The sequence below is a fragment of the Type-D symbiont of Plautia stali genome, assembly GCF_001485335.1.
Lineage (GTDB): Bacteria > Pseudomonadota > Gammaproteobacteria > Enterobacterales > Enterobacteriaceae > Pantoea > Pantoea vagans_C.
In genome coordinates, this window is the sequence record NZ_BBOC01000015.1 from 1 (window position 1) to 57467 (window position 57467).

52 protein-coding genes, 2 tRNA genes, 2 pseudogenes and 1 riboswitch (1 of these 57 running past the window's edge) are annotated in these 57467 nt (G+C 55.6%); of the genes and pseudogenes, 31 read left to right on the forward strand and 25 right to left on the reverse strand.

Annotation, left to right across the window (positions count from 1 at the left end; translation table 11 throughout):
• Window positions 1–8 precede the first annotated feature (8 nt).
• Window positions 9–85: transfer RNA gene (locus PSSD_RS06820), tRNA-Asp, on the forward strand.
• An 8-nt stretch (window positions 86–93) separates the two neighbouring features.
• A tRNA-Trp gene (locus PSSD_RS06825) sits at window positions 94–169 on the forward strand.
• 118 nt (window positions 170–287) lie between these two features.
• Here the strand turns inward: PSSD_RS06825 and hdfR are convergent.
• Window positions 288–1109, reverse strand: coding sequence for an HTH-type transcriptional regulator HdfR (hdfR, locus tag PSSD_RS06830; protein ID WP_034820037.1), 822 nt, complete (start codon window positions 1107–1109; stop codon window positions 288–290).
• Between the two features lie 121 nt (window positions 1110–1230).
• Here hdfR and PSSD_RS06835 point away from each other — a divergent pair, with 121 nt between their 5' ends.
• Window positions 1231–1569 (forward strand): MaoP family protein, encoded by a 339-nt coding sequence (locus PSSD_RS06835; protein ID WP_039333392.1) that lies wholly within the window; start codon window positions 1231–1233, stop codon window positions 1567–1569.
• A 28-nt stretch (window positions 1570–1597) separates the two neighbouring features.
• Here PSSD_RS06835 and PSSD_RS06840 read toward each other — a convergent pair whose 3' ends face one another.
• The gene (locus tag PSSD_RS06840; protein ID WP_058970132.1) at window positions 1598–3118 is read right to left on the reverse strand and encodes a YifB family Mg chelatase-like AAA ATPase; all 1521 of its coding nucleotides are present in this window, start codon (window positions 3116–3118) and stop codon (window positions 1598–1600) included.
• Window positions 3119–3445: 327 nt separating this feature from the next.
• Between PSSD_RS06840 and ilvL the strand changes: the two genes are divergently transcribed.
• The 6 genes from ilvL (at window position 3446) to ilvA (ending at window position 10008) form a co-directional block, all read left to right on the forward strand.
• On the forward strand, window positions 3446–3544 hold the full coding sequence (gene ilvL, locus PSSD_RS26490) for an ilv operon leader peptide (protein ID WP_071531048.1): 99 nt from the start codon (window positions 3446–3448) through the stop codon (window positions 3542–3544).
• 149 nt (window positions 3545–3693) lie between these two features.
• Window positions 3694–5340: an acetolactate synthase 2 catalytic subunit gene (gene ilvG / locus PSSD_RS06845; RefSeq protein WP_039333388.1), complete on the forward strand. Its 1647-nt coding sequence runs from the start codon at window positions 3694–3696 to the stop codon at window positions 5338–5340.
• A complete protein-coding gene (gene ilvM, locus PSSD_RS06850; RefSeq protein ID WP_034820026.1) occupies window positions 5337–5594 on the forward strand; it encodes an acetolactate synthase 2 small subunit in 258 nt (85 codons plus the stop codon). The genes ilvG and ilvM overlap by 4 nt, the downstream gene beginning before the upstream one ends.
• An 18-nt stretch (window positions 5595–5612) precedes the next feature.
• Window positions 5613–6542 carry a branched-chain amino acid transaminase gene (locus PSSD_RS06855; protein ID WP_034820022.1) on the forward strand — a complete coding sequence of 310 codons (930 nt, stop codon included), beginning with the start codon at window positions 5613–5615 and terminating at the stop codon, window positions 6540–6542.
• A 61-nt stretch (window positions 6543–6603) separates the two neighbouring features.
• Window positions 6604–8454, forward strand: a complete 1851-nt coding sequence (gene ilvD / locus PSSD_RS06860; protein WP_058970134.1) for a dihydroxy-acid dehydratase — start codon at window positions 6604–6606, stop codon at window positions 8452–8454.
• A 6-nt stretch (window positions 8455–8460) separates the two neighbouring features.
• Window positions 8461–10008, forward strand: a complete 1548-nt coding sequence (gene ilvA, locus PSSD_RS06865; RefSeq protein ID WP_039333386.1) for a threonine ammonia-lyase, biosynthetic — start codon at window positions 8461–8463, stop codon at window positions 10006–10008.
• Here ilvA and ilvY read toward each other — a convergent pair whose 3' ends face one another.
• A complete protein-coding gene (gene ilvY, locus PSSD_RS06870) occupies window positions 10009–10890 on the reverse strand; it encodes an HTH-type transcriptional activator IlvY (RefSeq protein WP_039333397.1) in 882 nt (293 codons plus the stop codon).
• 161 nt (window positions 10891–11051) lie between these two features.
• Here ilvY and ilvC point away from each other — a divergent pair, with 161 nt between their 5' ends.
• On the forward strand, window positions 11052–12527 hold the full coding sequence (gene ilvC / locus PSSD_RS06875) for a ketol-acid reductoisomerase (RefSeq protein WP_039333385.1): 1476 nt from the start codon (window positions 11052–11054) through the stop codon (window positions 12525–12527).
• A gap of 280 nt (window positions 12528–12807) precedes the next feature.
• On the opposite strand, the gene PSSD_RS06880 is transcribed toward ilvC, so the two are convergent.
• The 3 genes and pseudogenes from PSSD_RS06880 to PSSD_RS06890 form a co-directional block, all read right to left on the reverse strand.
• Window positions 12808–14142: an MFS transporter gene (locus PSSD_RS06880; protein ID WP_039333384.1), complete on the reverse strand. Its 1335-nt coding sequence runs from the start codon at window positions 14140–14142 to the stop codon at window positions 12808–12810.
• 289 nt (window positions 14143–14431) lie between these two features.
• Window positions 14432–15432 (reverse strand): annotated as a pseudogene (gene yhjD, locus PSSD_RS06885) (inner membrane protein YhjD).
• Between the two features lie 45 nt (window positions 15433–15477).
• Window positions 15478–16377: a LysR family transcriptional regulator gene (locus PSSD_RS06890; protein ID WP_039333382.1), complete on the reverse strand. Its 900-nt coding sequence runs from the start codon at window positions 16375–16377 to the stop codon at window positions 15478–15480.
• Between the two features lie 115 nt (window positions 16378–16492).
• Between PSSD_RS06890 and PSSD_RS06895 the strand changes: the two genes are divergently transcribed.
• Window positions 16493–17251 (forward strand): SDR family NAD(P)-dependent oxidoreductase, encoded by a 759-nt coding sequence (locus PSSD_RS06895; protein ID WP_058970136.1) that lies wholly within the window; start codon window positions 16493–16495, stop codon window positions 17249–17251.
• Window positions 17252–17390: 139 nt separating this feature from the next.
• Here the strand turns inward: PSSD_RS06895 and PSSD_RS06900 are convergent, their stop codons facing one another.
• Window positions 17391–18239 (reverse strand): PhzF family phenazine biosynthesis protein, encoded by an 849-nt coding sequence (locus PSSD_RS06900; RefSeq protein ID WP_058970139.1) that lies wholly within the window; start codon window positions 18237–18239, stop codon window positions 17391–17393.
• A gap of 113 nt (window positions 18240–18352) precedes the next feature.
• On the opposite strand from PSSD_RS06900, the gene PSSD_RS06905 reads away from it, so the two are divergent.
• Window positions 18353–18976: a glutathione S-transferase family protein gene (locus PSSD_RS06905; RefSeq protein WP_039333378.1), complete on the forward strand. Its 624-nt coding sequence runs from the start codon at window positions 18353–18355 to the stop codon at window positions 18974–18976.
• Here PSSD_RS06905 and PSSD_RS06910 read toward each other — a convergent pair.
• Window positions 18943–20433, reverse strand: coding sequence for an aminotransferase-like domain-containing protein (locus tag PSSD_RS06910; protein ID WP_058970200.1), 1491 nt, complete (start codon window positions 20431–20433; stop codon window positions 18943–18945). The two genes, PSSD_RS06905 and PSSD_RS06910, sit on opposite strands and share 34 nt — an antisense overlap.
• Before the next feature lie 136 nt (window positions 20434–20569).
• Between PSSD_RS06910 and PSSD_RS06915 the strand changes: the two genes are divergently transcribed.
• Entirely contained in the window at window positions 20570–21157 is a 588-nt protein-coding gene (locus PSSD_RS06915) for a LysE family translocator (protein WP_058970140.1), read from the forward strand.
• Between the two features lie 40 nt (window positions 21158–21197).
• Here PSSD_RS06915 and PSSD_RS06920 read toward each other — a convergent pair whose 3' ends face one another.
• The 4 genes from PSSD_RS06920 to PSSD_RS06935 form a co-directional block, all read right to left on the reverse strand.
• Window positions 21198–21563, reverse strand: coding sequence for a helix-turn-helix domain-containing protein (locus tag PSSD_RS06920; protein WP_081998112.1), 366 nt, complete (start codon window positions 21561–21563; stop codon window positions 21198–21200).
• On the reverse strand, window positions 21560–21865 hold the full coding sequence (locus PSSD_RS06925; protein WP_058970202.1) for a type II toxin-antitoxin system HigB family toxin: 306 nt from the start codon (window positions 21863–21865) through the stop codon (window positions 21560–21562). The genes PSSD_RS06920 and PSSD_RS06925 overlap by 4 nt, the downstream gene beginning before the upstream one ends.
• 131 nt (window positions 21866–21996) lie before the next feature.
• Window positions 21997–23607 (reverse strand): malate dehydrogenase (quinone), encoded by a 1611-nt coding sequence (gene mqo, locus PSSD_RS06930; protein ID WP_058970142.1) that lies wholly within the window; start codon window positions 23605–23607, stop codon window positions 21997–21999.
• A gap of 532 nt (window positions 23608–24139) precedes the next feature.
• Window positions 24140–24382, reverse strand: coding sequence for a DUF1158 domain-containing protein (locus PSSD_RS06935; RefSeq protein ID WP_039333369.1), 243 nt, complete (start codon window positions 24380–24382; stop codon window positions 24140–24142).
• 283 nt (window positions 24383–24665) lie between these two features.
• On the opposite strand from PSSD_RS06935, the gene mntP reads away from it, so the two are divergent.
• The 11 genes from mntP to PSSD_RS06985 all read left to right on the forward strand — a co-directional run bounded on the left by mntP (window position 24666) and on the right by PSSD_RS06985 (window position 36085).
• A complete protein-coding gene (mntP, locus tag PSSD_RS06940; RefSeq protein WP_039333367.1) occupies window positions 24666–25238 on the forward strand; it encodes a manganese efflux pump MntP in 573 nt (190 codons plus the stop codon).
• Window positions 25239–25460: 222 nt separating this feature from the next.
• Window positions 25461–25538 (forward strand): stress response protein AzuC, encoded by a 78-nt coding sequence (azuC, locus tag PSSD_RS28565; protein WP_500812361.1) that lies wholly within the window; start codon window positions 25461–25463, stop codon window positions 25536–25538.
• A 325-nt stretch (window positions 25539–25863) separates the two neighbouring features.
• Window positions 25864–26871 (forward strand): N-acetyltransferase DgcN, encoded by a 1008-nt coding sequence (dgcN, locus tag PSSD_RS06945; protein WP_058970144.1) that lies wholly within the window; start codon window positions 25864–25866, stop codon window positions 26869–26871.
• 1 nt (window position 26872) lies between these two features.
• Complete coding sequence (gene dgcA / locus PSSD_RS06950) at window positions 26873–27838, forward strand: N-acetyl-D-Glu racemase DgcA (RefSeq protein WP_058970146.1); 966 nt, start codon at window positions 26873–26875, stop codon at window positions 27836–27838.
• A 15-nt stretch (window positions 27839–27853) separates the two neighbouring features.
• On the forward strand, window positions 27854–29719 hold the full coding sequence (locus PSSD_RS06955) for an ABC transporter ATP-binding protein (protein WP_058970148.1): 1866 nt from the start codon (window positions 27854–27856) through the stop codon (window positions 29717–29719).
• Between the two features lie 21 nt (window positions 29720–29740).
• Entirely contained in the window at window positions 29741–31282 is a 1542-nt protein-coding gene (locus PSSD_RS06960) for a glutathione ABC transporter substrate-binding protein (protein WP_039333359.1), read from the forward strand.
• A 100-nt stretch (window positions 31283–31382) separates the two neighbouring features.
• Window positions 31383–32312, forward strand: a complete 930-nt coding sequence (locus PSSD_RS06965) for an ABC transporter permease (RefSeq protein WP_039333357.1) — start codon at window positions 31383–31385, stop codon at window positions 32310–32312.
• The gene (locus PSSD_RS06970) at window positions 32312–33196 is read left to right on the forward strand and encodes an ABC transporter permease subunit (RefSeq protein ID WP_039333356.1); all 885 of its coding nucleotides are present in this window, start codon (window positions 32312–32314) and stop codon (window positions 33194–33196) included. Before PSSD_RS06965 ends, PSSD_RS06970 begins: the two co-directional genes overlap by 1 nt.
• A 2-nt stretch (window positions 33197–33198) precedes the next feature.
• Window positions 33199–34257: a DmpA family aminopeptidase gene (locus tag PSSD_RS06975; RefSeq protein WP_039333354.1), complete on the forward strand. Its 1059-nt coding sequence runs from the start codon at window positions 33199–33201 to the stop codon at window positions 34255–34257.
• Window positions 34258–34344: 87 nt separating this feature from the next.
• Window positions 34345–35166: a M55 family metallopeptidase gene (locus tag PSSD_RS06980; protein ID WP_058970150.1), complete on the forward strand. Its 822-nt coding sequence runs from the start codon at window positions 34345–34347 to the stop codon at window positions 35164–35166.
• Between the two features lie 82 nt (window positions 35167–35248).
• A complete protein-coding gene (locus tag PSSD_RS06985; protein WP_058970152.1) occupies window positions 35249–36085 on the forward strand; it encodes a fumarylacetoacetate hydrolase family protein in 837 nt (278 codons plus the stop codon).
• Window positions 36086–36265: 180 nt separating this feature from the next.
• On the opposite strand, the pseudogene PSSD_RS06990 reads toward PSSD_RS06985, so the two are convergent.
• From PSSD_RS06990 to PSSD_RS07015, 6 genes and pseudogenes are all read right to left on the reverse strand, one after another.
• Window positions 36266–37791: pseudogene (locus PSSD_RS06990) on the reverse strand (serine hydrolase domain-containing protein).
• Complete coding sequence (locus PSSD_RS06995) at window positions 37788–38528, reverse strand: ABC transporter ATP-binding protein (protein ID WP_058970154.1); 741 nt, start codon at window positions 38526–38528, stop codon at window positions 37788–37790. Before PSSD_RS06995 ends, PSSD_RS06990 begins: the two are co-directional and overlap by 4 nt.
• Window positions 38529–38679: 151 nt before the next feature.
• Window positions 38680–39507, reverse strand: a complete 828-nt coding sequence (locus tag PSSD_RS07000; RefSeq protein ID WP_058970156.1) for an ABC transporter ATP-binding protein — start codon at window positions 39505–39507, stop codon at window positions 38680–38682.
• Complete coding sequence (locus PSSD_RS07005; RefSeq protein WP_058970158.1) at window positions 39508–40407, reverse strand: ABC transporter permease; 900 nt, start codon at window positions 40405–40407, stop codon at window positions 39508–39510. It abuts the gene before it with no gap.
• Complete coding sequence (locus PSSD_RS07010; protein WP_058970160.1) at window positions 40404–41414, reverse strand: ABC transporter permease; 1011 nt, start codon at window positions 41412–41414, stop codon at window positions 40404–40406. The genes PSSD_RS07005 and PSSD_RS07010 overlap by 4 nt, the downstream gene beginning before the upstream one ends.
• Entirely contained in the window at window positions 41414–43009 is a 1596-nt protein-coding gene (locus tag PSSD_RS07015) for an ABC transporter substrate-binding protein (RefSeq protein WP_058970162.1), read from the reverse strand. Before PSSD_RS07015 ends, PSSD_RS07010 begins: the two co-directional genes overlap by 1 nt.
• Before the next feature lie 199 nt (window positions 43010–43208).
• On the opposite strand from PSSD_RS07015, the gene PSSD_RS07020 reads away from it, so the two are divergent.
• Window positions 43209–44264, forward strand: coding sequence for a dipeptidase (locus PSSD_RS07020; protein ID WP_058970164.1), 1056 nt, complete (start codon window positions 43209–43211; stop codon window positions 44262–44264).
• Window positions 44265–44266: 2 nt separating this feature from the next.
• A complete protein-coding gene (locus PSSD_RS07025) occupies window positions 44267–45181 on the forward strand; it encodes a LysR family transcriptional regulator (RefSeq protein WP_039333333.1) in 915 nt (304 codons plus the stop codon).
• A 60-nt stretch (window positions 45182–45241) separates the two neighbouring features.
• On the opposite strand, the gene PSSD_RS07030 is transcribed toward PSSD_RS07025, so the two are convergent.
• Together PSSD_RS07030 and PSSD_RS07035 are read right to left on the reverse strand one after the other, a co-directional pair.
• On the reverse strand, window positions 45242–46594 hold the full coding sequence (locus tag PSSD_RS07030) for an MFS transporter (protein WP_039333331.1): 1353 nt from the start codon (window positions 46592–46594) through the stop codon (window positions 45242–45244).
• A 172-nt stretch (window positions 46595–46766) separates the two neighbouring features.
• Window positions 46767–47669, reverse strand: coding sequence for a GntR family transcriptional regulator (locus PSSD_RS07035; protein ID WP_039333329.1), 903 nt, complete (start codon window positions 47667–47669; stop codon window positions 46767–46769).
• A gap of 135 nt (window positions 47670–47804) precedes the next feature.
• Between PSSD_RS07035 and PSSD_RS07040 the strand changes: the two genes are divergently transcribed.
• A complete protein-coding gene (locus tag PSSD_RS07040; protein WP_058970166.1) occupies window positions 47805–48833 on the forward strand; it encodes a zinc-binding alcohol dehydrogenase family protein in 1029 nt (342 codons plus the stop codon).
• A 308-nt stretch (window positions 48834–49141) separates the two neighbouring features.
• Here PSSD_RS07040 and PSSD_RS07045 read toward each other — a convergent pair whose 3' ends face one another.
• Window positions 49142–50059, reverse strand: coding sequence for a nucleoside hydrolase (locus PSSD_RS07045; RefSeq protein WP_058970168.1), 918 nt, complete (start codon window positions 50057–50059; stop codon window positions 49142–49144).
• Between the two features lie 106 nt (window positions 50060–50165).
• A riboswitch (Fluoride riboswitch) is annotated at window positions 50166–50241 on the forward strand.
• Between the two features lie 90 nt (window positions 50242–50331).
• Here PSSD_RS07045 and crcB point away from each other — a divergent pair.
• Both crcB and PSSD_RS07055 read left to right on the forward strand, forming a co-directional pair.
• Window positions 50332–50709, forward strand: a complete 378-nt coding sequence (crcB, locus tag PSSD_RS07050; RefSeq protein WP_039333080.1) for a fluoride efflux transporter CrcB — start codon at window positions 50332–50334, stop codon at window positions 50707–50709.
• Window positions 50710–50827: 118 nt separating this feature from the next.
• Window positions 50828–51625 carry a sugar phosphate isomerase/epimerase family protein gene (locus PSSD_RS07055; RefSeq protein WP_058970170.1) on the forward strand — a complete coding sequence of 266 codons (798 nt, stop codon included), beginning with the start codon at window positions 50828–50830 and terminating at the stop codon, window positions 51623–51625.
• On the opposite strand, the gene PSSD_RS07060 is transcribed toward PSSD_RS07055, so the two are convergent.
• The 3 genes from PSSD_RS07060 to PSSD_RS07070 all read right to left on the reverse strand — a co-directional run bounded on the left by PSSD_RS07060 (window position 51622) and on the right by PSSD_RS07070 (window position 54178).
• Entirely contained in the window at window positions 51622–52227 is a 606-nt protein-coding gene (locus PSSD_RS07060; RefSeq protein ID WP_058970172.1) for an alpha/beta hydrolase, read from the reverse strand. The genes PSSD_RS07055 and PSSD_RS07060 overlap by 4 nt on opposite strands.
• Before the next feature lie 11 nt (window positions 52228–52238).
• A complete protein-coding gene (locus tag PSSD_RS07065) occupies window positions 52239–53180 on the reverse strand; it encodes a glutathione S-transferase family protein (protein ID WP_058970174.1) in 942 nt (313 codons plus the stop codon).
• A gap of 98 nt (window positions 53181–53278) precedes the next feature.
• Window positions 53279–54178: a LysR family transcriptional regulator gene (locus PSSD_RS07070; protein WP_039333088.1), complete on the reverse strand. Its 900-nt coding sequence runs from the start codon at window positions 54176–54178 to the stop codon at window positions 53279–53281.
• Window positions 54179–54431: 253 nt separating this feature from the next.
• Between PSSD_RS07070 and PSSD_RS07075 the strand changes: the two genes are divergently transcribed.
• The gene (locus tag PSSD_RS07075; RefSeq protein ID WP_058970176.1) at window positions 54432–55556 is read left to right on the forward strand and encodes a GNAT family N-acetyltransferase; all 1125 of its coding nucleotides are present in this window, start codon (window positions 54432–54434) and stop codon (window positions 55554–55556) included.
• Here PSSD_RS07075 and PSSD_RS07080 read toward each other — a convergent pair.
• On the reverse strand, window positions 55553–57385 hold the full coding sequence (locus PSSD_RS07080) for an ABC transporter ATP-binding protein (protein ID WP_058970177.1): 1833 nt from the start codon (window positions 57383–57385) through the stop codon (window positions 55553–55555). The genes PSSD_RS07075 and PSSD_RS07080 overlap by 4 nt on opposite strands.
• 63 nt (window positions 57386–57448) lie before the next feature.
• Here PSSD_RS07080 and PSSD_RS07085 point away from each other — a divergent pair, with 63 nt between their 5' ends.
• Window positions 57449–57467, forward strand: the 5' portion of a protein-coding gene (locus tag PSSD_RS07085) for a GNAT family N-acetyltransferase (RefSeq protein WP_058970179.1). It continues 476 nt past the right edge of the window; the window shows 19 of its 495 coding nt (coding positions 1–19); it begins with the start codon at window positions 57449–57451; its stop codon lies beyond the right edge, outside the window.

Sequence of the window (57467 nt, forward strand, 5' to 3'; positions counted from 1 at the left end):
TTATCGGTGGAGCGGTAGTTCAGTTGGTTAGAATACCTGCCTGTCACGCAGGGGGTCGCGGGTTCGAGCCCCGTCCGTTCCGCCACCCTATTTAGGGGCGTAGTTCAATTGGTAGAGCACCGGTCTCCAAAACCGGGTGTTGGGGGTTCGAGTCCCTCCGCCCCTGCCAGAAAACAATCCTTTGCTTCGGCAAAGGATTTTTTTTGTCCAAAATTCAGCAATAAAACCAAAACTCAGTTATGAAAAGAGTTTGGGTTTCACTGCGATCCACCCAAACTCTCTCCCAATTACTGAGTCAATACCGGAAATTTAAGCAGTTGGCGAATATGCGCCTGTTGATCGCTATTCTGCAACCACACCGCATACAGTGGCCGTACGGCAACAGGTGTATCTGGAATAACCATCAGGTCACTATAAATGCTGTGCCAGGAGTCGGGTAAGAATGCGCAAGCACCAGTGGTGTGAAGTAATTCACGCGTCACATGCGCTGATGTCGTGGTTAATACTGGGACATCATCACTGGACAGATAACTTTCGTGCTGGTGAAAATCTGCGCCCCATTCCAGTTTAATGTAATCATATTTTTCGCGTTTTTCGGTTTTACGTGCGCGGAATAGTGCGAGTGAAATATGACCTATTTGTTGACTGGTGAGCTCATCCATTTTTGGCGCTTCGGTGGTGATTAACAGATCCAGCTGACGCTCATGCAACTGCTTAACCAATAGATGCCGTTGCGCGATGCGCGCCTCAAGATGCAAGCTCTCCCGGTTTTCATAAAGCGTTTTTAACCAAGGGGTTAGATAGGCTTCCCACAGCGATGCGCTGGCGCCTATTGAAAGTTCGTGATGTTGTTGTGTGTGCGAAACTTCCTTTTTGGCCATCAGCCAGGTACTCATCAAACTTTCTGCATAGGGCAATAAACGCTCACCTGCAGAAGTCAGACGGATATTATTGCGATGACGCGTAAAAAGGTTAACCCCCAATTGGTTTTCCAACTGGCGAATGCGAAAACTAACGGCAGATTGCGTGAGGTAAAGCGCTTCAGCAGCACGCCCGAAATGGCGTGTTCTGCTCACTTCGAGGAAAGTTTTCAGTAATTCCGTATCCACAGCATTCTCCCAAAATTTGTTTGTCGTACTGATTTAAATGTTTTGTTTTACACTCTGTCAAGCCTATCTAATACTCCGCGCCATAAATAGCACGGCCATATGAGAGTCAGGAGCGTGTAAAATGGCGGATAGCTTCGCAACAACAAATCGTTTCTTTGATAACAAACATTACCCACGTGGTTTTTCGCGTCATGGTGATTTCACCATTAAAGAAGCTCAGCTTCTGGAACGCCACGGTTACGCCTTCAACGAACTGGACCTCGCTAAGCGTGAACCAGCCACTGATGAAGAACGTTCGTTTTTAGAAGTATGTCGTGGTGTTCGTGAGCCGCAAACGGAAGCTGAGCGCGTCTGGTCGAAATATACCGCACGCATTAAGCGTCCTAAGCGTTTCCACACCCTGTCTGGCGGCAAGCCGCAGATGGACACGGTGGAAGACTTCAGCGATAGTGATGATTAAAAATAACGGGGCCTAAAGGCCCCGTTATTTATTCCAGACTTTTATGCAGATGGATCAGTAACCGGTCAATGCTGCGATAACTCACCGCCTCCTGCAAATGCTGCCGCAAAATCACCTCCTCACCTGCCAGATCGGCAATCGTCCTCGCCACCTTTAAAATCCGCTGCCATGCTCGCACGGAAAGACCCAGTGAGTTGAGCACTGCTTCCAGCCATTCGGCATCCTGCTGTACTAACGAGCAGCAACGTATAATCTCCGGGTTGGTTAAATGTGCATTCACCTTACCGGCACGCTCCATTTGAGCCTGCCGGGCTGTCAGCACGCGTTTAAGCACATCTGCACTGCATTCTTTGACTTTTTGTTTCTGGCTCAAGGTGCCACTCGGCAGGAGCGGGATTTCCAGCGACAGATCGAAACGGTCAAGGAAAGGCCCGGAAAGCCGACTCAAATAGCGCAGGACCTGTTGAGGCGTGCATCTATTGTGGCTGCCTTGATAATGGCCGGTTGGGCTGGGGTTCATGGCACCGATTAACTGGAAGCGCGCCGGATAGGTCACTTTGGCACGTGCTCGGGAGATCGCAATCTCTCCAGACTCAATGGGCTCACGTAATGAGTCCAGCACCTTACGGTCGAACTCTGGCAGTTCATCGAGAAACAGCACACCATTGTGGGCTAAAGAGATTTCACCGGGTCGCGGCAATGAGCCTCCACCAATCAGCGCATAGAGTGAGGCACTGTGATGTGGCGCTCTAAATGGCCGTCTGCGCCACTGATGGTGAACAGTCCCGCTGCTGACCAGACTATTAATGGCCGCGCACTCAAGCGCTTCCTGATCGTTCAGCGGGGGCATAATACCGGGCAGGCGTGTAGCGAGCATGGTTTTACCGGTACCTGGTGGTCCAAGCAACAATAGGTTATGACCCCCTGCCGCGGTGATCTCAAGCGCCCGGCGACCTTGTTCCTGCCCAATGATATCGCTGAGATCTCGGTCCGCCTGTTCAAAGGGTTCCGGTTGAGAACGGGCCACCGTCAGTGCGGTCTGGTTATGCAGAAAGGCACAAATCTCGACCAGATGCTTCCCGACCAGGGTTTCTCCTTGCTCGATTAATCCAACATCCTGTTGATTCTCATCAGCTAACACCATCCTCCTGCCCGCTTGCAGTGCTGCCATCGCTGCGGGAATCGCGGCCTGAACGCCACAGAGCGCGCCGTTGAGGGCTAACTCCCCCAGGAATTCATATTGCGCCAGTTTTGCGTCAGGAAGCTGCTCTGAGGCTGCGAGAATCGCAATGGCGATAGGAAGGTCATAGCGCCCGCCTTCTTTTGGCAGATCGGCAGGAGCCAAGTTGATGGTGATGCGTTTAGCGGGAAAGGTGAAACCACTGTTAATGATCGCGCTGCGTACCCGCTCTCGTGCCTCTTTCACGGTGGTTTCCGGTAGGCCCACCAGCGTGAGAGCAGGTAATCCTTTGCTGATATGCACTTCTACAGTGACGAGTGGAGCCTGAACACCCAATGCCGCACGGGTTAAAACCTTAGATAAAGACATGACAACTCCTTGTTGCCTTCATCATGCTTAGTGAAATGGCAGATAGCGAATGCGATTCGCTAATATCGGTGCCTGATTCCGAATAATTACCGTTTTTTGCATCCCTTTCGCAGCTTTTAGAAGCCAGATCGCAAAATCTAAATATCCGTTACGCCGCGTGCGTAATGAAAAATTATCACAACTGTAAATAACCTTTTACTTACAATGCGATAACCGTCACGCGCCGTTTGCGTCATAAAAAAACATTATGAAAATTATTGTCAATGACCAGATAACTATGGTAACTCTGTAGGTATTACTTCGAACAATCGAAAAAACAGACAACACATGAAAGCCCTTCTACAAGTGATTAGCCTAGTCGTGATTAGCGTGGTGGTGATTATTATCCCACCGTGCGGGGCATCTCTTGGAGAAAGAAAGGCTTAAAAATCAAGCCCGGAATTCCAAAAACCCCCGCACCGAAAGGTCCGGGGGTTTTTTTTTGACCAGGCTAAATATCAGCGAATCAGCGAGGAACAGATTATGAGCAGTAGCATAAAATTCTGTTGTTCCCCTAGGAATACAGGAGAATAACCATGACAGGTGCACAGTGGGTAGTTCAGGCTTTACGCGCGCAGAGTGTCGACACAGTGTTTGGCTATCCTGGCGGCGCAATCATGCCAGTGTACGATGCGCTCTACGATGGCGGCGTGGAACACCTACTGTGTCGTCATGAGCAAGGTGCGGTGATGGCAGCGATTGGTTATGCGCGTGCCACCGGTAAAACAGGCGTCTGTATCGCCACTTCTGGCCCAGGCGCAACCAACCTGATCACCGGTTTAGCCGATGCGCTGATGGACTCCATCCCGGTTGTGGCCATCACTGGCCAGGTTTCGTCAGCCTTTATCGGCACCGATGCCTTCCAGGAGATTGACGTTCTCGGTTTGTCATTAGCCTGTACCAAACACAGCTTCCTCGTAGAATCCCTTGAAGATTTACCTTCCGTGATGGCCGAGGCCTTCGCTATTGCCCAGTCTGGCCGCCCGGGCCCGGTTCTGGTTGATATCCCAAAAGACATCCAAATTGCCAGCGGTGATTTAACGCCGCACCTGCTGCCCGTTGAAGAGGCGATCAGCCATTCACCGCAGCACATCGCTGAAGCCCGCGAGTTAATGGCACAAGCGCATAAGCCCATGCTGTACATCGGCGGGGGTGTTGGCATGGCGCAAGCCGTTCCTGCATTACGTGCGATGGCACAAGAAACCGGCATTCCGATGGTCTCTACGCTGAAGGGTTTAGGCAGTGCTGACCCGTCCAGTGATGTTTACCTCGGCATGTTAGGCATGCACGGCACCAAGGCTGCCAACCTTGCAGTGCAATCCTGTGATTTATTGATCGCTGTTGGCGCTCGCTTTGATGACCGTGTAACCGGCAAGCTGGATACCTTTGCGCCGCACGCCAGCGTTATCCACATCGATATCGATCCCGCTGAACTGAACAAACTGCGCCGTGCGCACGTTTCGCTGCAGGGTGATTTAAACCAGGTACTGCCTGCGTTGAGCATGCCGCTGCAGATTGAGGGCTGGCGCACGGAAGTCAAAGCGATGAAAGCCGAGTTCGACTGGCGTTACGATCACCCAGGCGAAGCGATCTATGCGCCTCTGTTGCTGAAACAGGTATCCGATCGCAAAGGCGAGAGTGCCGTGGTTACCACCGATGTGGGTCAGCATCAGATGTGGGCAGCGCAGCACATGAGCTTCACCGCGCCAGAGAACTTCATCACCTCCAGTGGCTTGGGCACCATGGGCTTTGGCCTGCCGGCTGCCGTGGGTGCGCAAGTGGCGCGTCCGGATGACACCGTCATCTGCGTGTCAGGCGATGGTTCCATCATGATGAATATCCAGGAGCTGGGTACCATCAAACGTAAAAAGCTGCCAGTGAAAATCCTGCTGTTGGACAACCAACGCTTAGGCATGGTGCGCCAGTGGCAGCAGCTGTTCTTTGATGGCCGCTACAGCGAGACCATCCTCACTGATAACCCCGATTTCCTCACGCTGGCCAGCGCGTTTGATATCCCAGGCCAGCGCATTAGCCGTAAAGATCAGGTCGACGACGCCATTGATGCTCTGCTGAACAGTGAAGGTCCTTACTTCCTGCATGTTTCGATTGATGAGCATGAGAACGTCTGGCCATTGGTACCGCCGGGTGCCAGCAACGCAAACATGATGGAGAAAACCGCATGAACCAGCATCAATTGTCTATCGAAGCTCGCTTCCGTCCTGAAATATTGGAGCGCATTTTGCGTGTCGTCCGCCACCGTGGCTTCCAGGTGTGCTCGATGAACATGGCATCTGCGATTAACGCCGAGAACATTAATATCGAGATGACCGTTGCCAGCCAGCGCTCGGTCGATTTACTGTCTTCGCAGTTAAGCAAACTTATGGATGTCGCTTGTGTCGAGATCCAGCAACAGACATCACAACAAATCCGCGCTTAGTCGCCAAAGGAAATAGCAATGAGTACGAAGAAAGCAGACTTTATTTGGTTCAACGGGGAGATGGTTAAGTGGGAAGACGCCAAGGTTAGCGTCATGTCTCACGCACTGCACTATGGTACTTCTGTGTTTGAAGGCGTGCGTTGCTATGACTCACACAAAGGCCCAGTGGTGTTCCGCCACCGTGAACACATGCAGCGTCTGCATGACTCCGCCAAGATCTACCGTTTTCCTATCGCCGCAAGCGTTGATGAGCTGATGGAAGCCTGCCGCGAAGTGATTCGCGTGAACAAACTGAAAAGCGCTTACATTCGTCCATTGGCGTTTGTTGGCGACGTAGGCCTGGGTGTGAACCCACCAGATGGCTACACCACCGACGTGATCATCGCTGCTTTCCCATGGGGTGCTTACCTGGGTGCTGAAGCACTGGAAAATGGTATTGATGCGATGGTTTCTTCCTGGAACCGTGTGGCACCAAACACCTTGCCAACAGCGGCTAAAGCGGGCGGTAACTACCTTTCCTCACTGCTGGTGGGCAGCGAAGCGCGCCGCCACGGTTATCAGGAAGGTATCGCTCTCGACACCAACGGCTATATTTCAGAAGGTGCGGGTGAAAACTTGTTCGAAGTGAAAGATGGCATTCTTTTCACGCCACCGTTCACCTCTTCAGCATTGCCGGGCATCACCCGTGACGCCATCATTAAACTGGCGATCGATCTGGGTATCGAAGTGCGTGAGCAGACCCTGTCGCGCGAATCGCTGTATCTGGCTGATGAAGTGTTCATGTCCGGTACTGCGGCAGAAATTACCCCAGTACGCAGCGTTGATGGCATTCAGGTTGGTGCCGGCAAGCGTGGTCCAGTGACCACCAAAATTCAGAGCGCCTTCTTCGGCCTGTTCACGGGCGAAACCGAAGATAAGTACGGCTGGTTGGATCAGGTTAATCCATAACAAGACCGTTACGCGGGTGCAACTGCGCCCGCGTCATATTTCAGACTGGAGTAAATAGAGCATGCCTAAGTACCGTTCTGCCACCACCACCCATGGCCGTAATATGGCGGGTGCACGTGCCCTGTGGCGCGCCACAGGAATGACCGACGCCGATTTCGGTAAGCCGATTATCGCAGTGGTTAACTCATTCACCCAATTCGTGCCGGGCCACGTGCACCTGCGCGACATGGGTAAGCTGGTGGCGGAGCAAATCGAAGCTGCCGGTGGTGTCGCTAAAGAGTTCAACACCATCGCGGTGGATGACGGTATCGCCATGGGTCATGGCGGCATGCTGTATTCACTGCCTTCGCGCGAACTGATCGCCGACTCCGTGGAGTACATGGTTAACGCGCACTGCGCCGATGCCATGGTGTGTATTTCCAACTGCGACAAAATCACCCCGGGCATGTTGATGGCGTCACTGCGCCTCAACATCCCAGTGATCTTTGTTTCCGGCGGTCCGATGGAAGCCGGTAAAACCAAGCTGTCCGACAAAATCATCAAGCTGGACCTGGTCGATGCGATGATTCAGGGCGCCAACCCGAACGTCAGCGACGCCGATAGCGATAAAATCGAACGTTCTGCCTGTCCGACCTGCGGTTCGTGCTCCGGTATGTTCACCGCCAACTCGATGAACTGCCTGGCCGAAGCGCTGGGTCTGGCGCAGCCGGGCAACGGTTCACTGCTGGCCACGCATGCCGACCGTAAAGAGCTGTTCCTCAACGCCGGTAAACGCATCGTTAGCCTGACCAAAAAGTATTACGAGCAGGATGATGAGCGCGTACTGCCGCGCAACATCGCCACCAAAGCCGCGTTTGAGAACGCGATGACGCTGGATATCGCCATGGGCGGTTCCACCAACACCGTTCTGCACCTGTTGGCAGCGGCGCAGGAAGGCGAAATCGAGTTCAACATGTCGGATATCGATCGTCTGTCGCGCAAAGTGCCACACCTGTGCAAAGTGGCACCGAGTACACCGAAATATCACATGGAAGACGTACACCGCGCCGGTGGCGTTGTCGCCATTCTGGGCGAGCTGGATCGTGCAGGGCTGATCGACACCACTGCGCGCAACGTTTTGCAGCAGAGCATGCGCGAAACCCTGGATCAGTACGACATCATGCTGACCAAAGACGAAGCGGTGAAGAAGATGTTCCGCGCCGGTCCGGCCGGTATCCGTACCACTCAGGCCTTCTCACAGGATTGCCGTTGGGACACGCTGGATGATGACCGTGTAGAGGGTTGTATCCGCACCCGCGAACACGCGTTCTCTCAGGATGGTGGCCTGGCCGTGCTGTACGGCAACATCTCTGAAGATGGCTGTATCGTAAAAACCGCCAGCGTGGATGCAGAGTTGTTGACCTTCAAAGGCCCGGCAAAAGTCTACGAAAGCCAGGATGATGCGGTAGAGGCGATCCTCGGCGGTAAAGTGGTGGCCGGTGACTGTGTGGTGATCCGCTACGAAGGACCAAAAGGCGGTCCGGGCATGCAGGAAATGCTCTATCCGACCACCTATCTGAAATCTATGGGCTTGGGTAAAGCTTGCGCATTGATCACCGATGGTCGCTTCTCCGGCGGTTCTTCCGGCCTCTCTGTGGGACACATCTCGCCTGAAGCAGCGAGCGGCGGCACCATTGCGCTGATCCAGGATGGCGACATGATCGAGCTGGATATCCCGAACCGTCGTATCCATCTGGATCTGCCAGACAACGAAATCCACGCTCGTCGTGAAAAAGAGCAGGCGCGTGGCGAAGCGGCTTATACCCCGCACAACCGCGAACGTGCTGTTTCCTTCGCGCTGCGTGCTTATGCATCACTCGCGACCAGTGCTGACAAAGGCGCAGTACGCGATAAGTCTAAGCTGGGAGGCTAACAACTGATGGCTGAGTCTCAACCGCTACCCGCGTCGCCGAACGGCGCGGAGTATTTGCGCGCGGTGCTGCGTGCCCCTGTGTACGAAATTGCCCAGGTCACGCCGCTGCAAAAAATGGAAAAAATTTCATCGCGTCTCGGCAACACCATTTTGGTGAAGCGCGAGGATCGCCAGCCAGTACACAGCTTTAAGCTGCGTGGGGCGTACGCGATGATTGCCGGACTGACTGAAGAGCAAAAAGCACGCGGCGTGATCACGGCTTCGGCCGGCAACCACGCGCAAGGTGTGGCGCTTTCAGCCAGCACGCTGGGCATCAAATCACTGATTGTGATGCCGTTGGCCACGGCAGACATCAAGGTTGATGCAGTGCGCGCATTTGGCGGTGAGGCTTATCTGTTTGGTGCCAATTTCGATGAGGCGAAAGCCAAAGCGATTGAGCTGGCTGAGCAGCAGGGGTACACCTTTGTCCATCCGTTCGACCATCCGGCGGTGATTGCCGGGCAGGGCACGCTGGCGATGGAACTGCTGCAACAAGATGCGCATATCGATCGGGTATTCGTGCCGGTCGGTGGCGGCGGTCTGGCAGCGGGCGTGGCAGTGCTGATCAAACAGCTGATGCCGCAGATCAAAGTGATCGCGGTGGAGTCGGAAGATTCAGCCTGCCTGAAAGCGGCACTGGATGCCGGTGAGCCGGTGGATTTGGCACGCGTCGGCTTGTTTGCTGAAGGTGTGGCGGTAAAGCGCATCGGCAGTGAAACGTTCCGTCTGTGCAAAGAGTATCTCGATGACATCATCACCGTAGATAGCGATGCCATCTGCGCAGCGGTGAAAGACCTGTTTGAAGACGTGCGTGCGGTGGCGGAACCTTCAGGTGCGCTGGCGCTGGCGGGTATGAAGAAGTATATCCAGCAGCACGACATCAAAGGCGAGCGCCTGGCGCACGTCTTGTCAGGCGCGAACGTCAACTTCCACGGTCTGCGCTATGTGTCGGAACGCTGTGAAATTGGCGAACAGCGCGAGGCGTTACTGGCGGTGACGATCCCAGAGCAGCAGGGCAGTTTCCTCAAGTTCTGCCAGACGCTGGGTGGTCGCTCCATCACCGAGTTCAACTACCGTTATGCAGATGCGGATAACGCCTGCATCTTCGTCGGTGTGCGCTTAACACGCGGGCTGGAAGAGCGCAGCGAAATCATCAACCAATTGACTGAAAGTGGCTATAACGTCGTGGATCTGTCGGACGACGAAATGGCAAAACTGCATGTGCGCTACATGGTCGGTGGACGTCCGTCGAAACCGCTGCGTGAGCGCCTGTTCAGTTTTGAATTCCCGGAAGCACCGGGCGCACTGCTGAAGTTTTTGCAGACGCTCGGCGCGCACTGGAATATCTCACTGTTCCACTATCGCAGCCACGGTACCGATTTTGGCCGCGTGCTGGTGGCATTCGAAGCTAACGACCAGGAGCCGAATTTCGACACCCATCTCACTGCATTGGGTTACGAGTGGCACGATGAGGCGAACAACCCGGCATTCCGCTTCTTCCTCGCCGGGCAGTAGTTACAGCAGGTTCCAGAACGCATTGATAAGCGGCTCCCCGAGCCGCTTTTTTTGTACACACACGCCTAATTCAAGCGGCGCGACCGACTCGACATTCTCCAGCGTCAACACACGATTACGCACCGGTTCCGGGCTATTCTCCAGTACCACATCCGGCAACAACGCAATACCACATCCCAGCGCCACCATCGAAACAATCGCCTCATGCCCAGAGACCGTGGCATAAATTTGCGGATTGGGAATGCGATGGCGACGGAACCACAAATCGATACCGCGTCGCGCAGGCCCTTGTTCCGGCAGAATAAACGGAATCTGTGACCAGTCTGGATCGTCCTGAGTGGCCTGGCTGCGTACCGGACAAGGCAGTGCCGGGGCGATCAGCACCAGCGGAATGATGCCTAATGGCGTAAAATCTATGCTGGCAGGCAGCGACTCGGGACGACCGGCGATCGCCAGATCCGCTTCGCCGGATTGCACCATTTCAATCGCGTCGGCGGCGTCACCGGTAGTGAGTTTGATCTCCACCTGAGGATGCTCGGCACGGAAGCGGTCGAGAATCGGCGGTAGATGACTATAGGCCGCGGTCACTGAGCAGAACAGGCGCAGCTCACCGCTGAGCGAGGGTCCATTCAGATCCATCACGTGGCGCAGTTGCTGATACTGCAGCAAGGTTTGCTGAGCAAATTGTTTGAGGCGCTCTCCCGCTTCCGTGAGCGTTACCGTGCGGTTATCACGCAGAAACAACGCGTGACCGACATCTTCTTCCAGGCGCTGAATCTGGCGGGATAGCGTGGATGGGCTAACATGCATGGCACGCGCGGTGCGGCCAAAATGGCAGCTTTCGGCCAGATGAAGAAAGAGTTTCAGGTCTCGTAAATCCATGCGCATTTCACCTCAACGTGTTGTTGCAAATTCTGCAATGTGACGTTGTTAATATATCAATTTAAGCAACGGATTTCCTGTCATATGATGGGGTCATTCGCGGCACTGAACGCAGTGTCGTTACTGAACAAAAGCAAACACAACATCTAACCGGAGTACCCATGGCTAACTACTTCAACACATTGAATCTGCGCAACCAGTTAGCGCAGTTAGGCAAATGTCGTTTCATGTCACGCGATGAATTCGCAGACGGCGCAAGTTTCCTGAAAGGTAAAAAAGTCGTTATCGTTGGCTGTGGCGCTCAGGGTCTGAACCAGGGCCTGAACATGCGTGACTCTGGTCTGGATATCGCTTACGCCCTGCGCGCAGAAGCGATTGCTGAGAAGCGTGCTTCTTTCCGCAAAGCGACCGATAACGGTTTTAAAGTGGGTACTTACGAAGAGCTGATCCCGCAGGCGGATCTGGTCGTTAACCTGACGCCAGACAAGCAGCACTCTGCAGTCGTTAAAGCGGTTCAGCCACTGATGAAAGATGGCGCAGCACTGGGTTACTCACACGGTTTCAACATTGTTGAATCAGGCGAGACCATCCGTAAAGACATCACCGTAGTGATGGTGGCGCCGAAGTGCCCAGGTACTGAAGTGCGTGAAGAGTACAAGCGTGGTTTCGGTGTACCAACCCTGATCGCCGTTCACCCAGAAAACGATCCTAAAGGCGAAGGCCTGGCGATTGCTAAAGCTTGGGCTGCGGCAACCGGCGGTGACCGTGCGGGCGTGCTGGAGTCTTCGTTCGTTGCAGAAGTGAAATCTGACCTGATGGGCGAGCAGACTATCCTGTGCGGTATGCTGCAGGCCGGTTCTCTGCTGTGCTTCGATAAGCTGGTGGCTGAAGGTCACGATGCGGCTTACACCGAAAAACTGATTCAGTTCGGCTGGGAAACCATCACCGAATCACTGAAGTTTGGTGGCATCACCCTGATGATGGATCGCCTGTCTAACCCGGCGAAAATCCGTGCTTATGCGCTGTCTGAGCAGCTGAAAACCATCATGGCGCCACTGTTCCAGAAGCATATGGATGACATCATTTCTGGCGAATTCTCTTCAGGCATGATGGCTGACTGGGCCAACGACGATAAAAACCTGCTGACCTGGCGTGAAGAGACCGGTGCAACTGCATTCGAAAACGCACCACAGTTCGACGGTAAAATCGAAGAGCAGGAATACTACGATAAAGGCGTTGTGATGGTTGCGATGGTGAAAGCGGGCGTTGAGTTGGCCTTCGAAACCATGATCGACGCGGGCATCATCGAAGAGTCTGCTTACTACGAATCACTGCACGAGCTGCCGCTGATTGCGAACACCATCGCACGTAAGCGTCTGTATGAAATGAACGTGGTTATCTCTGATACCGCAGAATACGGTAACTACCTGTTCTCCTTCGCGGCCGTACCGCTGCTGAAAGAGTTCATGACCACCCTGCAGCCGGGCGATCTGGGCAAAGCGATTGAAGGCACTCAGGTTGATAACGCGCAACTGCGTGACGTTAACGAAGCCGTTCGTCAGCACCCAATCGAATCGGTTGGTCGTAAACTGCGTGGCTACATGACTGATATGAAACGTATCGCGGTTGCAGGCTAAGCCACACACGACACCGTTTTCAGCACACGGAGAACCCCGGCTTGCCGGGGTTTTTTATGTCTGGAATCCGTACTTTAGTGTTAACACTGCACAGCATTTTGGGCGTAATGCTTGTCAGTTAAGCTGTGATGATAACGCCGTCTGGGGCCATGACACATTTATCACTGTTACCCATGTGCCCGGTCTTAAGTGTTATCTATGCGCACCGTGCAAACCGCACCCAACTTCAGCCAATAAAAAACCCGGCCTGAGCCGGGTTTCATCACGCTAACAGCAACCATCACACTGCTTCATACAGCGTCTGATTACGCGTCTCTTTACAGGCAATCAGCGCGATCAGCGTCAGTACCGCCATGGATGCCAGATAGAAGCCCACTGCCTGCAAACCGTAGTTCGCATTCAGCCAGGTGGCGATATAGGGTGCCACGGAGGCGCCCAAAATCGACGACAGGTTATATGAGAATGACGCGCCGGTATAACGCACTTCAGTCGGGAACAGTTCCGGCAGCAGTGCGCCCATTGGGCCAAACGTCAGCCCCATAATGCTCAGGCCCAACAGCAGGAAGCCCATCACCAGAATCTGCGAACCTGAACCCAGCAGCACGGGGAACATCAGGGCAAAGGCGATAATCATCAGCGTAATGGTGATCATGGTACGACGACGGCCATAGCGGTCTGCCAGCAGGCCCGCAATCGGCACCATCACACCAAAACCAATCACCGCCACCATCAACATCCACAGGAAGCTATTACGTGAATAGCCCAAGCCCGCAGGCGCAGGTGCTGTGCCGTAGCTCATGGAGTACACCGTCATGATATAGAACAGGGTATAGGTGGCCAGCATGATGAAGGTGCCGAGAATGGTCGCGGTCAGATGCTTGCTCAGCAGCGTGCCAATCGGCATTTTGACTTGCTTGTTCTCTTTCTGCACTTTGGCAAACACTGGGCTTTCATGCAGTGACACACGCACATACAGACCAATCAATACCAGGACGGCAGAGAGGATGAAGGGGACACGCCAGCCCCAGCTCATAAACTGCTCATCGGTCAGCAGCCAGGAGAGCAGCAGGAAGGTGCCGTTAGCGAAGAAGAAGCCAATTGGTGCGCCCAGTTGTGGGAACGAACCATACAACGCGCGTTTTTTCGCTGGGGCATTTTCGGTGGCCAGCAGTGCAGCACCGCCCCATTCGCCGCCTAAACCCAGGCCCTGACCAAAACGCGCCAGCGCTAACAGCAGCGGCGCGGCAACACCAATGGTTTGATAGCTCGGCAGTAGGCCGATCAAAACAGTGGAGACGCCCATGGTGAGGAGTGACGCAACCAGGGTCGCTTTACGGCCCACGCGATCGCCAAAGTGTCCGAACAGCGCAGAACCAATTGGGCGCGCGACGAAGGCGATAGCAAAGGTTGCCAGCGACTGTAGCGTGGCAACAGTAGGATCGCCCTGCGGGAAGAAAATGTGCGGGAAGATGATGACGGCCGCAGTGGCATAAATATAGAAATCGAAGAATTCGATAGCGGTGCCGACAAGCGATGCCACGACCACTTTGCCACGGGAATTGACGGGCGTGTCGTCGTGTTTATTGTCGAGTGTTTCTGTGATGGAGGCTTGCATAACTGTTTCTTAATTGTAAATGTAGACAGAGAATCTTACGCACCTGTTTTGCTGCATTCAATGGCGAAAAACCGCGTCAGAACAGGCATTTTCGGCGAAAAAGTGGATAATCTCTGAGTTGCGGCAATCGGCGGCGGATGGGAACGGGAAGTGTCACTTTTTTGGCGGGAATCTCTGCAAAAGGGCCAAATTAAAGTGACCCTTTAGCGTTTCCTGCTGGTTTTTGCTGAATTTGTAGCCAGCAGGAAACATTTTTAGCTGTTGCGGCAAATGTAACAAACTTGCTCGCTTATTTGCCCGGATGCGGCGGTGGCAATTCCTTATCATCCTTGTACTTTGCCGTGGCGATCCACGCGGCGCAGAACAGGGTCAGGCGTGCAAAGAAGTAGAAAAATGCCATTAACCCCAGCACGGAACCAAAGGCGGCACCAGACGGCGAGGTCGCCAGTTTCGGCAGCGTTAATGTCATGACAAACTTAATCACCTCAAAGCCAATCGCCGCCAGCAGCGTGCCGCGGAACAGCGCTTTTTTACGCGGCTTGTGGCGCGGCAGAATCCAGAAAATCCACAGGAATAGCAGATAGTTGGCGAAGATGGAGATCGACAGCGCAATAATGGTCATCGCCGGACGCAGCCACTCGATATCTTCCAGCCCTAAGGCATTGACGATGGCGTTTTGTGCGGCACCGGCAATCGAGGTCAGTGACAGCGTAATCACCAGCGCCAGCATCAAACCGAGCAGTGACAGCAAATCACGGGCATATTTCTTCCAGATTTTTCTTGATCATCAGGTGTGCGCTCCCATACATCGCGTGACTGGGCGCGCACCGCCTCGCGCAAATTACCCATCCAGTTTATGCCGGAGTAGAGCGCCAGCAGCAAACCGGTCAAGCCTACGGTGGCGCGCTGCTGAATAGCGGTATTCACGGTATTTTTCAGGGTATTGGCTAGCGTGGGGTCACTGATACTGTTAACGATTTTGTTGATCAACTCTGAGAGTAAATCCTGATTCGACGCCAGTACAAAACCGACTGCCGCAAAGGAGACCATCAAAATCGGTATCAGTGACAGGAAAGAGAAGTAGGTGATCGCCGCGCCAAACTGACTGCCGAGACGATCGTTAAAACGTTCCAGTGCGCGCATAAAATGCGCCACTGCCGGGATGGCCTGAAACCAGGCCGCAAAGCGTGAAACGTTCTGAATCGAACCATCCACGGTTTTGTTGCCGGTCTTAATATCAATCAGCGGCTTTTTATCAGCCGCAGGGTCTTTAGTGGGTTTGTCTGTCATAGACGATATGCATCCTGTTCACTGCGAAATTAAAATTATAGCCTGCTATGTCACATACTCCTGCAAGACCTGGCTTAACCACTCCATAAACACCCGCACGCGACGCGCGACATTGCGACGATGGGGATAAAGTAGCGAAATCGGCATAGGCTTCGCCGGGAAGTGATGCAGTACCTCCACCAACTGGCCTGACTCCAGCAGTGGCTGCACACCGATTGCCGGTACCTGAATAATGCCCAGCCCGGCAATACAAGCGGCGCGGTAAGTTTCCGTGCTGTTCACGGTCACCACGCCACCGGTTTGTACGTAATGACACTGCTTGCCATCGAAATATTCAAAACCTAATGATGGCTGCCCAAGTTGCTGGGTGTAATGCACCATCGCGTGCTGCGCCAGGTCTTCCAGACGCACCGGCATGCCGAAGCGGGAAAGGTAATCGGGGCTGGCACAGTTAATCAAGGCATGTGATCCGATTTTACGCGCGATCAGGCCAGAATCTTTCAGCTCACCCACCCGAATCACGCAGTCAAAGCCTTCGCGAATCACATCCACCTGACGGTCGCTGCTGCTAAGCTCAATCTCAACGCCGGGATAATGTTGCAGGAACTCTGGCAGACGCGGCAGGACAAAACCGGTGGCCATGGCGACCGACATATCGACACGCAGTTTGCCGCTCAAGGTGGCGGGGTCGTGCTGGAACAGGCTGTCCATGTCGTCGAGCATCGACAGCAAATCGAGACAGCGATCGTAATAAACCAACCCATCTTGGGTGAGGTGCACACGGCGCGTGGTGCGGTGGAGCAGACGGGTGCCCATTTGATTTTCCAGCGCCTGCAACTGGCGAGATACGCTGCCTTTAGGCAGACCCAGACTTTCTGCCGCACGGGTAAAACTGCCCATTTCTGCCACCCGCACAAAAACCTGCATTGCGTGAATTTTATCCATGTTGTTCACCGATTGTTGTTGTTAGTGAAACAGTGCTGCGTATTCCTATGCGTTTATAGATCAATTATTCGCGAATATCCTTAATCCGTGTTCAATTTTCCAACTGGAGCGAAACATGAGTCATAAAATTGCATTGATTACCGGCGGCAACCGCGGTTTAGGCAAGAATGGTGCGCTGAAACTGGCAGCTAAAGGCACTGATATCTTATTTACCTATCGTGGTCACGCTGACGAAGCGCAAGCCGTAGTACAAGAGATTGAAGCGCTGGGGGCGCGTGCGGTGGCGCTGCAGCTGGATGTAGGCGATAGCAGCACCTTTGACAGCTTCGTGGCACAGGTCAAAGAGACACTGCAGAAAACCTGGCAGCGAGACAGTTTTGATTATTTAGTGAACAACGCGGGTCACGGTCACTACAAACTGTTTGCGGAGACCACCGAAGACGAATTCGATGCGTTGGTGAATGTGCACCTGAAAGGGCCGTTCTTCCTGACGCAGAAGTTACTGCCACTGATTGCGGATGGTGGCCGCATCCTTAATATCTCCAGCGGATTAACCCGCATGACGCTGCCGGGTTCAGGTACCTACGCCTCGATCAAAGGTGCCATGGAAGTGTTAACGCGCTATCAGGCGAAAGAGTTGGGCGAGCGCCGGATTCGCGTCAACATTCTGGCTCCGGGTGCGATTGAAACGGATTTCGGCGGGGGGCGTGTGCGTGACACCAAAGATCTCAATAATCATATTGCCTCGGTCACCGCGCTGGGTCGTGTTGGCTTGCCGGATGATATTGGCGATGCCATCAGCGCGATCCTGAGCGATGAAACCGGCTGGGTTAACGCGCAACGTATTGAAGCCTCAGGCGGTCAGGCGCTGTAATCATTGTGCGATTTTTTTAGGTGCGCATAAATGCGCACCCTACGAAAAAAACGCATTCAACTCTGTAGGGTCGCCATTTATGGCGACCGATAAGCGCTTAATTGACATGCATGGCTGCTTTTTCACGCCTTGATGCGTTTTACAGATCAATGGTGCCATCAATCACCGTCACGGTCTGGCCACCAATCCAAATTTTATCGTCGCGGAAGCTTACCTCAATCCGTCCTTCACGCTGAATGGCGCTGCCCTGACGTGCGCGATAATCCTGCGTTTTACTCTGCGCGGCAAAGTAGCGCGCCAGGCAGGCGTTGGCGCTGCCAGTGACCGGATCTTCGGTCAAACTGCCGTTCTCAACCAGCAACGCGCGCACTTCAAACTGTTCACTGCAATCAGCCGGCAGTGGGCCAAATAGGGAGGTACCATTGACGTCGGCGTGTTTATGCAAACGCTGAAGATCCGCGGCGCTGGCCTGAACATCCAGTACTGACTGCGCGCTGCGCATCGGAATCAGCAGCCAGCGAATTCCCATATCCACAATAGTTGGCGTCTGGCTGGCATCAAAATCTTCACTGTTCAGCGCACTGCTCATCAGTGCATCATCAAAGGGGGTCAGCGTGACTTCCGGTGCGGCAAAAGCCAGCGCGCCATCTTCGCTGATGCGCACATCCACCAAGCCGACACCGCACTCTTGCACGATTTTACCAGGCGTTTTTACCGTCCAACCCGCTTCCAGCAGCGCGTGCGCGGTGCCGAGGGTGGGATGGCCAGCAAAGGGCAACTCTCCTTCGGTGGTAAAAATGCGTACCCGGTAATCCGCTGCGGCATCTTGAGGCGGGAGCACAAAGGTGGTTTCGGACAAATTGGTCCAGCGCGCGATCGCGGCCAACTGCGCATCGCTTAATCCCTGTGCATCCATGATCACCGCCAGCGGATTGCCCTTAAACGCTGATGAGGTAAATACATCCACCTGCTTAAACGCGACTTTCATTGTCTCTCCTTGCTCGTTGAGGTTGTCTGAAATTGGGATTTACATCCTGCTTATTGCGCAAGCGCAGCAACAGGGCTATGAATAGATTAAGAATTCTGGAATCGGAGTCCGCTATGTTAAAAGTCTTGGGTCGTACTTCATCAATCAACGTGCGTAAAGTTCTGTGGCTATGCTCAGAACTCGACCTCGAATATGAGCACGAACCTTGGGGTGAAGACCCACTCTCACTGCACTCGGCGGAATTTATGGCGCTCAATCCCAACGCCATGGTGCCGGTCATCATCGAAGATGACTTCGTGATGTGGGAATCCAACGCCATTTTGCGCTATCTCGCCAACAGCAACGGCGGTGACTGGCTCTACCCTGAAAACCCGCGTGCGCGTGCGCCGGTCGATCAGTGGATTGACTGGCAAGCCACGGAACTCAACACCTCATGGCGCTATGCGTTTATGTCGCTGGTGCGTAACTCGCCGGCGCATCAGGATCCGCGTCTACTGGCGGCCGCCATTAAAGGCTGGACGCACACCATGAATATTCTCGACCAGCATCTGCAAAAAACCGGGCGCTATGTCGCAGGCCGCAACTTCTCGCTGGCCGATATTCCTGTCGGCCTTGCGGTGAACCGCTGGTTTGAAACGCCGCTTGAGCACCCTGATTTCCCGGCCGTGCAACTCTATTATGAGCGCCTGACCGAGCGTGAGGGTTACACCACCTGGGGCCGCAACGGCAAACCCTGATCCTGTCCTGGCGCAAGGCCTGTGATTTCACAGGCCAGCGCGCCGGTGCGTTTTATTGCCCACGTATAACGTTCATCAAACGGATAGCAGCAAGAGAGACGCAGCGCGTGCTTGTAGCGATCGCTCAACGTGTACAGCGCACCCGGCGTGACACAAATCTGCTCCTGCAATAACCGATGAAACATCTCCACGGTATCGACCTTGCCTGGCAGCTCCACCCAGAACACAAAGCCACCGCGCGGCAGGGTAGCGCGCGTGCCCACGGGAAAATGCCGCGCCATAATGCCGCGTGCGGCATCAAGATTGGCGGCATAACGGCGTCGCAGCGAACGCAGATGGTGATCGTAACCGCCGCTGGCGAGAAATTCGGCCAGCGTTTCACTCAGGAGCTTTGACTCCGTCATCGATGACACCGCTTTCAAGCGTGCAATGGTGTCGTGAAAACGGCCTGCGGCCGTCCAGCCCACACGGAAATCCGGTGCAACCGTTTTGGTGAAGCTGGTGCAGTAAATCACCCAGCCTTCGCTATCAAAGGCTTTCACCGGCGGCGACAGCGGCCAGTCAAACTGCAACTCGTCATACAAACCATCTTCGATAAGCGGAATATTGTAAGTGTTTACTAACTTCGCCAGCCGCTTTTTATTCTCCAGCGGCATCACATAGCCGAGTGGGTTCTGTGCGCCTGGCATGGCGATAAGCGCCTGAATACGTTTCTCTTGCAGCAGCATCTCTAGCGCATCCAGCGACAAGCCTTGCTCTGGATCGGTCGGTATCTCCAGCGCTTTCAAACCGAGTGATGCCAATAGCGGGAACAAGAAAAAGTAGGTGGGGGACTCCAGTCCCACGCAGTCACCGGGTTTTGTCACCGCCCGCAATGCCAGTTGCAGCGCTTCCATGCAGCCGTGGGTGAGAGTGATCTCTTGCGCCGTAAGATTGATGCCGGTATGCAGACTGCGTCGCGCAATCTCCTCCCGTAAGCGCTCACTACCCGGCGGAAGGGCATAACGTCCCAGCATGGCAGGATCGCGACGTAACAGAGAGGCGGTAATACGCGCTAAACGCACCGACGGGAACAGCTCACTGTCCTGCGGGCAGGCCAGGGAAATATTGGTGTAGTCCGGATTGTTCTGTGCCGCAAACACCTGCTCGATCAGGTCCAGTTTCTGCGTGCTGGGATCGTTCATTTTCGCGGGTAAAGGTTTTATCGGACGAACAACCGCTGGCAGGACGCCGCGCACGTAGTAGCCCGATTGCGGTCTGGCTTCAATCAGGCCGCGATCTTCGAGAATTTGCCAGGCATTCAGCACCGTGTTCACGCTCACCTGATGAGACTGCGCCACACGGCGAATGGCGGGCAGGCGTTTACCCGGCTTCAACGTGCCTTGATGAATCGACTCGGCAAAGCTGTCTGCCAGCTGCTGATAAAGGGTTTGACCCGAGGAAAGGGGAAGGGACACAAAAGCCTCCACACGCGATGGGTACAATTTAAAATTTGCGTAACTGTATCCATCACAATAGTCGTTTTGTGTCTCTGTTTCCATCGCGCTGCACACATTAGCATGGTGTTAACTCTGGACCATCAAGGAACGCACCATGCTCGACCCCTCTTTCTTTAGCTACGTCACCGTCATGTCGATCACGCCAGGTCCGAACAACTTGTTGCTGGCCACGTCGGGCGTAAATTTTGGCTTTAAGCGCACTCTGCCCATGCTGTTCGGCATTCTGCTGGGATGTGCAGTACAGATGTTACTGGCGAGCATGGCGTTGGACCTGCTGCTGCACTGGATGGCATCGATTCGGTTGCCACTCACGGTAGTGGGGTGCAGTTATTTACTGTGGCTTTCATGGAAAATCTTCCGCGCCGCTGCCCCAGAAGCGCGTGAACGCCCTCGCCCAATGACGCTGGTGGGCGGCATCTGTTTTCAGGCGGTGAATCCGAAGGCTTGGTTAATGGTGACCAACGTGGCATTGATGTATGCCAACGGCAATGGCGTGATAACGGTTCTACTGGGATTCGCCGCGCTGAACTTGCCCTGCATCCTGATCTGGGCCGCGTTGGGCGATCGTCTGCGCACGCATTTACAGGTGTCGTGGAAACGCCAGGCATTTAATAGCCTGATGGCGCTGTCGCTGGTCGCGACAACCGGATGGATGTTGTATGACGCGGTGTTGCTGAGTTAAATCGAGGTGCGCAGATATGCGCACCTGGCAAAGTGTGGTTTCAAAGTCCCACCAGGCTCTCCAAAGGGATGCCAAACTGCTTATGGAGATTACGGATCATCTCCAGGGACAAAGAGCGTTTACCGTTTAACACCTCATAAACGCGATTACGGCGACCAATAGCAGGCTCCAGATCTTTTGCCGTTAAGCCTTGCTGCTCCATGCGGAATTTTATCGCCTCAATGGGGTCAGCAGCTTCAATGGGATAATGTTCTTTTTCCCACGCCTCAATCAGCATACTCATCACAATCATATAATCGCTCTCAGGCGTACCCAGCGCAGGGACATCATCAAAGAGCGGGGAGATTGCCTCAAGAGCCGCTTCGTAATCCAGTTCGGTGTGGATAGGTTTAATGGTCAGTGTCATTTACGTTGCTCCACTGTATTTGCGTCAATGGCATCGTATTCCCGGTGTGTGCCGATAAATTTTATAAACATCAGCTTTTGCGGGTAGGCGATGGCCGCAACCAGTCGATAATCATTTCCCTTAATGTTGAATACCACGCGGCTGCCTTTAAGAATGCTGGCACTGCGGTATTGATCCTTGATGTCTGCCGGATTTGACCAGTTGGCCTTTTGCGCTTCATCAATCCAGGCTCTCAACGGCTGAGCTGAGTCGGGGTTCGCCGTCATGAACTCCCTGAGTGACCTTACCGATATGATTCTCATCTCGCGCATCTTAGTCCCGCATTGGGACTATAGCAAATCTAAATCCCAATTTGGGACAATTCTCGCAAAGAACATAAAAAAGGCCGCTTGCGCGGCCTTATCAACATTATCTGGCAATCAAGATTGCCGGGTTACTTCCCCACCACGTGAGCGGTTTCGCGCGCTTCGTCGTTCGCCGCGTCTGGGGTGACCGCAGGCGCGTAATCGAGTTGCAGTACGCGGCTGGTTTCCGCCAGAATCTTCTCGGTCAGCGCCACATCACCATTCATCTTGCGGCCCCAGGTTGGGATCACCGCACGGATTTTGGTCTGCCACTCAGGCGAACGCATCTGCTCTGGGAAGGCTTTCGCCATCAGCTCCAGCATGATTGGCGCAGCGGTTGAAGCACCTGGCGAGGCACCCAGCAACGCAGAAATCGAGCCATCTTGCGAGGTCACCACTTCGGTGCCAAGGCGCAACACGCCGCCCTCTTTCTCATCATTCTTGATGATCTGCACGCGCTGGCCAGCCGTTACCAGACGCCAGTCTTCCTGCTTCGCTTGTGGTACGTAAGCACGCAGGGCTTCCATACGATCGTCTTCGCTCTGCAATACCTGATCGACCAAGTATTTCACCAGATCGAAACTTTTCAGCCCGACCTGTACCATCGGCAGCAGGTTACTGGTGTTCATGGCACCAAACATATCCAGCAGCGAGCCTTGCTTCAGGAATTTAGTCGAGAAGGTGGCGAACGGGCCAAACAGCAGCACCTGTTTGCCATCCAGCACGCGGGTATCCACGTGTGGCACGGACATCGGCGGTGCACCAACGCTGGCTTTACCGTACACCTTCGCCATGTGCTGTTGCACCACGTCTGGGTTTTCGGTCACCAGGAAAGAGCCGCCCACCGGGAAACCGGCGTAGCCTTTCACTTCTGGAATGCCGGATTTCTGCAGCAGTGGCAGCGCTGCGCCGCCAGCACCGATAAACAGCTGGCGGGTGATCAGTACGCGATTTTCACCGCTGGTCAGATTATGCAGGCTGACCTGCCAACGACCATCACTCAGGCGCTTGATATCACGCACTTCCTGGCGCAGACGCAGGCGGAAATTAGGTTTCTTCTCTAAAGAAGCAATCAGTTGGCGCGTGACTTCACCGAAGTTCACGTCAGTACCCATGTCGGTCCAGGTGGCGGCCACTTTCTGCTTGCTATCGCGTCCATTCATCACCAGTGGGATCCACTGGGTGATCTGTTCGCGGTCTTCAGAATAATGCATGCCACGGAACAGGGTACTTTTCTGCAGTGCCTGGAAACGTTTGCGCAGGAATTCAACGTTATCGTCGCCCCAGACAAAGCTCATATGCGGCGTGCTGTGAATAAAGCTTTTAGGGTTGCGCAGGTTGCCCTTCTGAACGTGGTACGCCCAAAACTGACGGGAAATCTGGAAGGATTCGTTGATCGCCACCGCTTTGGCAATGTCGATGCTGCCATCCGCCTTCTGTGGCGTATAGTTCAGCTCGGCCAGCGCAGCGTGACCGGTACCGGCATTATTCCAGCCGTTGGAGGACTCCACCGCGACATCATCGAGGCGTTCCACCATTTCAATCGACCAGTCTGGCTCCAGATCCTGCAGCCATGTGCCTAAGGTCGCACTCATTACGCCTGCACCAATCAGCAGAACGTCAACGTCTTTTCGTTCCTGAAGTTTTGCGCTATCCATGCCAGCGGCGGCTAGCGCCAGGTTTACCGCAGTGTTGCTCATGAGGCGACATCTCCTCTCTCTGTTGACCTGAAGCTCAACAGGTTCGCAGGCGAAACAGCCACGCTTCTTTCGAGCGCGTCGCGCTGTTTCTCAAAGGTTAAGACTCAGGTTTAAGTCATGGGGACGATAACGGTTAACTGCACGTTATGCATATGCATTTGAATATAACATTCTCGTATCGGAATTAAACGTTTGTTTATTTTTTAAAGGCGGAAATGATTCAGCATAAGAATTAATCAGCTCAACCCCGCTGGTATAAGGGATTTTTATCCCTTAATCAGAGAGTTATGGTAACGCAGTTGTTGCAATATTGTGAGGGTGAAAGGCAGGGGAATGATTGCTTAGTGAGCTGGATCACAACTTAACATTATGATTAAATTGATTTAATGTGAAATTGATTTTTTATGCGGTTTTTCTGTTGCGCAATGTTTCGCCAGGCTCTGTAAAAATAATGTTACATTCCTGTGGATCTTAAATTATCTGCCGCGTTCTGCTTTGGTCAGAAGAAAAATGCATCACGCAGCGGATAACATCATGCCTTGGACCAGAGGCGCCAGGCGAAACGGATGACGAAAAATTCAATCGCGCCGAGGATCAGGAACCACAGGCAGAAGACGATGGTGTAAAGCTGATTTACATCCTGCAAATGTAAATTCTCCTGCAGTTGCCTGGCCAGCGTGACGCCAAACTGAGGTGCTGGCAACAGCAGGGCAGAGAGAAAGCCCAGCAGCAAAATACCACCAGGGATGATTAACGTTTCAAACGGGTTTTTCATCGCAGTTTTCCTATCAATAAGCGCGGGCATTAGCGCACAAAAGGGCGTTAGGGTGCAATCCCCGTGCCGCTCAAGCCTCAGAATTTTCTTCAATTCCATTCACTTAGCGATATAAATAGCGCAAGTTAAGAGTTATAGCCTTTGCTATACTTAAATCCATGATTTTACTGTCTTTTTTTTGGCTTTTTTGCGTGCTAGACTGCGCGCACTTTTTTATTACTGAACAATAGATGCGGAAAATTGCCTGTTTGAACGCTTTTTCCGCGGCATTGATTGAAAACCCATGACATTTATCGCAACTCTGATTCTGGCCTTTGGTATGTCAATGGACGCCTTCGCCGCAGCACTGGGCAAAGGCGCATCCTTGCATCGCCCGAATTTCAAAGAAGCGCTACGCACGGGCTTAATTTTTGGTGTCATTGAAATGCTGACACCGCTGATTGGCTGGGCCATTGGTCTGGCTGCCAGCCGCTACATTATGGCTTGGGATCACTGGGTGGCATTTGGCCTGTTAACCGTACTCGGCGGCCGTATGATGATGGAAGGTTTTCGTCAGACGGCGGATGAGCCGTGCGAGGCGCCACAGCGTCATGGCTTTATGGTGCTGGCACTGACAGCGGTAGCAACCAGTCTCGATGCGTTGGCGGTGGGCGTAGGCCTTGCCTTCCTGCAGGTGAACATTATTTTGACGGCAGTCACCATTGGTGCCGCCACCACTATTATGGCGACCACCGGCGTGATGGTGGGACGTTTCATTGGTCCGGTGATGGGCAAGTGGGCAGAAGTGTTGGGCGGCGTGGTGTTAATTAGTATCGGTTGTACCATTCTCATTGAGCATCTGAATCTGTTCAGCTAACTATACCCGTTATACTTCGAACCGCAGCTGCGTTGGCTGCGCGTGCTCACCCCAGTCACTTACTGATGTAAGCTTCTGGAGATTTACCCACTTGCTGCAGTTCGAATTATTTAGGGTATTGAATCCCCATTTTTGTGATCTGGTTCAAAAATATTTGCGTGAAAAATGCGCGTTAGTTATACTTTTCGCATATTTCTTCAACAATTTTTGAGACAGGTAATCATGAAACGCTTTTTCCGCTACGTGTTCCGCACTTATGTAAATACATTCAAACACGTGCCGCCCGGAGCACTTAACTAATTACCCGTCAATGTTAGATGTAGGGGCGCGCCTTGGTGCGCCCGCTGGCGGCCTGAAGGCCGCCACTGCGATATAATCCCTTCCTTGTTGCGATTCGAATTATTTAGGGTATTGCACCAGTGAATGGCCCTATGATTTTCTTATCTCTCCACGCTTAACACTCAACAAATCCTGTTCTAAACCCTCATTCAGCACTGGCACCATCAGTTTTTGATCTGGCTATAGCCTGACGTTATACCCCGCCACCAAACAAGCATTCGTCACCTTTTTCTCCGCATGGAATAGTCGATTCAGGCCCTCTAACCCGTCTGAAACGAGAAACATCATGCTGATCCCTCAACCCTATTTACTGTTCCTTGGCGATGTCACCGATCCACTGGCTGCTAAAACTGCGCGCGGCATTCATGTCTGGCGACCGGAGCAGTGCGTGGGCGAAATTAAACTGCCGGGCTGTACTGTCAGCCTGGGTCTGGACGTGCTCGATATTGCAACGGCAAAAGAGCGTGGGGCAAAAACCCTGGTACTGGGTACCGCTAATGCCGGTGGCTATCTGCCTGAGCACTGGCTTGAAACCGTAAAAGGTGCCATCAAAGCCGGTATGAACGTGGCCAGCGGTCTGCATCATCGTCTGGTGGATGAGCCGGAGCTGGTGGCGTTAGCGCAAGAGTTTGGTGTGGAACTGTTCGACCTGCGCCATATGCGTCCAAAACTGAATGTCGGCAGCGGTAAAAAGCGTACAGGTAAGCGAGTGCTTACTGTTGGCACCGACTGCTCGGTGGGAAAAATGTACACATCACTGGCACTTGAAGCCGCGATGCGTGAGCGCGGCATGAAAGCCGATTTCCGTGCCACCGGCCAAACCGGCATTTTGGTGGCGGGTGAAGGGATTGCGATTGATGCGGTGATTGCCGACTTCATCGCCGGTGCGGTTGAAGCGCTGTCACCGGCTAATGACGCCGACCACTGGGATATCGTGGAAGGTCAGGGTTCCCTGTTCCATCCTTCTTATGCGGGCGTCAGCATGGGTCTGATCCATGGTGCGCAGCCGCACTGGCTGGTGATGTGTCATGAGATGGGCCGTCCACATATGCGTCATTTGCCGCATCAGCCGATGGTCAGCCTGACAGATTGTGTTGAAGCCAACCTGCGCGCCGCTCATGTCACCAGCGACAATGTGCAACTGGCCGGTTTCGCCATCAACACCTCCAACTACAGCGAAGCGGAAGCGCGCGCCTTCTGCGCAGAAGTCAGTGCCGAATTCGGCGTGCCAGCAACCGACCCAGTGCGTTTTGGTATTGCAGATATCGCGGCATTGCTGCAGGAGCGTGGCTAATATGCGGCGCATGCAGATTGAAGTGCTTGAGCTGCCGCTGGCGCGTCCCTTTGCGATCTCACGTGGCACACGCACGGCTGTAACCGTCATCCGCGTCACGCTGGAGCAAAACGGTTTTATTGGTCGTGGCGAATGCACACCGACGCCGCGCTACGATGAAACGACAGACAGCGTGCAGGCCGAACTGGAAACGCTGCGCGAGGATGTCGAAGCAGGCTTAAGCCGTCTCGATCTGCAACGTCGTATCTCTGCGGGTTCAGCGCGGAATGCGCTGGACTGCGCGCTGTGGCGTCTGGATGCAGCACTCGCCAAACAGACGCTGTGGCAACAGTGTGAGCGGGTTGCTCCGCCTTCGGTGATTACCGCTGAAACCTTAAGCCTCGATTCGGTTGAAAACATGGCCGCGGCGGCGGCGGATGCGGTTTCACGTGGTGCCATCCTGCTGAAAATTAAACTGAATCGCGATGAGATTCTGGAAAAGGTTGCGGCGATTCGCGCCGTTGCACCGCGTGCCACGCTGATCATTGACGCCAACGAAGCCTGGTCAGGTGTGGATCTGCACAGCCTGCTCACCGCTTTGCAAGCCTACAACATCGCCATGGTCGAACAGCCACTGCCTGCCGGTCAGGATCAGGACCTGCAACGTTTTCCCCATCCCATTCCGGTGTGTGCCGATGAAAGCTGCCACACCCGTGAAGATATCGCGCAGCTGCGCAATCGCTACGAGATGATCAACATCAAGCTGGATAAATGTGGCGGTCTGACCGAAGCCTTGGCGATGGTCGAAGAAGCACAGAAGCTGGATATGCGTTTGATGGTGGGCTGCATGTTGGGCTCTTCACTGGCGATGGAAGCCGCGCTGCCGGTGTCGATTGCCGCCGAGCATGTCGATCTGGATGGCCCGATTTGGCTGGCCGCCGATAGCTCACCTTTCCTTACCTACGCTCAAGGCCGGATCCGGCTGTAACCGCACGAGGCAACGATGACGGACACTTTACTTACTCCCAACGCCGCCAGCGTTGCCGGTTCCGCGCCGGTCCTCGCGATTCAGGATCTCAGCGTCTCGTTTCGCGGCCGCAGCGGCGAAAACCAGGCTCTCAAAGGCATCAGTTTTGCGATTCATCCGGGCGAAATTGTCGCCGTGGTGGGCGAAAGCGGCTCAGGAAAATCGGTCACGTCGCTGGCGGTGATGGGCTTACTGGCAGCATCGGGGCGCATCGATCGCGGCAGCATGCAGTTCCGCGATCGCCAAGGCAAAGCGCATGCCCTGGAGAAGCTGGATGAAACACAGCGCCGTGCGTTACGCGGCCGTGAGATGGCGATGATTTTTCAGGAGCCGATGACCTCGCTCAACCCGGTATTGCGGGTAGGCGATCAGCTCACGGAAGCGCTGCGCGATCACCAGCTGTGTGATAAGCCCACGGCGGATGCACGTGCGCGTGAACTGCTGCGTCAGGTGCGTATTGCTGATGTCGATCGCATCATGAAAAGCTACCCGCATTCGCTGTCGGGTGGCATGCGTCAACGCGTGATGATCGCGCAGGCATTGGCCTGCGATCCCCAGTTGTTAATTGCCGATGAACCGACCACCGCGCTGGACGTAACGGTTCAGGCGCGCATTCTTCACATCCTGCGCGATCTGCAACGTGAAAAGCAGATGGCGGTACTGTTTATTACCCATGACATGGGCGTGGTGGCGGAAATCGCCGACCGTGTGGTGGTGATGCTGCGCGGTGAAGTGGTTGAGGAGGGTACGGTCGATGAGATTTTCAACGCCGCTCAACATCCTTACACCCAAGCCCTGCTCGCGGCGGTGCCCAAGCTCGGCGATATGCGTGAGCACAGCTGGCCGCAGCGTTTCCCATTGCTGGGTGCGCCACACAGCCATAACGCGGAACAGCGCACCGCCCGTTATGACGAAACCCCACTGCTGGATGTGCGTGGCCTGAAAGTCTATTACCCGATCCGCAGCGGAATCTTCTCCGCGCTGACGCATCAGGTGCACGCGGTCGAGCAGATCGACTTCAGCTTATGGCCGGGGGAAACCTTAGCGATTGTCGGCGAGAGCGGCTGTGGCAAATCCACCACGGGCCGCGCGCTGATGCGTCTGATCAACAGCCATGCCGACAGCATCCATTTTCAGGGCAGTGAAATCGCCGATCTCAAAGAGGCGCAGTTCCAGCCGCTGCGTCGTGAAATCCAGATGGTGTTTCAGGACCCGTATGCCTCACTCAATCCACGACTCACCGTTGGGTTCACCATTGCGGAGCCCCTGTTGCTGCACGGTTTGGTGAAGTCGCTGGAGGAAGCCACGCCGCAGGTGAATGCCTTGCTGAAAAGCGTCGGTCTGTTACCGGAACATGCCCAGCGTTACCCGCATGAGTTCTCTGGTGGCCAGCGTCAGCGCATCGCCATCGCGCGTGCCATGGCGTTGAAACCCAAAGTCATCATTGCCGATGAAGCGGTGTCCGCACTGGATGTGTCGGTGCAGGCGCAGGTGGTGAATCTGATGATGGACCTGCAACAGCAAACCGGTGTGGCATGGATTTTCATCTCGCATGATATGGCGGTGGTGGAACGCATCGCTAATCGCGTGGCGGTGATGTACCTCGGCCAGATTGTTGAACTGGGGCCACGTCAGTCGGTATTTAACCAACCGCAACATCCTTATACCCAACGTCTGCTGGCCTCGGTGCCGGTGGCCGATCCACAGAACCGTCAACCCCGCATTTTCGAAGACAGCGAGATCCCCTCGCCGCTGCGCAAAGTGGGCGAAACGGTCACAAAACCCCGTTATCGCCAGGTTGCGCCGCAACACTGGGTCGCTGACGACATTGCATCGCGCTAACGCTCAATACCAGGAGATTTCATGAAATCGAATTTTCGCCGTGCTTCACTGGCTGTTGGATTGACCCTCGCGCTGGCTGCTGCCGCGCAGGCGCAGGATCTGCGCATCTCAATGTATGCAGATATCACCGGGCTGGACCCGCATGATACCTCGGACAACGTCAGCTACTCCGTACAGAGCGGTATCTTTGAACGTCTGTTCCAGTTTGATGCCAAGATGAAGCTGCAACCCTGGCTGGCGACCAGTTACACCAGCAATGACACCGCCACCGAATTTACCCTGACGCTGCGTAAAGGCGTCACCTTCCAGGACGGCACGCCTTTTGATGCCGAGGCGGTAAAAGCCAACCTTGAACGCCTGGCCGATCAAACCAAAGGGCTGAAGCGTAATAGCCTGTACAAGATGATTGCCAAGGTCACGGTGCTGGCACCGGATCAGGTGAAAATCGATCTTAACCAATCCTTTGGTGCCTTCATCAACACCCTGGCGCACCCGTCTGCGGTGATGTGGAGCCCGGCGATCCTCAAGCAGTATCCAGAAGAAGCTCAGCTGCGTTTACACCCGGTCGGCACCGGGCCGTTCAAGTTTGTCGAGTGGCAGCCAGGCAAAGCGGTTTCACTGGTGAAGTATGATGGCTACTGGCAGAAAGGTTGGCCGAAGGTGGATAAAGTGACCTTCTCTCCCAGCCCAGAAGACGCAACGCGCGTAGCGGCACTGAAATCAGGACAGGTCGATGCGATCTGGCCACTGCCATCGGATCTGATCGCCACTGTACAGAGCGACAGCAAATTAGCGATCCAACGTGATCCAAGCATTTATCTCTATTACATGGCGATCAACACCCAGCATAAACCGCTGGCCGACGTGCGAGTGCGCCAGGCGATTAACTACGCCATCGACCGCGATCTGTGGCTGAAAGTGGCGTTCGCCGGTATGGGTAAAGCGGCTACCTCTGCCATGCCAGAGGGGGTGCAGTTCTACCAGAAGCAGACTGAGCCAAACTACCGCTATTCCGTGGACCAAGCCAAAGCACTGTTGAAAGAGGCGGGATACCCGAACGGGCTGGATCTTAAACTCTGGACCACCAATGCCACCGCCAGCGTGCGTGCAGCACAGGTATTGAAAGCGCAGCTGGCGACTGTCGGCATTCGCGCCACCGTGACGCCAATGGATTCCGGCACGCGCAACGCCAAGCTGTGGGGCGTGAAAGATCCGAAGCAAGCAGAATTTGACCTCTACTACGGTGGCTGGTCAACATCGACCGGCGATGCTGACTGGGCACTGCGTCCGCTGTATGCCACCGAATCCTGGGTGCCAACCTCGTATAACGTGTCCTACTTCAGCAACCCGGATGTGGATAAAGCCATTGCCGGTGGTTTAGCCACGGCCGATCCGGCCAAGCGCGGCGCAGCCTATGCCGAAGCGCAGAAACTGTTGTGGAAAGATGCACCTGTCGCCTTCCTCGGCACGCCAGATAACCTGGTGGGTAAACGCAGCAACCTGAGCGGTGTGTCGATGCTGCCGGATGGCAATTTCCTCTATACCCAAGCGGCATTTAAGTAAGGCGATGCGGGTATTGGTCGCCATAAATGGCGACCCTACTTTGTAGGGTGCGCATTTTTGCGCACCTGAATACCGACCGCACTCACCATAAAGGAAGCGCATGTTCGCATACATCATTCGTCGCCTGCTGGAGATGATCCCCGTCCTGCTGGTGGTCTCGCTGCTGGTGTTCGGCTTTATCAAGTTGTTGCCGGGCGATCCGGCGCGCATTTACGCCGGACCTGATGCGCCAATCGAAGCGGTCGAAGCCGCACGCCAGCATCTGGGCCTCAACGATCCGTTGCCGCAGCAGTACGTTAACTGGATCGGTGGATTACTGCGTGGCGATCTTGGTGTGACCTATCGCACCCAACAGCCGGTGCTGGACGTCATCAAACAGGGCTTTATGCCTACGCTGTGGCTGGCGCTGGCAGGGTTTGCCTGGTCAGTGATCCTCGGCTTGTTCCTCGGCGTTTTCGCGGCGCTTAAACGCGGAAAATGGCAGGACTGGACGCTAATGAGCGTCGCCGTGGGCGGCATCTCAATGCCGACCTTCTGGCTGGGGTTACTGCTGATCCAGTTCGTCGCCATGCCGTTTGGTCTGTTTTCGGTCAGTGGTTTCAATAAAGCCAGTGACATCATTCTGCCCGCCATCACTCTCGGTTCCTCCGTGGCCGCCGTGATGGCGCGCTTCACCCGTTCCGCCTTCCTCGAAGTGGCACAGGAAGATTATGTGCGTACCGCCAAGGCCAAAGGGCTACGCAACCGGCTGGTAACGTGGAAACACGTGATGCGTAACGCACTGATCCCGGTGATCACCATGTTGGGTCTACAGTTCGGTTTTCTGCTCGGTGGATCGATCGTGGTGGAGAGTGTCTTCAACTGGCCGGGATTGGGCTGGCTGTTGATCGAGTCGATCAAAGCACAGGATCAACCAGTGATTCAGGCGTTGGTGATGCTGTTCGTGTTTGAATTTATTGTGATTAACCTGCTGGTAGATCTGCTTTACGCCGTGGTCAACCCAGCCATTCGCCTGCGACAGGAGTCGTGATGAGTACACAATCTCTGTCTGCCGCATCACCTCAGAGCATTCGCTCGCCGTGGCGCGATTTTCTGCACGCCTTCGTGCGCAACCCGCTGGCGCTGGTGTCAGGCGGTTTTGTCTTGTTGCTGGTGCTGGTGGCGATTTTTGCCCCGTGGCTGGCACCCTGGGACCCGATGGCACCGGACTGGATGGCGCTGTCATCACCGCCGTCCTCGGCACACTGGATGGGCACTGATGAACTGGGACGCGACCTGCTAAGCCGCATCATCTATGGTGCGCGCATTTCGCTCTATGTCGGCGTGCTGTCGGTGACGTTGGGCATGGTAGTCGGTGTGTTCTTCGGCTTGCTGGCGGGCTATTACGGCCGCTGGGTGGATATGCTCATCATGCGCGGTGCTGATGTGCTGTTCGCTTTCCCGGGCATGCTGCTGGCGATTGCGGTGGTGGCGATTCTCGGTCCGGGACTGAATAATGTGATCATTGCCGTGGCGGTGTTTAGCGTCCCGGTGTTTGCCCGCATTGTGCGTGCCTCCACCTTGTCACTAAAACAAGCGGCCTACGTGGAAGCGGTGCGCTGTGCGGGCGCGCCAGATCGGGTGATTCTGCTGCGCCATATTCTGCCGGGTACGCTCTCCAATGTGATTGTCTATTTCACCATGCGCATCGGCACCAGTATTCTGACGGCAGCGGGCTTGAGTTTTATTGGCCTCGGTCCAGAACCCGATGTGCCAGAGTGGGGGAATATCCTGGCGATGAGCCGCAGCATGATGATGGCGGGCTTATGGCACGTCAGTGTCTTCCCCGGCCTGGCGATCTTTATTACCGTGCTGGCGTTCAACCTGCTGGGTGATGCGCTGCGCGATACGCTCGATCCTAAACTGAAGAGCTAAACATGGATTTTCAACAACTGCAGCGCGACTTGCTGCTGCAACGCTGGCGCAGTGAGCGACAGCTGGGACAACCGCGCAGTGCCTGTGGCCCGACCAATCGCATCAGCGATGTGCCCGGCGTGCGCGTCGGCCATCACACCTTAGACAACGGTGAGATGCAAACTGGCGTCACGGCAATTGTGCCGCCCGGCGACAACCTGTTCCTCAACCCATTACCCTGCGGTGCGGCGGTATTTAACGGTTTCGCCAAGCCGGTTGGACTGGTGCAAGTGGAAGAGTTGGGAGTACTGCAAACGCCGATCTTACTGAGCAACACGCTGGCGGTGGGCACGCTGTTTACCACTCTGGTGCGCGATGCTATCAGCCGCAACCCGGAACTAGGCCGCAGCCTGCCCACGGTGAACCCGTTAGCGTTGGAGTGCAATGACGGCTGGCTTAATGATATTCAGGCATTAGCGGTGACCGAAGCCATGGCGCAGCAGGCACTGGATTCCGCCCAGACCGATTTCGCGCGTGGCAGCGTCGGAGCGGGGCGCGGCATGAGCTGCTTCAGTCTGAAAGGCGGCATCGGTACCGCATCTCGCCTCATTCCTTCCCTGAATGCCACGCTCGGCGTGCTGGTGCTGGCCAATTTTGGTGCGCTCACCGCCCTGACGCTCGACGGTGTGCGCCTTGGCGAGATGATTGCCCCGTTGTTGCCAGAGCTGACACCACAGCGTGACGCCGGTTCCATCATCATTATCATGGCCACCGATGCCGCGCTGGATGCGCGCCAGTTGAAGCGTATCGCTAAACGCGCCGGGGCGGGGTTAGGGCGTTTGGGCAGCTATTGGGGGCATGGATCCGGCGATATCGCCGTGGCCTTTTCCACCCAAACCACGCCACAGCCGCCGGAAGATGCCGCGCTGGAACCACTGCTTGCCGCCGCCGCCGATGCTACTGAACACGCGGTGTTAGATGCCTTACTGAGCGCTGAGGCGGTCAGCGGTTTTCGCGGGCATCACCGACCGTCATTGACGGAAGTACTGGATAAACTGGCGACGACATCTCGGTCGGCATAAATGCCGCCCCTACAAAAACATGTGATACCCGTAGGGTCGCCATTTATGGCGACCTTGTTCATCACCGCACGGAACTAACATAACCTCATGAAAATCTTTATCTCTGCCGATATCGAAGGTATTGCGGGCGTGATGCGTCCGGAGCAGTGCTCGCCTGGCCATGCGGAGTACCAGCTGGCGCGTGGACTGATGGAACAAGAGGTGAATGCCGCCATCGACGGTGCCTTTGCGGGCGGTGCCACCGAAGTGGTGGTCGCAGACAGCCACGCGCAAATGACCAACCTGCGCGCGGAAAACATCGATCCGCGCGCGCGTATGGTACAGGGCAAACCGCGCGGTTTATCGATGGTGGAAGGCATTGAGCAGCAGCCGTTTGATGGCCTGTTTTTTATCGGCTATCACAGCGCGGCGGGTGAACCCGGCGTACTGGCTCACACCATCAATGGTCGTGCGTTCTGGCGTATCCACATCAACGGTAAAGTGATGGGGGAAAGCGATATTTATGCCGCTGCCGCTGCCGAGCAGGGTACGCCGCTGTGGTTAGTCAGTGGCGATGATCAGTTGCAGGGCTGGATAGCGGAGCACTATCCGTCAGTGGATTATGTCTGCGTGAAACGCGCGATCTCTCATACCTGCGCCGAATCCATCAGCCCGCAGGCGGCACAGCACGCCATTCGCCATGCCGCTACGGCCGCTGTACAGCGCGCCCGCCAGGTCAGCACCACACGCCTGACGGCACCCTATGAGATGCAATTACAGGCCAGCAAACCGGTATTAGCGGATTTATTCAGTTTGATTCCCGGTGTGACGCGCATCGATGCGGTGACCGTTGGGTATCGTGCCGATCAGATGGGCACCTTGATCAGCCTGCTCAGTGCATTCTCCTATCTGGCCAGTACGCAGTCGTAGGCATATTCTTTGCAGGTCGTACCGCATTTCCTGCTGGCTTTTGGTAACCTGCGCGCAATTTATATATAACAACGAGGCAGTCATGCAGCTCTGCGGTTTTTATCTTATTGACCAGGAAAGAAAAAGTTACGGAATCGCCTTAAATGAGGGCGTCATTGACCTCGGTTTACGCCTTGGGGGCGAATGCCCAGACCTGAAATCTTTGTTGCAACGCGGCGCGCTAAGCGACCTCGAGGCTTTTCGCACGCAGCCGGTTGATTACCCGTTTAGCGCGATCCGCTTCCTGCCAGTGGTGGAAAATCCTGGTAAAGTGTTCTGTGTTGGCATGAACTACGCTGACAAACGCAAAGAGTTTGCGGAGACTATCGAAGCCCCGACGCTGTTTGTCCGTTTTGCCGATTCACTGGCGGGGCATGAGCAGCCGTTGCTGAAACCGGCCACCACCCAAGAGTTCGATTACGAAGGTGAGCTGGCGGTGATCATCGGTAAAGCAGCTTATCAGGTCAAAGCTGCGGATGCCCTGCAGTACGTCGCCGGTTACAGCTGCTTTATGGATGCCACAGTGCGTGACATGCAGTTCACCTGGTTTACCGCCGGGAAAAACTGGCAGCAGACCGGCGGTTTTGGTCCGTGGATGACCACCGCGGATGAGATCCCCGATCCGCAGCAGTTGGCGATCAAAACCTGGTTAAATAAGCGCGAAGTGCAGAACGACACCACCGCCAGCATGGTGCATCCGGTGGCGAAAATCATCGAGTACATCTCTGCGTTCAGCCCACTGTCGCCGGGCGATGTGATCATCACCGGTTCACCGGGCGGCGTGGGTAAAAAGCGTACGCCACCGCTGTTTATGTTCCCGGGTGATGAGATAGAAGTGGAAATAGAGAAGATAGGTCGTCTACATCATTACATTGCTTAACGCCCGTCATACTTCGAGCCGCAGCTGCGTTGGCTGCGTGTGCTCACCCCAGTCACTTACTCATGTAAGCTCCTGGGGATTCTCCCACTTGCCGCGTGATTCGGCCTTCGGCCTCACCCTGCGGGCCAGCGCAAGCGCTGTTCAAAAGCGCCGTAAGGCACTTTTGTGCTGCAACTCGAATTATTTTGGGCGAGCTGTCTGTAAAAATCTCACCACGCGGCTGCGATTCAACTGCAGCCTCAGCGCCTCGCCTTCGCGCGATATCACAAACCGCTTCTCCCACGGCCCATCCTGCGCGGTGGCTAACACCCGCCCCCACCCAGCGATTGCAAACTGGCGCGTATCGCCGCCGGGCCGATGCCCATGATGAGTTTGTTGCCTTCAATCACCATCTCACTGCGCCAGGGCTGTGCAAACCAGCTACCTTGCATTTGCTCAAGGCTGGCACGGTCTGCCTGTACCGGCACAAACCGACGTGGAGCATGACCAATTTCACCGACAATCGCTGTGCCAGCATGGCGTAGCTGCATCGGGAAGGTGCTGGAGAGTGAGACCGCATCGCCGTGCGCATCGGCACGCCACAAGGTCTCACCCGCACCGAGCCAGGTGGCGGTGACGCCGTTGATCTCCAGCCAGTCGGCGGCGTCCTCCGCCACATACAGGCCAGGCGTGAGATCGTGCCCTTTCTCCGGCAGGGTGCGATTAAGCAGCGCCGCCATCACGCGCAGGGCGCTTTCCGAAGTCGCGACATCTTCGCGGTTCGCGACAATCGCCACACCCAGTTTCAGCTCCGGGTGCAGCAGGAAATAACTTTTATATCCGGCATGCGATCCACCGTGACCAAACAGCGTCTGGCTGCCCAACGTGGTGCTGGTGATGCCCAACCCATAGCCGCTGATGCGGCCATCATTCAGGCTGCGCGGTGCGGTCAGGCGTTGCAGCACACCCGCGCCTGTGCCGTTGTCTGCCAGCAGGCTTTGCAGCCAGCGCGTCAGATGGTGGATGCTGCCCGTGACACTGCCAGAGGCAGAAAGATGCAAACCGGCGCTGGCGAGCTGCCACTGTGCGCCGTTTTGCCAGTATCCCGGCACCAGCCCCGGCACGACATCAAACCAGGTTTCCGGCGCGAACAAATTGATATCCAGCGGCTCACACACATACTGTTGCAGCAGATCGTTGAACAACACGCCTTTGGCTTTGAGCGCTTCCTCCACCAAGCGATAGCCCGTGTTGGTATATGAAATCTCGCTGCCGGTCGTGTAATTGAGGTCGCCTTCCTGCGCGATAAACTCCAGTAACTCTGCGGCGCTGGTGGCGTTGTACACTGACAATCCCAGCAACGACAGGGTTTCACGCACGTCGGGCAAGCCGCTACTCATATCCAGCGCCTGGCCGACGGTAGTCTGGCCGTTAGCCCCGGTCAGCTGCGGCAGATGTTGGGCCAGCGTATCTTCCAGTTGCATGTAGCGACGGCCTGGCCCGGTCACCAGAGCGGCAAACAGATGCTTGGTGATCGAGGCAAAACGCACCACGCTGTCGGCGCTGAAGGGCGTTTGCTGGGCTAAATCGGCCAGCCCGGCGCAGTGGGTGGAGTGAATCTGATGGGCATCAAACAGCACCATGGCGCCGCCCGGCGCGCCTGGCTGCTGCCAGCTTTGGGTAATCTGTTGTGCCACCTCTGCGGCCTGTTGCCAGTTTGCGGTCATGCCGGTTCCTCCAGCGTCATGCTGAGATCGAAGAGTTGAGCGGTATGCGGATGTTGGATGCGCCGCGCGCGCAAATCATCCGCGCTCAGTTGCTCCACCATCTGACCCTGCTGCATCACCCCAATGCGCTGACACAGATGTGTCACCACCGCGAGGTTATGCGTCACCATAATGTAGGTGAGTTTGCGCTCAGAGCGTAGATCGCTGAGTAAATTGAGGATTTCGGCCTGCACCGACACATCCAGCGCGGAGGTCGGTTCATCCAGCAGCAGTACTTCTGGCTCGGCGATCAGGGCGCGGGCGATCGCCACACGCTGGCGCTGGCCGCCCGACAGTTGATGCGGGTAGCGGAAACGCACGGCGGCAGGCAGGCCAACTTCACTTAATGCCTGGCTGATGCGCTGCTCCGCGCGATCAAGCTGATGCACCAATAACGGCTCATGCAGAATGCGATCAATGGTTTGACGCGGATGCAGCGAACCGAACGGGTCCTGGAACACCATCTGCACCTGGCGATAGAAGGCGCGGCTGCGTTTAGCACTCAGCTGCATGCCGCCAAACTGCATACTGCCTTGCCAGTCGGCATTCAGTCCGGCCAGCGCGCGTAAAATGGTGGATTTACCCGAGCCGCTTTCGCCGACCATGCCAAAGCTTTCGCCGTTCGCGACGGCAAAGCTGACATCTTTCACCACCTGGTGCGCACCAAAGGCAATGCGTAGGTTATCGATTTGAATCATGGAGTTGCCTGTTAATTCTGAATGTTCTTTATCACGGTGCGCATAAATGCGTCATCGTGGCCCGTGCGGTCATTGGCCAAGTGCGCATAAATGCGCACCCTACGGGTTTGTAGGGGCGGCATTTATGCCGACCGTGTTACCAGGCGCTGGATTATTCCCGCCACGCCGCATCGCGCTGTAGTACCGGTAAACGCTCGCGAGGATGTTTCAACGACGGCAAACAGGCCAGCAACCCGCGTGTATACGGATGCTGCGCCTGCTGCAATTGCCCGGCCTCCAGCAGCTCGACGATACGTCCGGCATACATCACCGCCACGCGATCGCAAAAGTGCGACACCAGCGGCAGATCGTGACTGATCAGGATCAACCCCATACCGCGCGCCGACACCAGATCGTCAATCAACTTAAGGATCTCCGCCTGCACCGTGGCGTCCAGTGCGCTGGTGGGTTCATCCGCAATCAGCAATTCCGGGTCCGGTGCCAGCATCATGGCAATCATCACGCGCTGGCCCATGCCACCAGACACTTCATGCGGGTAGCGTTTCGCCACTGCGGCTGCATCACGAATCTTCACCTGCTCCAGCAGGTCAATCGCCGCCAGCATCGCGGCTTTGCGGCTGCCGCCTTTGTGCTCGCGCCAGGCTTCAGCAATCTGCTGGCCAATGGTCATCACCGGATTGAGCGAATATTTCGGGTCCTGCAGGATAAAGCCGACGCGCTTACCGCGAATCTGGCGCAGCACTTTCTCGCTGGCCCCGCGCAGATCAATACCGTCAAAACGCAGCACATCGGCGTTCACCTCGGCGTTGCCGGGCAGGAGCTGCATCAGGCTGCGAGCGGTCAGGGATTTGCCCGAACCACTCTCGCCAACGATGGCGAACTTCTCGCGGCCGACGCTAAAACTCACGCCGCGTACCGCTTCAAAGGTTTCAGCGCGACTGCGAAACGCAATGCGCAGGTTTTCAATTTCCACCAACATTTAGCGCTCCTTGGGATCCAGCACGTCACGCAGACCGTCGCCGAGAAAGTTAAACGCCAGTGAGGTCAGGAAAATCGCGATACATGGCATCAGCGGCACCCACCATTCGCTGAACAGGAAGCGGCGTGCGGTGGCAATCATCGTGCCCCATTCAGGCGAAGGGGGCTGTGCGCCCATACCAAGGAAGCCCAGGCTGGCAGCAGTGATGATGATGGAGCTCATATCCAGCGTGATGCGCACAATCAGGCTCGGCACACACAACGGCATAATGTGGCGCAGGATAATGCGCATTGGCGAGGCACCGGTCAGCCGGCTGGCAGCGATAAAATCGCTGTGGCGGAATTGCAGGGTCTCTGCACGTGCCAGACGGGCATACGGCGGCCAGGCGGTTAAGGCAATCGCCAGAATCGCACTCTCCACGCCGGGCTTGAGAGCGGCGACAAACGCCAGCGCCAGAATCAAACGCGGAAAGGCGAGGAAGATATCGGTGATACGCATCAAGGCCTTATCGACAATCCCCCCGGCATAACCCGCGATACAACCAATCAGCAGGCCGAGCGGGGCGGTCAACACCACCACCGCGATCACCATGCCCAGCGTGGTGCGTCCGCCGTAGATAATACGCGTCCAGACATCTCGGCCCAGCTCATCGGTGCCGAGCCAGTGAGCCGCAGAGGGTGCGGCTAAGCGGTTATCCAGATGCTGCACACTGGGGTCAAATGGCGTTAACCACGGCGCAAACAGCGCCAGCAGCAGCATCACGGCAATCACCGCTAATCCAGCCATCGCCAGCGGATTACTGCGCAGACTGAGCCACAGGCGATAACGACGGCCCCACACCGCCTGACGGCGATTCGCTGGCGTGTCATCTAACAGCCAGTCACGAGAGAAGAAGATCATTTTACGCGCGGGTCCCAAAGTCGATAAAGAAGGTCAGCCAGCAGGTTGAGCAGCACATACACCGTGCCCACCAGGAGCGTTGCACCCACTACGGGGTTCATGTCGGCGTTCATCAGAGAAGTGGTGAGATACTGGCCGAGGCCGGGCCAGGCGAAGACGTTTTCCGTTACCACCGCACCTTCCAGCAAACCGGCATAGGTCAGCGCCAGCACGGTCACCAGCTGCACGGCCACGGTAGGAAACGCATGTCGCCAAATCACCCGGCGTGAGGACAATCCCTTGGCCCGCGCGGTGATCACGAACTCGCCGCTCAATGCATTGAGCATGAAGGTGCGCGTCATACGCGTGATGTAGGCCATGCTGAAGTAAGCGAGGATTAACACCGGCTGCGCCATATGCGCCAGCGCATCCCAGAAGGCATCGGTCTCACCTGCCAGCAATGAGTCGATGGTGAGGAATCCGGTGACCTGTGGCACCATATCCTGCCAGATGATGTCCTGCCGACCTGGGCCGGGCGCAATGCCCAACACGGCGTAGAACACCAGCAGACTGAGTAATGCCAGCACGAACACCGGCAGCGAGTGTCCCGCCAGACACACCACGCGAATGGTTTGATCCACCCAGGTGCTCTGCCGCACTGCCGCCCACACGCCGAGCGGGATACCGATCAGCGCCGCGATAATGATCGCGGCCGTGGCCAGCTCCATGGTGGCGGGGAAGAAGCGCGCAATATCGGTGGTGACCGGGTTCGACGTCAGAATCGATCTCCCCAAATCGCCATGTAACAGCTGGTTGAGGTAATGGCCAAACTGGATGTAGAGGGGCTGATCCAGCCCCATTTCCACCCGCACGCGATCCACTACCGACTGCGGTGCGTTATCACCCACCGCCGCCAGCACCGGATCGGTGGGCATCACGCGACCAATAAAGAAGGTCAGTACCGACAAACCAAACAGCGTCAGCACCAGGCTTCCCAGAGTGCTGACGATTTTTTTCAGTAATGGCATCAGGCTTTTTTCACCTGATCATACGGCCACTGCTCCAGCACGGTCATGTGTACATCTTTGATGTTCTTGCCGCAGGCGACGTTTTTGGTCTTCTGCATCATAAAGATAAACGGACTCTTCTCGCGGCCTAACTGCTGAATCTGCTGATAGAGCGCGATGCGCTTAGCCGGATCTGGCTCGTGCAGCGCCTGTTCTGTCAGCTTATTAAACTCTTCATCAGACCAGCTGCAGCGCCATGCCAGGGTGCGCGCACGGGCGTTGTCGCTGTTATCGGTATTGACGCAGAAAGCTTCGGTGTTGGAGTTAGGATCGAAATAGTCGGCACCCCACACGGTGAGCGCCAATTGATGCTGACGGGCACGCATTTTGGTCAACACCTGACGGTTCTCGGCGGCAATCAGCGACACTTTGATGCCAATCGCACCCAGCTGCGTCTGAATGGCCTGGGCAATATCCGGGTAAGGCTGCATGGAGTAGTGGTCGAGGGTGATCTCGAAGCCATTCGGATAACCCGCTTCCGCCAGTAGTGACTTGGCTTTCGCCACATCTTTGTGGAATGGCGTGTCGTCCAGCGCGGCGGGGAAGCCACTCGGCAGGAAACTTTGATGGGTGATAAAGCTCATCGACAGAATGTTTTTCTGGATGCTGTCGTAGTCCAGCGCCCATTTTAGCGCCTGCCACACCTGAGGTTTTTTCAGGTATTCGTTATTGGTGTTGCACGACATCAGCATGATGGCCGACAGCGATTGATTCACCAGGGACACGCTGCTGTCGTTTTTCAGCGGTAAAAGTTGTTCAGTGGTGAGGTCATAGGCGGCATCGACATCGCCTTTCTTCACCATCAACGCCTGCGCGGCAGGGTCAGCAATGTGTTTCAGGATCACGCGCTTAATCATGCTCTGCGCGGCATATTGCGGGCTCAGCTCCAGAATCACCGTTTCACTGGCTTTCCAAGTGCGCAGGGTGAAAGCACCCGAACCGGCGCTGTGCTGCTTCAGCCAGGCATTACCAAAGTCATTGTTCTGCTGATTCGCTTCACAGGCTTTTTTCGACACGATGCTGCCCACAGTGGCGGACAGGCAATACAGCAGGAAGGTTTCTGCTGCCGGCGCGCCAAGTTTCATTTCTACGGTATGGGCATCTTTCGCCGTCACCATCTGGGTGACGTTGTCTTTGGTGAAGCCAAATTGGTTGATGATAAAGGCCGGGCTTTTATCCAGTTTAACGATACGTTCAATCGAATAGGCGACGTCTTCTGCCGTCAGTGGCGTACCGTCGGCGAATTTTGCCGCTGGATCGAGGTGGAAGGTGTAAGTGCCGTTATCGCTGCTCACATCCCAGCTTTTGGCCAGTTGGCCGACAATTTTTTCCGCATGTTGTGGATCCGGCATCACCAGCTTTTGGTACATGTTGCCGCAAATCTGACCGCCAGTGGCTTCGAAGCTTTCATGGGGGTCGAGGCTGGTGATGTTGTCGAGCTGCATGGCCATTACCAACATGCTGGGCGGGGTATCGGCAAACGCGGTGTTGAGGCTGAGATAGGAAAAAGCAGGTACGGCTGCGCATCCTGCGAGAAAACGTCTTCTGGTTACCATGACAACTCCAAGTTATTGATTATTAAAATTAAATTATTTTATTTTGCTGTTTTATGTCTTGACTTTCCCCGTGTGCAGGGGGATTAATAATGGGATTAAGTCATTTGTTTCACGCTTGAATGCTTGCCTCTTTTTGGTGCAACCTGCCCCGCTAATTGGCAGCGCTTGCGCTTTCTCCCGAACCTGGAACCGATACAACATGTCTGACACGCTTAACCTCGACATACCGGTCTTTGACGGTCACAACGATGTGCTCAATAAACTGTGGCAGCACCATCAGCCTGATGCGGTGCAGGCATTTCTGCAGGGCACCGGCCGTGGCCAAATGGATCTTCCCCGTATCCGCCAAGGAAATATGGTAGGTGGGATTTTTGCCACCTGGGTGCCATCACATCCTTTGATTGCAAGAAGTGCGCCAGACCTCTCAGATTTTCCTCAGGAAATTATTGGCGCTGCGCGTGAGGCGACTTTTTCGATGCTGGCGCTGCTGCTGCGTATTGAGCAGGCTTCTGCAGGGCAGGTGAAAATTTGCCGCAGCGCGCGCGACATTCGCGACTGCATGGCGAAAGGCGTGCTGGCGGTGGTGATGCATGTGGAAGGGGCCGAAGCGCTCGATACTCATGGTGAGCTGCTGGATATTCTCTATGCCAGCGGCTTACGTACCCTGGGGCCACTGTGGAGCCGTCCGAATCAGTTTGGTGATGGCGTGCCGTTCCTTTACCCCTCATCACCGGATATCGGCAACGGTCTGACGGCAGCGGGCAAGCAATTGGTGCGCGACTGTAACCGCCGCCGCATCATGGTTGATCTGTCGCACATGGATGAAAAAGGCTTCTGGCATACCGCGGAAATCAGTGATGCACCGCTGGTGGCGAGCCACTCCAATGCCCATGTAATTAGCGCTCAATCGCGCAACCTCACCGATCGCCAGCTGGCGGCGATCAAAGAAACCCACGGCTTTGTTGGTGTCAACTTCGCGGTGCCATTCCTGCGGGAAGATGGCGACCGTCATGCGCCGACCACCGTTGATGCCATCGTGCAGCACGTGGAATATCTGCTGGAAAAAGTGGGCGAAGATGGCGTGGGCTTTGGCTCCGATCTGGATGGCGCGACCATGCCGGGGGATATGAAAGATGTCGCCGGTTTCCCGTTGATCGTCAACGCATTGGCGGCACGCGGTTATTCGCGTGAGCTGCTGGAAAAAATCTGCCACGGCAACTGGCTGCGAGTGCTCGAAGCCACCTGGGGCGAATAATCATGCGGCTGCGTCATATTGAGGTGTTTCAGGCGATTGTGCAGACCGGCAGCATCAGTGCGGCGGCGCGATTGCTGAATGTGTCGCAGCCAAATGTCAGCCGGGTGCTGAATCATGCCGAACAGCAACTCGGTTTCGCGCTGTTTGAGCGGCGGGCGCAAGGGATGATTGTTACCGCAGAAGGGCGGCGTTTGTTACCGGAAGTGGAAGATCTCTACCAGCGTTTGCAGTCGATTACCCAGCTAACCGAGCAGCTGCGACGCGGCGAGGGACAAATTGTTCGCGTGGGTGCGGCACATGCTTTTGGTCAGATGGTGTTAGCCCCGGCGCTGGTGAACTGGCGTCAACAAGCGGCGTCGGTGAGCGTGGAGTTAGTGACTGAGCACTTCAGTACGCTGTGCCAGATGATCATGGATAATCAGCTCGATTTTGCACTGGTGTTTGGTCAGCAGGTGGATGCCGATTTGCTCGCGGAGCCGCTGTTTCAATCCTCAATGGTGGCGTTATTGCCGCAGCACCACACACATAACGCCCCCGCCACGCTGGAGTGGCTGTGCGCCAATAACCTGTTGATGATGCAGAACCATGACCCGCTGGGCCGCGTGCTGCATCGCGCCCTGCGTGATAAAGGTCTGGACCCGGCGGTGTCACTGTCGATTAAAACCTACTCGGTGATTGCGGATATGGTGCTGGCGGGCGGCGGTGTCGGCGTGGTGGATCTGTTCACCGCCTGCCGCTATGCCGACCAACTGAAATTACTGCCAGTGGCACAGCCGCTGCCGTTTGAAGTGATGCTGATCAGCCGCCGCGATCAGCCGCAATCGCAGTCAACGTTGCAGTTAAAGCAGGTGATTCGCAATAAGTTATGGGAAATTGCACGTCAGTGTGAAACGCGGTTTTTTACCAGGTCGGCATAAATGCCGACCCTACGAAATCACGTGAGATCGCTGTAGGGTGCGCATTAATGCGCACCTGGATTACACCCCATCCGTAATCGGTTTACGCACTAACACCAAATACGCCAGCGCACCCACCACCGCCACACCGGCACAGATCATCAGCGCCAGGCTAAACGACTTCGTGGTATCCAGCACCCAACCGGTGATCACCGGGGCGAACGAGGCGAAGACAAAGCTGGCGAAGTTCTGGATGCTGCCTACTGAAGCCGTCATACGCGCGGTGACGTTGGCGTGAATCAAGCCCCAGCACGATGTCCCGGCAAAGTGGATACAGAACAGGGCCATACCGATCAAGGTAACGGCGCTGGTGGTATCTGTGGCGCGGGTCACGAAGGTCGTGAAGGCCGCAGACAGCAGCATGCCGCTGACAATCGACACCTTACGCACTTTCACCGCATCCATGCCGCGACGCACCAGTGCATCCACCACATAGCCATTCAACAGCATGCCAGCTGCACCAAACAGGAATGGAATCGCCGCCAGCAAACCGGTGCTTTTCAGGTCCAGATGATAAGTGGATTGCAGATAACCCGGCAGCCAGGCAATGTACAGCCAAGCGGTGTAGTTAATGCCGCTGAAGCCAATCATCATGCCCCACATGGTGCGCTGCTTAAACAGGCCTCGCCACTCGGCAAAGCTCAGTGGCTCTTTGCGTGAAGCCACGCTGCCTGCCTGCAAATAATGAATCTCTTCAGCGCTCAGCTTGCTGTTATCGCGGTTGCGATACATCAGATACCAGCCGATGGCGAGGAACATGCCGAGCACGCCGATGGTGACGAACATGCCGCGCCAGCCCATGACCAGCATCATGGCGGCCAGAATCGGAGGCGCAACGGATAAGCCGATCATCGAGGCGGCGTTAAACATGCCCATCGGCATACCGCGATCTTTGATGTTGAACCAGTCGTTGATCACTTTAACGCCGCACGGGTTCATCGGCGCTTCACCGATACCGAGCCCGATACGCACCAGCACAAACTGGGTGAAGTTATGCACCAGACCGGCCGCCGCCTGGAACAGTGACCAGATAAACATCCCCAGTGCCAACATGATGCGTGGCCCTTTGCGATCAAGCAGTGCACCACAGGGCAGCTGCGCTAAACCGTAAGCCAGCGAAAAGGCTGACAGCAGCACGCCAATCTCGGTGGCTGACAGCCCCAGTTCACCCCGGATGGTCATATTTGCCACCGACAGCGAGCTGCGGTCGAGATAGTTAATGATGGCGGCAAACAGCAGCAGCAACATCGCCGTCACCTGAATCTTTTTAATGCGCGGTGAGCGCACCACGTCACTGCGCGCCGGGACAAAATCTTGTCCGTCGGCGACGGGTGCGGGTGCGGTATCACGACCACGTGCGGATGTATTTTCCATTGCAACCTCCCAGGTATGGGGTCTTATCGTTATCAACTGTTGGGATCCTGCGGCAGCGAAACGGTGCTGCCACAATGGATTGCTTTGGAGACTAGAAGTAAACCGATCGGGATGTTGCGAGGATGTTTCAGATTCGTGCGGGCGCTTATGCTTTGTGGTTTTTAATCGGTTTTTAATTGTACTGACGAATACAGCGGATCATCGATGACTTCGCCGTGCCGAGATGGTTATGTAAGGCGCATAACGCCTCCACATCCCGGCGGCTGATCAAGGCTGTCAGAATCGCCATATGCTCCTCCAGTGCCACAATATTCCGCTGCTTCAAATCGGTCTCATCCCATTGATAATGCGAATGAAAAATCACCGATATAATCTCCAGTGACTGATTGAAAAACGGGTTGTTAGCGGCGGAAAGAATCAGCGTGTGCATCTCCTTATCCAGTGCAGCAAAGTGGCGATAGTTGCTGGCAATGGTGTCGCGCATCGCCCGGTGGCGATCTAGCAGGTCACGTGCCTGAATCCAGCGCTCATCTTCTGAAGGCAGATTAAGAAAGCGCGTCAGGGCATGGGTTTCCAGCATCTCACGCAGCTCGAACAGGTTTTCGGCGTAAGTCTGATCAAACTTTTTCATGCGCCAGTGCCCGCGTTTAACGGGTTCCAGCAGATCGTAACGCATAAAGCGCAGCAGAAATTCGCGCACCACCACCGGGCTGGCTTTCACCTGCTGTGCCAGCTGCAACTCGCTAAAGCTGTCGCCGGGCATCAGCTGGCGCTGGTTTATCAGGTTAAAAAACGTCTGCTCGAACTGCAGCGCCTGCTGATCGATCGGCGGGCTGAGGGCGCTAAAACCATCGTCTTCGCTGGGATCGCGTACGATAACGTAGGTCTCTTCGACTTTATCCAGTACGCCACGCTCATGCAGATGTTGCAGGGTGTGGCGCACGGTGGTGCGGCTGATATTAAACATTTCAGCCAGCGCTGCTTGCGGTGGCAATGGAGAACGGATGTGACGTTTGGCGATGCCCTCCAGCATTTGATTAATGACATTCTGGCGCAAATTTTGGCTTCGACTCATCGTGTTCTCCGGTTTTTTATTTATTAAAAACCACACAAAGCCCAAAAAAATGGCGCTGCTTCACACTTCCGCAGGTGCAAAAAGCGGTTATCGCCGATTTTCGCCATAACTGCGACATCAGCACAGGAGAAGCCCATGACAACAATGAAAACCCTGGTGGTTGCCGAGCCGCGCAACATGGTGTGGCAGCAGCGTGAGAAACCTACGCCCGCCGCGCACGAGATTTTGATTAAACCCATCGCCGCCGGTATTTGTGGTACCGATATCCACGCCTGGGCGGGAAATCAGCCGTTCTTCAGCTACCCACGCGTGTTGGGTCATGAACTCTGTGGTGAAGTGGTTGAACTGGGCAACCGGGCAAACGGCTTTAAGGTGGGGCAGCGTGTGGCGCTAATTCCCTATGTGTCATGCCAGCAATGCGATGCCTGCCTGAGCGGAAAAACCAACTGCTGCGAAAATATCTCGGTGATTGGTGTGCACCAGGACGGCGGCTTCTGTGAGTTTCTCAGTGTGCCGGCCAGTAATCTGCTGGCCGCGGATGAGGTGGAGCCGGAAGCGGCGGCATTGATTGAACCCTTTGCCATCAGCGCCCATGCGGTGCGCCGCGCAGCGGTAGCAGCGGATGAGCAGGTGCTGGTGGTAGGTGCTGGGCCAATCGGTTTGGGCGTCGCGGCGATTGCAGCGGCGGCGGGCGCGCAGGTGGTGGTCGCAGATACCAGTGAACCGCGCCGTCAGCATGTGGCGCAAAAACTGGGGTTAGCGACGATCAATCCCCTGGCCGAGGATTTTGACGCGGCTTTGCGGGCAGAGTTTGGCGGGCGACTGGCGGCGAAAGTGATTGATGCCACCGGCAGCCCGGCAGCGATGAACGGTGCGGTGAAGTTGATTCGTCACGGTGGCACCATCGTGTTTGTTGGCTTGCACAAAGGCGATCTGGTGATCCCGGATATTGAGTTTCATAAACGCGAAGCCAGCGTATTGGGCAGTCGCAACGCCACCCATGAAGATTTCGCTAAAGTCGGCGAACTGATGGCTTCTGGGCAGTTACGTGCCGATATCATGCTAAATCGCCATTACAATTTTTCGACCCTGGCGGAAACCTTCGAGTCTGAAGTGATTAACAATCGCGAGCTGATTAAGGGTGTGATTCAATTCGCACGCTGAGATTGGGCGTATCGGGGTTACAGCCTGCTACTTTTGTCAATGAGATAACGCCAGCCAGGGCCGCTTTGGGTCCGGCGGTCCTCGCGCCGCTCACGCGGTGCCTTCACTTCTCTCGTCAGCCTGACGGACCGACGCAGACGGGACATTCCCTGTCCCGGCTGCGCCTTTCGCCCGCATCCATGCTGGCTCTCCTGGCCTCCTCATTCCGTTCAGCGCTGCGGATTGCCGGACCCAAAGCGGCCCCAGCTTGCTTCGTAGCTAAGGTGCGGAGTGGTAAGGGCGTTGTGAGGTTGCATCTATTCTGCACCCTACATTTGCAGTGCCGCAAAAAAGTGTTCCCGTACCGCTTCGGCATCCACGCCGAGGCACAAGCGCTGTGGGCGGAGTCCGGCAAACGGATCTTCACGCGAGGCGAGGGCGCTCAGGCGTCGTACTGTTTGACCGCGGCTAATGCCTTCGGTCACCACCCGCACTGGCGCTTCTGTCACCGTAAAAGCCTGCGGCAATGCCAGCCATGACAGCGTCAAGGTGTCATGCAGCGCCATCCCCTCAAAGCCCTCTTTTTGCAAGCTGTAAGCCAGATACGGACGGCAAATCGCGCTCAGCACTGGCTGATTTAACTGCCGCACTTCCTCTCCGGTGATCAACACCTTATGGGTAACATCCAGCGGCAGCACCACCACCGGTAGCGCCGAGGCCAGTACCTGATCGGCAGCATGCGGATCTTTCCAGATATTGAACTCGGCGAAGGGCGATACATTGCCGGAGTGGCCGTCGGTGCCGAATGCACCGCCCATGATCACCAACTCCTTCACCAGCGGGATAATATCGGGCGCCTGGTTGATGGCACTGGCGATATTGGTCAGCGGCCCAATCGCCACAATCGTGATGGCATACGGCTGCGCACGCACGCTGTCGATAATGAACTGCACCGCGCTGGGGGCCTCTTCGCTGTGCGGATTGTCGAAGGCATCACCCAGTCCATCGATGCCGTGCAGCGTGGCGGGCGCAGAGGGGGCCAGTGCCAGCGGACGCGAACAGCCGCGATACACCGGCGCATCAATGCCCATCTTCTGGCAAAACAGGCGGGCATTTTTCACCGCCTGGCCAACCGCCACATTGCCAAACACTGTGGTAATCCCCAGCAACTGCTGAGTTTTCGCCGCGTAGGCCAGTGCAAAGGCATCGTCCACACCGATGTCCGTGTCAAAAATCAGGGTACGCATTGGGATCTCCTCTCTCATGATGGCTCCACGTTAAAACATAATCGTGTGCAAAGGTAAGCCAATCGTTGCCCGATATTGTCACCCCCGCTGTGCCAGCGTATTATCATGCCGCTAAGGTGATGGCGTGCCACCTTCCCCAACCGCCGTTCTGGAAACAGACGGCTGATGACGCATGACAACACTCATTCCCTGCGCGGGAGACGGCGGTGTGTCAGGCGTTTTTCTGTCCTGCCGCGGCCCTGCGCGTAACTCATTTCAGGAGCTCCAAAAGTATGTTGAAGTCGTTACTGGCTGTTGTGCTCGGTGGTGCCGTGGGCTGTTCGCTGCGCTGGCTGATCTCGCTACGTTTTAATGCGCTGTTCCCTAATCTGCCGCCGGGCACTTTGATGGTAAACCTGGTGGGCGGCTTTATCATTGGCGCGGCGCTGGCCTTTTTTGTGCGTAACCCGCACATCGATCCCTTCTGGAAGTTACTGATTGTCACCGGCCTGTGCGGCGGCTTAACCACGTTCTCCACCTTCTCAGCCGAAATTGTCGGCCTGCTGCAAACCGGAAAATACCTCTGGGCGATGTCGAGCGTCATGGTGCATGTTATCGGTTCACTGCTGATGACTTTTGCCGGTTTTGCCGTGGTCAATTTGTTGGGATAAAACCCCGGCGCATCACGGGCTTGAAATAACTCCTAAGAGGTAGATACTGGTCGGTGTTCTGTTTGCGTGACAAGCAGAACCTGTCACCGATTTATCCGGACGATTAGGGAGCCCGTTGATGCGAAGTAACCCCAAATTCCTTAACCTGGTGTTGTTAAACGGTGAACCTGAACAAAAGCTGCGTGCCGCGCGTGCAGCGGGTTTCGAGCAGGTTGAGATCTGGCGGGAAGACGTTGAGGCCAATACAGCGCCGCTGGCGCAACAGTTAGCTCTCGGCTTCACCAATCTGCAGGTGCTGCGCGATTTCACCGGTGCGCCGGATCATCTGCGACTGCAGAAGCGCGAGGAAATGCGGCAGTTCATCCAGATTGCGCAGGCGATTGGCTGCAACACGCTGCAGGCACCTGCCACCACTCGCACAGACTGCGTGGCCGAACGTATCGATGAAGATTTGCGCTGGATGGCATCCGAAGCCGCACGCTACAGCATGCGCATCATGTATGAGCCGATGGCGTGGTGCAGCGTCGACAATACGCTGCCGCTGGCATGGGAACGTTTGCAGCGACTGGATCAGCCGAATATCGGGCTGGTGGTCGATCTGTTCCACATCTGTGCGTTAGGCGGCGATGCCTCACAGCTGGATGGCATACCCGCCGATCGGATTTACGAGGTGCAACTGTGCGATATGGCGGAGATGCCGCCGCAAGAGCCGGGTGCGCTCAGTGACTATGCGCGCCACCAGCGTTTACTGCCCGGCGACGGCATCATTGAAGTCGAACGCTTTATCGATAAGCTAAAAAGTGGCGGCTACAGTGGGCCGGTAGGCATTGAAGTGTTCAACGATGCATTAAAAGCGCAGCCGCCGGAAGTGGCTGCGCAACAAGCCTGGCAGGCACTAAACCGCTACTGGCCTTAGTCCTGCAGGCACTGAGCGATAAAGGTCGCGGCCTGCATGGCACCCTGTGAAGAAATGGTATGCCCGGTGGTGGCTTCATAACGCGCTTCGACCGCCAAACCCGCTGCCTGCAGACGCTGCGCGGCGGATTCAGTCTCGCTGTAGGGAATCACGCCATCTGCTTTGCCGTGAATCAGCAGTGCTGGGGTATGGGTTTGTGGGGTTAATGTACCGTCAAAAGAGAGGCGGCCTGAAAACGCCACCACGCCTGCTAATGGGTAGCGTCCCGATGCCAGCGCATCCAGCGCCATAATCGAGCCCTGCGAAAAGCCCACCAGAATCACTTTATCCCACGCATCAGCCATCCCGTGCTGCGCCATCAACTGCTGTAACGTCGCATCAAAGGTCGCACGCGCTTCGCGTACGCGCGCCGGACGGTTTTCTGTCGTGATCCCCGTCAGGCTAAACCACTGGTAACCCATTGCATGTTCAAACGGAAAGGGCGCATTCGGCGAGGCAAAAGCCACATCCGGCAGCAGACTGGACCAATGCTGACCCAGCACCGCCAGATCGTCGCCATTACTGCCGACACCGTGTAAAAAAATCACTAATGCTTTTGCCATGCCACTGCTCCTTAAAAACCGTAATCCGCCATATCGGGGCCAACCGGCACAATGCCGTTTGGATTCAACGCTTTGATTGAGTAATAGCCCTGTTTGATATGGTCGATGTTAACTGTCTGACGCACACCCGAGACCGCTAGCATACTCTTCAGATAACGATCGAGCAGCGGATAGTCGCGCAGGCGGCGCAGGTTACATTTGAACAGGCCGTGATAGGCCACGTCAAAGCGGATCAGCGTGACAAACAGACGAATATCCGCCTCGGTCAGGCGCTCGCCCAGCAGGAAGGTGCGACCGTCCTGCAAGCGCTGCTCCAGTTCATCGAGTTGGCTGAATACGTCATTGAACGCCTGCTGATAGCTTACCTGGGTGGTGGCAAACCCGGTACGATAGACGCCATTGTTCAGACGGGGATAGACCGATTCGTTGATCGCGTCGATCTCGGCACGCAGATCCTCGGGATAAAGATCGAGGCTATTGTTCGCCAGATCGCCAAATCCACTGTTCAGCATGCGCAAGATATCTGCTGACTCGTTGTTCACTATAGTCTGCGTCTTTTTATCCCACAGCACCGGGACGGTGGCGCGACCGGTAAAGTTGGCATCTGCGCGGGTATACAATTCGTGAATGTATTCGGCCTTATTCAGCCAGTCGCGGTCGGAACCGGGATAGTCGCCGAAGTGCCAGCCCTGTGCGCCCAACTGCGGTTCCACCACCGATACGCTGATGACATCCTCCAGTCCCTTCAGACTGCGCGCCACCAAGGTGCGGGAAGCCCACGGGCAAATCAGCGCCACATACAGATGATAGCGATCCGGCTCGGCTGCAAATTCGCTGGAGCCGTCTGCGGTGATCCAGTGGCGAAAACTGGACGTCTGACGGACAAAACCGCCTTGTTTATCGGTGGCTTGTACCGGATGCCACTCTGCGCTCCACTTACCATTTACCAACATCGCTCTGCTCCTCTGTGGTGATAGAGTCAGCATATCGCGCTGCTGGTTGGGTGATAATCCGGGCAAAATGACAATCATTGCTTCCAAATTGGAAGGAATCAGCCGGGTGGTTGCTGCTGGAAATGTTCGGCGAGGAAATCAATCAGCAAGCGGGTCTTTTGCGCCAGATGGCGGGCGGGCGGATAGAGGGCAAACAGGCCCAGCGGTGGCGTGGCAAAGTTTTCCAGTAGCGAGACGATTTCACCCCGCTGTAGCGCAGGCGCGGCGATAAAACCGGGCAAACGCGCGATGCCCAAACCAGCAATCGCCGCCTGCAAACAGGCTTCGGTATTAGAAAAACATAAACGGCCGCGAATTGGCATGCTGACGCTATCGCCGCAGGGTGTGACAAACGGCCAGTGCCAGGGATCGCGAAAATTGGTGTCGCTGATACATTGATGAGCGGCCAGATCGCGCCAGTGCTGTGGCGTGCCTTGTTGCAGCAAGTAGGCTGGCGATGCCGCCACGCGAATCGGCACATCACCCAGACGGCGCGCAATCAGGCTGCTGTCATCCAGCTTGCCAATGCGAATCGCCATGTCGAAGCCTTCATCCACGATGTTGACTGCACGATCGGAGAAATTAACGTCCAGTTCAATCAACGGATAGTGGCGAGCGAAAGCCACTAACACGCTGGCGAGCACCGCCGTACCGAAAGTGCCAGGTGCGCTGATTTTCAGGCGGCCGGTGGGGGTGGTGGCGTTTTCACGTACCGTGGCATCCAGCGTATCGAAGGCTTCCAGCAGGGTTTTCACCCGTTCGTAATAGGCCCGACCCACTTCCGTGGGCGACAGTGCACGCGTGCTGCGTTTAAACAGCTGCACCCCCAGCTCCTGCTCTAGCCGTGACACCAGCTTTGAAGCCTGACCGCTACTGGTGCCAAGACGCTCAGCGGCGCCAGCAAAACTGCCCACTTCCAGCACCGCGACAAACATGCGGTCACAATCGAGACGATCCATGGCGGTTCCAGTAAAGGGAAAAGGGTGAGTATACGTGATTGATTGAAATTTCTGTGGTTACGTGCGCTGATTAAAGCGGTCGCCATAAATGGCGACCCTACATTTGTAGGGTGCGCATTCATGCGCACCTGGTTAAAGGCCGCAGGAACTTTAATCGTATCTGATCCATTAGGCATTCAGTGCGCCGCCTCTTTTCCCCTGCCGCAAAACCTGTTGAACTAGGCTTTCGCCTCAAGCTGGCCGGGAGCCATCAATGTCTTTGCTTCACCTGTCATCGCTGGCGGAGATTTCCGCTCTCGAATGGGATGCGCTGTTACCTGACGATCAACCCTTTCTACGCCACGCCTTTCTGCTCACTCTGGAAGAGAGTGGTTGCGTGCGGCCAGAAAATGGCTGGCAGCCCGATCACCTGCTGTGGCGTGAAAATGGCACGCTCAGCGCCGCACTACCGGGCTATCGAAAACGCAATTCTCAGGGCGAGTATGTGTTCGACCACGCCTGGGCGGATGCTTGCCACCGTGCGGGCATTCAGTATTACCCGAAATGGCTGGGCGCGATTCCCTTCAGCCCGGTGACCGGTGCCCGTTTGTTGGGGGATCATACTGCCATTACCCAACTGCTGGCGGCATTGCCTGACCATTTACAGCAGCACAGCCTGAGCGGCGCGCATATCAACTTCACCACGCCGTTCGCCAACGATGTTATGGCGCAGCAACCCGACTGGCTGGCACGCCTTGGCATTCAGTATCACTGGCACAACAAAGGCTACCGGGATTTTCAGGATTTCCTCGACACCCTGATGTCGCGCAAGCGTAAACAGCTGCGTAAAGAGCGTGAACAGGTGGCGAGCAGCGGCTTTGAATTTCATTGGTATCGCGGTGATGAGCTGAGCGAAGATCAGTGGGATTTCGTCTACACCTGTTATGCCAACACCTACGCGGTGCGCGGGCAGCGTCCCTATCTGACGCGCCAGTTCTTCAGTTTGCTGGCCGAACGTATGCCGCGATCGATACGGGTGACCATCGCCAGCGTGCAGGGCCAGCCGGCCGCCATGGCCTTTTATCTGGTGGATGGTAATACGCTCTACGGGCGCTACTGGGGCTGTCTGGCGGAGTTTGACCGCCTGCACTTTGAAACCTGCTTCTATCAGGGCATGGATTTCGCCATTGCCGAAGGGTTGCAGCGCTTTGATGCCGGTGCACAAGGTGAGCACAAACTGGTGCGCGGCTTCGAACCGCAAATTACCCACTCATGGCACTACCTGTGCCATCCGGGATTGCGTGCAGCGGTGGAGGAATATCTGGTGCAGGAGCGGGCAGGGATGCGCGCCTGGGCGATTGAAGCGCGCGATGCCCTGCCGTATCGACGTGGCGATTAATCCGCGCCGACAAAACCACCGGTCTGATGCTGCCACAAACGCGCGTACAAGCCGCCGTGTGCCAGCAGCTCGCGGTGGTTGCCCATCTCGACAATTTCACCTTTCTCCAGCACCACCAGGCGATCCATTTTGGCGATAGTGGAAAGACGGTGCGCGATGGCAATCACCGTTTTGCCCTGCATCAGGGTTTCCAGGCTCTCCTGAATCGCTGCTTCCACTTCGGAATCCAATGCTGACGTGGCCTCATCCATGATTAGAATCGGCGCATCTTTCAGCAGCACGCGGGCGATAGCAATACGCTGACGCTGCCCACCAGACAATTTCACCCCGCGCTCACCGACATGCGCATCCAGCCCGGTACGGCCTTGTGGATCGGACAGCAGCGGAATGAACTCATCAGCGCGGGCGCGAATAATCGCCGCTTGCAGCTCATCCTCAGTGGCATCCGGGCGCCCGTACAGTAGGTTTTCACGAATCGAACGGTGCAGCAGCGAGGTGTCTTGGGTGATCATACCAATCTGCCCGCGTAGGCTCTCTTGTGTCACCTCGGCGATGTTCTGGTCATCTATCAGGATGCGCCCGCCGTTGATGTCATAGAGACGCAGCAGTAGGTTGACCATCGTGGATTTACCGGCACCGGACGGCCCGATCAAACCGATTTTCTCGCCGGGTTTGATGGTGAGATTGAGGCGATTGATCACCTGGCGACTGCCACCGTAATCAAAGCGCACATCTTCAAAACGAATCTGGCCGCGCGTAACCTGCATCTCCTTCGCCTGCGGCTCATCCTGGACGCTCAGCGGCTGGGCGATGGTGTTCAAACCATCTTGCACCATACCGATGTTTTCGAAGATGCCGTTCACCACCCACATGATCCAGCCTGACATATTCACCAGGCGGATAACCAACCCGGTAGCCAGCGCAATGGCCCCCACGCTGATCAGTGACTGGCTCCACAACCACAATGCCAGGGCTGAGGTGCTGACAATCAGCAGGCCGTTCAGTGTCGACAGCGTGATATCCATGGTGGTGACCATGCGGCTGGCGTGCTGGGTTTTGTCGGTCTGCTCCTGAATCGCTTCACGCGCATAGCGCTTCTCCAGATCGTTGTGGGCAAATAATTTGATGGTGGCGATATTGGTGTAGCCATCCACAATGGTGCCCATCAGTTTCGAGCGCGCCTCGGAAGAGACCACGGAACGCTGCTTCACGCGCGGCACAAAGAAGCTCAGCGACACGCTATAAGCGACGATCCAGATAATCAGCGGAATCATTAAGCGCCAGTCGGCTTCTGCGAACAGCACCAGCGAGGTCACGGCGTAAATCACCACATGCCAGATGGCATCCACTAACTGCACCGCGGAATCGCGTAGTGAGTTGCCGGTTTGCATGATGCGTTGGGCGATGCGCCCGGCGAAGTCATTCTGGAAGAAGTTCAGGCTCTGGCGCAGCACGTAGTTGTGATGCTGCCAACGGATCATGCTGGTCATGCTTGGGTTAATGCTTTGGTGCACCAGCATATCGTGCAAGGCGATGATCACTGGCCGTAAGATTAGGGCGACAAAGCCCATCCACAGCAGCACCGGCCAGTTATCGGTAAAAAGGGTGGCGGGTGTGGAGTGATTCACCAGGTCGATAATACGGCTGAGATAGCTAAACAGCGCCACTTCAATCAGCGCCTGCGCCAGCCCGACAATCAGCAGGGCGACAAAGCTTGGCCACACCTGACGCAGGTAGTAGAGATAGAACGGCCATACGCTGGCGGGTGGAGAATCGGTTGGTGCATCCTGGAAAATATTGATAAAACGTTCAAAACGACGATACAACATAAAGTCACTCTTTCCGTTTGGTGAGAGTTAACAGCTTAGTGCAACTAAATAGGGATTACCGACATGGATCTGATCATTCGCG

Coding starts and splice junctions, on each gene's coding strand:
- PSSD_RS06835 (WP_039333392.1), top strand. CDS start 1,231: ATGGCGGATAGCTTCGCAACAACAAATCGTTTCTTTGATAACAAACAT.
- PSSD_RS06840 (WP_058970132.1), bottom strand. CDS start 3,118: ATGTCTTTATCTAAGGTTTTAACCCGTGCGGCATTGGGTGTTCAGGCT.
- ilvL (WP_071531048.1), top strand. CDS start 3,446: ATGAAAGCCCTTCTACAAGTGATTAGCCTAGTCGTGATTAGCGTGGTG.
- ilvG (WP_039333388.1), top strand. CDS start 3,694: ATGACAGGTGCACAGTGGGTAGTTCAGGCTTTACGCGCGCAGAGTGTC.
- ilvM (WP_034820026.1), top strand. CDS start 5,337: ATGAACCAGCATCAATTGTCTATCGAAGCTCGCTTCCGTCCTGAAATA.
- PSSD_RS06855 (WP_034820022.1), top strand. CDS start 5,613: ATGAGTACGAAGAAAGCAGACTTTATTTGGTTCAACGGGGAGATGGTT.
- ilvD (WP_058970134.1), top strand. CDS start 6,604: ATGCCTAAGTACCGTTCTGCCACCACCACCCATGGCCGTAATATGGCG.
- ilvA (WP_039333386.1), top strand. CDS start 8,461: ATGGCTGAGTCTCAACCGCTACCCGCGTCGCCGAACGGCGCGGAGTAT.
- ilvY (WP_039333397.1), bottom strand. CDS start 10,890: ATGGATTTACGAGACCTGAAACTCTTTCTTCATCTGGCCGAAAGCTGC.
- ilvC (WP_039333385.1), top strand. CDS start 11,052: ATGGCTAACTACTTCAACACATTGAATCTGCGCAACCAGTTAGCGCAG.
- PSSD_RS06880 (WP_039333384.1), bottom strand. CDS start 14,142: ATGCAAGCCTCCATCACAGAAACACTCGACAATAAACACGACGACACG.
- PSSD_RS06890 (WP_039333382.1), bottom strand. CDS start 16,377: ATGGATAAAATTCACGCAATGCAGGTTTTTGTGCGGGTGGCAGAAATG.
- PSSD_RS06895 (WP_058970136.1), top strand. CDS start 16,493: ATGAGTCATAAAATTGCATTGATTACCGGCGGCAACCGCGGTTTAGGC.
- PSSD_RS06900 (WP_058970139.1), bottom strand. CDS start 18,239: ATGAAAGTCGCGTTTAAGCAGGTGGATGTATTTACCTCATCAGCGTTT.
- PSSD_RS06905 (WP_039333378.1), top strand. CDS start 18,353: ATGTTAAAAGTCTTGGGTCGTACTTCATCAATCAACGTGCGTAAAGTT.
- PSSD_RS06915 (WP_058970140.1), top strand. CDS start 20,570: ATGCTCGACCCCTCTTTCTTTAGCTACGTCACCGTCATGTCGATCACG.
- PSSD_RS06920 (WP_081998112.1), bottom strand. CDS start 21,563: ATGACACTGACCATTAAACCTATCCACACCGAACTGGATTACGAAGCG.
- PSSD_RS06925 (WP_058970202.1), bottom strand. CDS start 21,865: ATGAGAATCATATCGGTAAGGTCACTCAGGGAGTTCATGACGGCGAAC.
- mqo (WP_058970142.1), bottom strand. CDS start 23,607: ATGAGCAACACTGCGGTAAACCTGGCGCTAGCCGCCGCTGGCATGGAT.
- PSSD_RS06935 (WP_039333369.1), bottom strand. CDS start 24,382: ATGAAAAACCCGTTTGAAACGTTAATCATCCCTGGTGGTATTTTGCTG.
- mntP (WP_039333367.1), top strand. CDS start 24,666: ATGACATTTATCGCAACTCTGATTCTGGCCTTTGGTATGTCAATGGAC.
- azuC (WP_500812361.1), top strand. CDS start 25,461: ATGAAACGCTTTTTCCGCTACGTGTTCCGCACTTATGTAAATACATTC.
- dgcN (WP_058970144.1), top strand. CDS start 25,864: ATGCTGATCCCTCAACCCTATTTACTGTTCCTTGGCGATGTCACCGAT.
- dgcA (WP_058970146.1), top strand. CDS start 26,873: ATGCGGCGCATGCAGATTGAAGTGCTTGAGCTGCCGCTGGCGCGTCCC.
- PSSD_RS06955 (WP_058970148.1), top strand. CDS start 27,854: ATGACGGACACTTTACTTACTCCCAACGCCGCCAGCGTTGCCGGTTCC.
- PSSD_RS06960 (WP_039333359.1), top strand. CDS start 29,741: ATGAAATCGAATTTTCGCCGTGCTTCACTGGCTGTTGGATTGACCCTC.
- PSSD_RS06965 (WP_039333357.1), top strand. CDS start 31,383: ATGTTCGCATACATCATTCGTCGCCTGCTGGAGATGATCCCCGTCCTG.
- PSSD_RS06970 (WP_039333356.1), top strand. CDS start 32,312: ATGAGTACACAATCTCTGTCTGCCGCATCACCTCAGAGCATTCGCTCG.
- PSSD_RS06975 (WP_039333354.1), top strand. CDS start 33,199: ATGGATTTTCAACAACTGCAGCGCGACTTGCTGCTGCAACGCTGGCGC.
- PSSD_RS06980 (WP_058970150.1), top strand. CDS start 34,345: ATGAAAATCTTTATCTCTGCCGATATCGAAGGTATTGCGGGCGTGATG.
- PSSD_RS06985 (WP_058970152.1), top strand. CDS start 35,249: ATGCAGCTCTGCGGTTTTTATCTTATTGACCAGGAAAGAAAAAGTTAC.
- PSSD_RS06995 (WP_058970154.1), bottom strand. CDS start 38,528: ATGATTCAAATCGATAACCTACGCATTGCCTTTGGTGCGCACCAGGTG.
- PSSD_RS07000 (WP_058970156.1), bottom strand. CDS start 39,507: ATGTTGGTGGAAATTGAAAACCTGCGCATTGCGTTTCGCAGTCGCGCT.
- PSSD_RS07005 (WP_058970158.1), bottom strand. CDS start 40,407: ATGATCTTCTTCTCTCGTGACTGGCTGTTAGATGACACGCCAGCGAAT.
- PSSD_RS07010 (WP_058970160.1), bottom strand. CDS start 41,414: ATGCCATTACTGAAAAAAATCGTCAGCACTCTGGGAAGCCTGGTGCTG.
- PSSD_RS07015 (WP_058970162.1), bottom strand. CDS start 43,009: ATGGTAACCAGAAGACGTTTTCTCGCAGGATGCGCAGCCGTACCTGCT.
- PSSD_RS07020 (WP_058970164.1), top strand. CDS start 43,209: ATGTCTGACACGCTTAACCTCGACATACCGGTCTTTGACGGTCACAAC.
- PSSD_RS07025 (WP_039333333.1), top strand. CDS start 44,267: ATGCGGCTGCGTCATATTGAGGTGTTTCAGGCGATTGTGCAGACCGGC.
- PSSD_RS07030 (WP_039333331.1), bottom strand. CDS start 46,594: ATGGAAAATACATCCGCACGTGGTCGTGATACCGCACCCGCACCCGTC.
- PSSD_RS07035 (WP_039333329.1), bottom strand. CDS start 47,669: ATGAGTCGAAGCCAAAATTTGCGCCAGAATGTCATTAATCAAATGCTG.
- PSSD_RS07040 (WP_058970166.1), top strand. CDS start 47,805: ATGACAACAATGAAAACCCTGGTGGTTGCCGAGCCGCGCAACATGGTG.
- PSSD_RS07045 (WP_058970168.1), bottom strand. CDS start 50,059: ATGCGTACCCTGATTTTTGACACGGACATCGGTGTGGACGATGCCTTT.
- crcB (WP_039333080.1), top strand. CDS start 50,332: ATGTTGAAGTCGTTACTGGCTGTTGTGCTCGGTGGTGCCGTGGGCTGT.
- PSSD_RS07055 (WP_058970170.1), top strand. CDS start 50,828: ATGCGAAGTAACCCCAAATTCCTTAACCTGGTGTTGTTAAACGGTGAA.
- PSSD_RS07060 (WP_058970172.1), bottom strand. CDS start 52,227: ATGGCAAAAGCATTAGTGATTTTTTTACACGGTGTCGGCAGTAATGGC.
- PSSD_RS07065 (WP_058970174.1), bottom strand. CDS start 53,180: ATGTTGGTAAATGGTAAGTGGAGCGCAGAGTGGCATCCGGTACAAGCC.
- PSSD_RS07070 (WP_039333088.1), bottom strand. CDS start 54,178: ATGGATCGTCTCGATTGTGACCGCATGTTTGTCGCGGTGCTGGAAGTG.
- PSSD_RS07075 (WP_058970176.1), top strand. CDS start 54,432: ATGTCTTTGCTTCACCTGTCATCGCTGGCGGAGATTTCCGCTCTCGAA.
- PSSD_RS07080 (WP_058970177.1), bottom strand. CDS start 57,385: ATGTTGTATCGTCGTTTTGAACGTTTTATCAATATTTTCCAGGATGCA.